This is a genomic window from Caldimonas caldifontis, assembly GCF_002930615.1.
Taxonomy (GTDB): domain Bacteria; phylum Pseudomonadota; class Gammaproteobacteria; order Burkholderiales; family Burkholderiaceae_C; genus Caldimonas; species Caldimonas caldifontis.
Map to the genome: position 1 here is coordinate 55,639 of NZ_PSNX01000016.1, position 50,626 is coordinate 106,264.

Below are 50,626 nucleotides of genomic sequence, written 5' to 3' on the forward strand. Positions count from 1 at the left end.
ACCGCACGCCTGAACCGCGTCCGCCAGGCGGCCTACCTCGTCTTCGCCTCGCCGCAGTACCAGGTCATCCGTTGAGGTCCCCGATGAAAACACGCACTCCTCTCGATGCCGTGGCCATGCAGCGCCGCCAGTGGCTGAAGTTCACCGGCGGCACCCTGGCCGGCGCCCTGGGCCTGGGCGGCCTGGGCTCGCTACTGCACACCCCCGTGCAGGCGCAGGCCGGCTACAAGGCGCTGGTCTGTGTCTTCCTCTATGGCGGCAACGATGGCCTGAACACCATCGTGCCCACCGACACCACGCGCTACAACCAGTACGCCAACGTGCGCGGCTCGCTCGCGCTGCCGCGCACCAGCCTGGTGAGCCTGGGCAGCAGCGGTTACGGCCTGCACCCGGCCATGACGGCGCTGGAGTCGGTGTGGAACCAGGGCCACCTGGCCCCGGTGTTCAACGTGGGCCCGCTGTATGCCCCCATGACCAAGACCGAGTACCGCAACGCGCCGGCCAATTCGTCGCTCATCCCCGACGCACTGTTCTCGCATTCCGACCAGCAACTGCTGTGGGAGGCGGCCAGTACCAGCGCCATGGCGCGCACCGGCTGGGGTGGGCGCGCCGCGGAAACGCTGGCCACCGCCAACCCGGTGATCTCGGTGGGGGGCAATGGCCGCTTCGGCCTGTCCACGCTGGCCGCCCCGCTGGTGCTGCCCGGCCCCGGGGCCACCTTCGGGCTGGAAGGTCTGGAGAACACAGGCTGGGCGCCGGTGGGCACACGCAAGACGGCCATCGATGCCCTGTACGCAGGAAGCCACCCCAATGCCTTGCTCAACGCCTACATGAGCCAGCAGCGCGATGCCTTCGCCATGTCCGACCGGCTGGGGGCGCTGGTGAAGACGACGCCGTCGGACGCCAATGCCTCGGCCGCCATCAACCTGGCCTTCGCGCCACTCATCAGCAACGGCAGCATCACTTCGGGCCTCGGGCAGCAGCTCTACCAGGTGGCCAAGCTCATCGAAGGCCGTGCCACGGTGCGGGGCGAACGCCAGATCTTCTTTGCCTCGCTGGGCGGCTTCGACACCCACGGCAACCAGATCGGCAGCAGCAGCACCGTGGGCGAGCATGCCCGCCTGCTGGGCATCCTGGCCCAGGCCATGGCCTGCTTCCACCAGGCCATGCTCAACTTGGGGCTGGGCCAGAACGTCACACTCTTCACGCAAAGCGACTTCGGCCGCACCTTCAAGCCCAACAACAGCGCCGGCACCGACCACGCCTGGGGCAACCACCACCTGGTGATGGGGGGCGCGGTGGCCGGCGGCACCACCTATGGCAGCTATCCCGAGCTGGTCCTGGGGGGCCCCGACGACGTGGGCGTGCAGTCGTGGGAGTTGCACGGCCGATGGATTCCGAAGATCGGCGTGGACCAGTACGCGGCCACCTTGCTGCGCTGGTTCGGCGCGAGCGACACCCAGCTCGACACCATCCTGCCCAACCTGCGCAACTTCAGCCAGCGCCAACTGGGTTTCGTCTGAACCACCGGCTGACGAGGCGCAAGGACTTCGCGGGAGGCGTTTGACCGCTCCTGTGGTCCTTGCCCACAATCGGACCGATGAGTGCCCTCGCGCCCACCCCGGCCCGTCTGCGCCCCTGGATCGACGGGCTCGAAGTCGGCCTGCTCGAGCGCAGCGCCGCCGTGCGCCTGGCCTTGCTGGCCGCCTTGGCCGGCGAGCACGTGCTGCTGATCGGTCCGCCCGGCACGGCCAAGAGTGAACTGGCGCGCCGGCTGCACCACGCCTTCGCCGATGCGCGCTATTTCGAGCGCCTGCTCACACGCTTCTCCGTCCCCGAAGAGCTCTTCGGTCCACTCTCGCTGGCCGCGCTGGAGGACGACCGCTACGAACGCCTCACCGACGGCTACCTGCCCACTGCCGGTGTCGCCTTCCTCGACGAAGTCTTCAAGGCCAACTCCGCCATCCTCAACGCCCTGCTCACCCTGCTCAACGAACGCGAGTTCGACAACGGCGCGCAGCGCCTGCCCGTGCCGCTGATCTGTGTGGTGGGGGCCACCAACGAGGTGCCGCAAGAGGAAGGCCTGCGCGCCTTCCACGACCGCTTCCTGGTGCGGGTGCCCGTGGCCCCGGTGAGCGATGCACAGTTCAAGTCCTTGCTCACGCTGTCCGCCCCCCCGCCCACACGCACCCTCATTGCCGCCAAGCCCTTGCGCCGCGACGAGCTCGACGCATTGCGCGAGGCTGCCACCGCGGTCGCCCTGCCCGAGCCCGTGCTGCAGGCCCTGCAGACGGCTCGACGCTTTGCGGCCGAGCAGGGCCTGCACGTGTCCGATCGACGGTGGCGACAGACGGTCGGGCTGCTGCGCGTGCAGGCCGCCAGCGAGGGCCGCACGGCCGTCGATGCGGCCGACCTCTGGCTGCTGCCCTATGTGCTGCCCGAGCGCCCCGAGCAGGTGGGCGGGTGGCAGACCTGGGTGATCGACACGCTGATGGCCTGCCCCACCACGCAGCGCCCGGGCCTGCAACGTGCCGTCGAGGCCTTCGAACGCCAGCTCGACATCGAGACCAGCACGCGCCAGGACGATGGCGAAGCCGGCAAGCTGGTGCTGGCCCGCTCCATCGCCCGGGGCGATGACGACGGCGCACGCGAAGGCGGCATCACGCGACTGGTGGCCGAACGGCTGGAAGAGCGCCTGCGCCAGCACTACAGCCCCGTGCACATCGCGGCGCGCGTGGCCCAGGTGGACGAACTGCTGCAGCGCCTCAACGACGAACTCCAGCACCTGGAACGTGCCCGCATGCAAGCGCAGGCCCTGCTGCAAGACCGCCTGTGGTGGCCGCCGGCGTTGCGGCAGACGGTGCTCCAGCGTCACGAAGACGCCTGTGCCCAGATGGCGGCGTGGCGTGCGCGCGCCCAGTGCGTGCGCGACGGCTTTGCGCAGCTGCCGGTGGACGAGACCCTGGCCGGCACCCCCCCGGCCCCCATCGCCCTGGAAGCCTGAGCGAGGCCGCGGCGTGGACGCGCCCTACCACCACCTCGACACCTTGCCCCGCGGCCTGTGGCTGCCCGCGCTGGTCACCGCCGCCGGAGGCACCGCATCGCGCCTGGCGCAACTGCCGGCCTGGCGTGAGGCCTTGCTGCAAGGTGAACTGCCCGACGCCACGCTCGACTTCGGCGACGCCGCTGCCGTGCATCGCTTTCGCGCAGCCATCGGTGAACTGGGTCTGCCCGCGCTGTGCCGTCAGGCGCCGGCCATGGCCGACCAGGTGCTGCGCACGATGCTCTGGCACCTCGACCACCTGATCGATCTGCAGCCCCGGCTGGACCGCGAGGCCGCCATCGCACAGGCCGTGGAGGAGTTCGTCGCCGCCTGGTCGCTCGAGAAAGGCGACTGGGACGAGGTGGTGGCGCTGCTGCGGGGCCTGGGCGACCTCGCCCTGCTGCGCTGGGACGCCTTGCGAGGCCGGCTGCAGTCGCACGAATGGCAGGAGGCCCGGCGCATCGCCGAGCTGCTGCAACGGCTGCCCGCGCTTACCGGGCTGATCGACCGCCTGGGCCGCCGCGAACCCTTGCCGGTCTCGCCCACACCGTCCACCGGAGGCTCGGGCCCCCAGCCCGCCACGTTGGCGGCTCGCGTGACCCGCCTGATGGACGCGCCCAGCGAGGTGCGCGGCGTGCGGCGCTCGGGCGATCTGTCTCGCCTCTTGGCCAGCGAAGCCATGCAGATGCATCACCCGGTGCTGCGCCGCCTGTGGCGTGCGCGTCTGGTCGAACGCCAGTTGCTCACGCTCGAAGACGAGGCCGAACTCATCGAGTGGGTGCCAAACCCCCACCCGGCACCCCGCCCGGCGGCCCACTCACCCACCCCTCAGGGCCGCGGCCCTTTCATCGTCTGCCTCGACACCTCGGGGTCGATGCGCGGCGCCCCGGAAGCCGTCGCCAAGGCGGTGGTGCTGCAGGCGCTGCGCACGGCGCACGCGACGCAGCGCGCCTGCCGGCTCATCGCCTTCGGCGGCGAAGGCGAGATCGTGGAGCACGAGCTGTCACTCACTCCGCAGGGGCTCGACGCGCTGCTCACCGTGATGGGCCAGTCCTTCGACGGCGGCACCGACCTGCAACAGCCGCTGGCCCGAGCGATCGAGACGGTGCACGAGGCCGGCTACACCCAGGCCGACCTGCTGATCGCCAGCGACGGCGAGTTTGGTGTCACGCCCGCCACCCTCGCCCAGCTCGATGCCGCCCGCGACCGCTTTGGCCTGCGCGTGCAGGGCGTGTTGATCGGCGACCGCGAGACCATGGGCCTGCTGGAAGTGTGCGACGACATCCACTGGGTGCGTGACTGGCGCCGCTATGCCGGTGACGGCCGCCACACGGACGGCTTCACGCCGGTGCACAGCAAGAGCCTCACCGCGTTGTACTTCCCGAATGCCTTGAGCGAACGTGCGGTGCGGCACCGCCCGCGCTGAGACGCTGCGTGAAGCTCAACGCATCGCCAGCGTCTCGATCACCGCGGTGACCACCACCATGCACACGAGGTTGAGCGCCAGCCCGCAGCGCATCATCGTGCTCTGGGGCACCAGGCCCGTGCCGAAGACGATGGCATTGGGCGGCGTGGCCACAGGCAACATGAAGGCGCAGGAGGCGGCCACCGCGATGGCCGCCGACAGCGTGATCGGCGGCAGCCCCAGCTCGGCCCCCACACCCAGGAACAGCGGCACGAGCAGGGCGGCACTGGCGGTGTTGCTCACCAGCTCGGTCAGCATGACCACAAAGGCGATCACACCGAAGATCAGCAGATAGACCGACGCCCCCTGCACCCACAGCACCAGTTGCTCGGCCAGGAAACGGCTCGCCCCGGTGCCCCCCATCACCGCACTCAGCGTGAGACCGCCGCCAAACAGCAGCAGCACGCCCCAGTGGGCCTTGCCCTCGATGTCGTCCCAGCCCAGGCTGCCCGTGATGCACAGCGCGGCAATGGCGGCCAGCGCCACCACCGTGTCGAAGTCGGCGGTTATGCCCAGGGCTTGCGCCAGGGGAGCCCCGGCCACCCAGCCCAGCACCGTGAGCGCAAAGATCGCCACCACCGTGAGACGCTCCCGGGTCCAGGCCATCGCCAGCTTGGGCACCTCGATGCGCCCCGCCAGGCGCGGGCGCAGCATCAGGTAGAGCGTGAGCCCCATCAGCGGCAGCAGCAGGCCCACGATGGGCAGGCCGATGGACATCCAGCGCGCGAAGCTGATGTCGGCCTGCGCGGCCGCAATCGCATTGGGCGGGCTGCCCACCAGGGTGCCGATACCGCCGATGCTGGCGCTGTAGGCCAAGCCCAGCAGCACGAACATCTTCTCTGCGGTGGGTGTTGCGGCGCCCTCCTCCTGGACCTCGTCAGCGCTGAGCAGCCCGAGCGCCAGCGGCAGCATCATCGCCGCGGTGGCGGTGTTGCTGATCCACATCGACAGGAAGGCCGTGAGCACAAAGAGCAGCAGCACCGCCACCGCCCGGCGCCCGCCCGCCCAGCGCAGCACCGTCACCGCGAGCCAGCGATCCAGCCCATGACGGGCAAGTGCGGCGGCCAGCGCAAAGCCGCCCAGGAAGAGGAAGATGATCGGGTTGGCAAACTGCGCCAGCGCCTCGCGCGGCGCCAGCACCCCCATCAGGATGGCCAGCAAGGGCACCAGCAGCGCGGTGACCGTGACATGCAGCGCCTGCGTCATCCACAGCGCGCCGATGAGGGTGAAGAGGGTCAGGCCGGTGCGAAGGGCCGGCTCGGACGACCCCAGGGACCACACCAAGGCCGCAAGAGCCAGGCTGGCGAGCAAGCGCCCGCCAGAGGACAGAATCATCGACATGGGCAAGGGCCGCCACCGGGTGGCGCGGCATCATCGGAACCGCGCAAGGATACGCGCGGCAAGCGCCCCGAAGGCTGAAGCCCCAGCGGGCTGCTGCGTCAGCTTGAAGTCGGCCTGCGCTTCAGCGAGGTCGCGATGCACCACTGCGCCGCCCAGTAGGTGGACAGCACCCACAGCGACGCCTCCGGCAGCGGATCGAGGAACTTGTTGATCGCCAGCAGGGTGTCGGAGCTGATGAAGAGCAAACCGCCCAGCGCCGCGTAACCGGCTTCGCGCGACAGCGGGGCCGTGCCTTCGCACAGCCACCAGGTGGCCGCCTGCGCCGCCATGGCGGCCAGGCAGACCACATAGGCCACCACCGGGATCTGCAGCGCCCCGGGCACGCCCGGCCACAACTGGGCCAGCAGCGCCGCGCTCACCGCGGCATAGAAGATCCAGGGCTGCCACACAGACGCCAGGCGCGTGGTGGACGTGAAGGCCACCAGGTAGGCCAGGTGGGCCAGCAGAAAGGCCACCAGCCCGGCCACGAAACCGCCCGGCCACATGAGCGCGATGTCACCGGCCAGCGAGAACACCAGCCCCACCAGCACCCAGGTGCGACGCCGCGGCACATCGCCGGTGCGCGACCAGGCATAGGCAATGATGAGGACAGTGGTGAGCGGCTTGAAGACGAAGCGCAGGATCTCGGCATCGAGCGCATTCGGCCCGCTGAAGATGGCCAGCAGGGCACTGGCCACCAGCACCCAGGGCAGGGTGTAGCGCCAGGCGGTGGCCCAGAAATGGGAAGGATGGTTCATGGAGGGCGATTCTGCGGTGCTGAACCGAGCCTCGCCACTGGGGGTCGCCCGATGGCACTCTGCGAAATCGGTTGATAGCCCGCGTCAGTAGTGATACCGCAACTGCGCCACGAGCAAGGCATCACCTTCCACTTTGTAGACCATGCGGTGCTCCTCCGTGATGCGGCGCGACCAGAAGCCAGCCAGGGCGTGTTTCAGGGGCTCGGGCTTGCCCACGCCACCGAAGGGTTCGCGCTGGGTTTCGCGGATGAGCTTGTTGATGCGCTCCAGCATGCGACGGTCCTGCGTCTGCCAGTAGAGGTAGTCCTCCCAGGCGGCCTCGGCAAAGACCAGCTTCACTCGACCAGCCCGCGTTCCTGGCCACCCCCGGATGACAACTCCATCACCGCATTCAACAGCCGCCGCGCATTGGCCGGGCTGCGCAACAGATAGGCCGTCTCTTCGAGCGACTGGTAGTCCTCCAACGACAGCATCACCACCGACTGCTGGCCGCTGCGGGTGATGATCACGGGTTCGTGGTCGTTGCACACCCGGTCCATCGTGCTGGCCAGGTGGGCGCGAGCGGCAGAATAGGTGATGGCATCCATGCGAACTCCTTTGTACAGGATATTGTACATATGAAGCGCAGCGCTTGCTGACCCCGCATTCCAACAACCACATCAGGCCATGGCATTCTCAGTACTCGAACTCAAGCGCTGGGAACGCGATCTGGACGCCTTCCTGGCCAGGCGGCGCCCGCCACCCAGCATCCGGAACGAGCTCGATGTGGGCTATCGCATTGACAAGCAGAGCATCGAGATCGTCGAGATCCGCCCCGACTGGCACGACCCCGGCACGATGCACGAGCGTCCGTTCGCCAGGATCACCTATGTGCGTTCAGGGTCCTACTGGAAGCTGTACTGGATGCGCGCGAGTTTGAAGTGGCACAGCTATGAGCCACAGGCCACGACACGGCATCTGAGCGAAGCGCTGGATGCCATCGATCGCGACGACTACTGCTGCTTCTTCGGCTGAGCGCTTTCCCCTCCTCGAACCACAACCCAAGCAGGCTCAGATCTGCTGGGTGCCCCGCTCTGCCGCCCGCTTCGCAAACTCCGCACGCAGGGCCTTGAGCTTTTCGCGCGGGTCTTCCTTCATGGTCTTCTCGTCCAGCTTCATTTCGCCGATGAAGCGGCTGGGAATGCCGGTCACGAACTCACGGCCCTTCTTGCGGCGCTTGAGGGTGCTCACCACCAGCGTGGTGCGCGCACGCGTGATGCCCACATACATCAGCCGGCGCTCCTCTTCCAGGCGCTGTGGCGTCATGTCCTCGTCTTCGCTCTTGAAGGGCAGCAGGCCCTCGTTGATGCCGGCCAGCACCACGTGCGGCCACTCCAGGCCCTTGGAGGCGTGCAGCGTGGACAGCGTCACGACGTTGGTGTCGCCGCCGCGCTCGGCCAGGCTCAGGATGACCGAGATGGTCTGCGCCACGTCGAGCACGCTCTGGCGTTCGGTCTCGGTCGTGGTCCCACCTTCGGTCTGCAGTTCACCGCCACAGCGCCGCGCGATCCAGTCGATGAAGTCGAGCACGTTCTGCCAGCGGCTGGCAGCCAGCTTCTCGTTGTCTTCTCCATCATAGAGGTGCTGCTCGTAGCCGATGTCCTTGAGCCACTCCATCAGCGCCGGCTTGGCCGCCTCGGCACCCACGGTGTGGCGGAAGCGGTGCTCCAGGTCGTTCACATAACGGCCGAACTCGTGCAGCGCCCCGATGGCACGCGCGCTCACCGCGCTGGACAGGGAATCGGCGAACAGCGCCTCGAACAGGCTCACGCGCCACTTGCCTGCGAACTCGCCCAGCTGCGCCAGCGTCTGGTGGCCGATGCCGCGCTTGGGCGTGGTCACCGCGCGCAGGAAGGCGGGGTCGTCGTCGTTGTTCACCAGCAGGCGCAGCCAGGCGCACAGGTCCTTGATCTCGGCGCGGTCGAAGAAGCTCTGCCCGCCCGACACCTTGTAGGGGATGTTCGCGCGGCGCAGCGCCTGCTCCAGCACACGGGCCTGGTGATTGGCGCGGTAGAGGATGGCGAAGTCGCTCCACTGGACCTCGCCGCCCTGCGCCCGCAGTCCCTGGATGCGCGCCACCGCACGCTCGGCCTCGTGCTCCTCGTTGTCGCACTCCAGCACGCGCACCGGCTCGCCCTCGCCGAACTCGCTCCACAGCTTCTTCTCGAAAATCTTGGGGTTGGCCGCGATCACGTGGTTGGCCGCGCGCAGGATGGCGCCGGTGGAGCGGTAGTTCTGCTCCAGCGGGATCACCTTGAGTTGCGGATAGTCCTGCGGCAGGCGCTTGAGGTTCTCGATGGTGGCGCCGCGCCAGCCGTAGATCGACTGGTCGTCGTCGCCCACCGCGGTGAACATGCCGCGCTCGCCCACCAGGGCCTTGAGCAGTTCGTACTGCACGGTGTTGGTGTCCTGGTATTCGTCCACCAGCACGTAGCGCAGGGTGTCCTGCCACTTGGCGCGGGCCTCGGCGTCGCGTTGCAGCAGCTTGAGCGGCAGGCTGATCAGGTCGTCGAAGTCCACCGCCTGGTAGGCCACGAGGCGTTCTTCATAAAGCTTCATCACGCGCGCGGCCACACGTTCGTCGTCGTCCTGGGCCACCTGGGCCGCTCCGTCGCCGTCGAGCCCCTGGTTCTTCCACAGGCTGATGGTCCACTGCCAGCGCCGCGCCGTGGCCGCGTCGGTGGTGCCGCCGGCATCGCGCAGGATGGACAGCACGTCGTCGCTGTCGAGGATGGAGAACTTTTCCTTCAGCCCCAGGCGCGGGCCGTCGGTGCGCAGCATGCGCACGCCCAGGCTGTGGAAGGTGCTGATCACCAGGTGCTGCGCTGCTTTGGCGCCCACCAGGCCGCGGGCGCGCTCGCGCATCTCCTCGGCCGCCTTGTTGGTGAAGGTGATGGCTGCGATCTGGCCCGGCGCGTAGCCGGCCTGCAGCAGCCGCGCGATCTTGTGGGTGATCACCCGCGTCTTGCCCGAGCCTGCTCCGGCCAGCACGAGGCAAGGCCCTTGCAAGTAGTGGACGGCTTCGAGCTGGGCGGGGTTGAGGGACGGCGGGGCGGACGACACGGGGCGCCATGATACCGGCCGGCTTTTTCAGGCGGGCGTCAGGCAGACCCCGCGCCGGCTTGAGATACTGCGCGCCGCATGCAAGCGATCTTCGAAGTCACCTTCCCCTTCTTCGCCCTGGTGCTGTGCGGCTACCTCGCCGCGCGCCGGGGCGTGCTGCCTGAGGCGGCGATTCCCGGGCTGAACATCTTCGTGCTCTTCTTTGCGCTGCCGTGCATGCTGTTCCGCTTTGGCGCGAGCACCCCCTTTGCCGAGCTGGTCAACCCGGTGTGGCTGGGGCTGTACATCGCCTGCGCGCTGCTCATCGTCTTCGTCACCGTGGCCCAGTCGCTGGCCAGCGGCGTGAACCTGAAGGACTCGGCCTTCGGCGCCCTGGTGGCGGCCTTCCCCAACACCGGCTTCATGGGCGTGCCGCTCATCGTGGCGCTGATGGGCGAGCGCGCGGCCGGCCCCGTCATCGTCACCATCCTGGCCGACCTTTTCGTCACCAGCTCGATCTGCCTGGCCCTGGCCCAGAGTGGCGGCGGCCACTGGCGCGAAAGCCTGGGCAAGGCCCTGCGCGGGGCGCTGAGCAACCCGCTGCCCTGGTCAATCGCTGCGGGCGCGGCGGTGTCACTGATGCAGATTGGCCTGCCCGGCCCGGTGGACCGCATGATCGGCATGCTGGGCAACGCGGCGTCGCCCGTGGCGCTGTTCACCATCGGTGCCGTGCTGTGGCGCTCGCAGAAGGCCCTGAGCCGCCCCACGCCGGTGTCCGACTACGCCCCCATCGTCTTCATCAAGCTGGTGGTGCACCCGCTGCTGGTGCTGGCCGCCGGCCTGGTGGCCTTGCGCCTGGGGTTGCCGCTCGACAGCTTTGCCCTCACCGCCCTGGTGCTGGCCGCCGCCCTGCCCTCGGCCAGCAACGTCTCCCTGCTGGCCGAGCGGTTTCACGCCGACAACGGACGCATCGCCCGCATCATCCTGTGGTCCACGGCCCTGGCCTTCCTCAGCTTTTCGCTGGCCGTGCGGCTGTTCGGTGTGACGCCGGGCGCCTGAAAATAGCTTCACGCTATTTGTCACATCAGGAAGATTGATTTCCCCTAAGCGCGTCGGGCGCCTATCCTTTTAATTGTTGTCGTTGATTGACACAACAAGGCCGATAGTCATCAGAGAGGAGACCGCCATGTTCGACGCCATCCTTGAAGTCCTGGCCGCCCTGGCGGAAGCTGTCTGACTGTCTGACGGACGTATCGCGCGGCCCGCTGGCACTGGCCCGGGCCGCCCATCTCCCACCCCCACCCAAGGAGAGCACGCATGACGACTGAAAGCAAATGCCCCTTCCACGGCGCCGCCGGCAGCGGCACGACGAACCAGCACTGGTGGCCCAACCAGCTGCGCCTGGATCTCCTGAGTCAGCATTCCGAGAAGTCCAACCCGTTGGGCAAGGGCTTCAACTACCGCGAGGAGTTCAAGAAGCTCGACTACGCGGCGCTCAAGGCCGACCTGCACAAGCTGATGACCGATTCGCAGGAGTGGTGGCCTGCCGACTTCGGCAGCTACGCCGGCCTGATGATCCGCATGGCCTGGCACAGCGCCGGCACCTACCGCCAAGGCGACGGCCGCGGCGGCGCGGGGCGTGGCCAGCAGCGCTTTGCGCCCCTGAATTCCTGGCCCGACAACGGCAACCTCGACAAGGCCCGCCGCCTGCTGTGGCCCATCAAGCAGAAGTACGGCCAGAAAATCTCGTGGGCCGACCTCATGATCCTCGCCGGCAACGTGGCGCTGGAGCATGCCGGCTTCCGCACCTTCGGTTTCGCCGGGGGGCGTGAGGACGTCTGGGAACCGGACAACGACGTGTACTGGGGCAGGGAAACCACCTGGCTGGGTGACGAGACGCGGTACAGCGGCAAGCGCGACCTGGAGAACCCGCTGGCGGCCGTGCAGATGGGCCTGATCTACGTGAACCCGGAAGGTCCCAATGCCAGCGGCGATCCGGTCGCCGCCGCGCACGACATCCGCGAGACCTTCGCGCGCATGGCCATGAACGATGAGGAAACCGTGGCGCTGATCGCCGGGGGGCACACCCTGGGCAAGACCCACGGCGCCGGCCCGGCCGACAACGTGGGCCCCGACCCGGAAGCCGCTCCGCTGGAGGCGCAGGGCTTCGGGTGGGCCAACAAGTTCGGCAGCGGCAAGGGCAAGGACGCCATCACCTCCGGTCTGGAAGTGACCTGGACCACCACACCCACGCGCTGGAGCAACGACTTCTTCGAAATCCTGTTCAAGTACGAATGGGAAAAGACCAAGTCGCCGGCCGGTGCCATCCAGTGGGTGGCCAAGGGCGCGGACGACATCATCCCGGGCCCCACGCCGGATTCGCCCAAGCGCAAGCCGACCATGCTCACGACCGACCTGTCGCTGCGCTTCGACCCGGCCTACGAGAAGATCTCGCGCAGGTTCCTGAACGATCCGCAGGCCTTTGCCGAAGCCTATGCCCGCGCCTGGTTCAAGCTCACCCACCGCGACATGGGCCCGAAGGCCCGCTACCTGGGCCCCGAGGTCCCGAAGGAAGACCTGATCTGGCAAGACCCGCTGCCCGCGCCGGTGCACAAGCCCACCGCGGCCGACATCGCTGACATGAAGGCGAAGATCGCGGCCTCCGGCATCTCGGTGTCGGAGCTGGTGACCACGGCCTGGGCCTCGGCCTCCACCTTCCGCGGTGGCGACAAGCGAGGCGGCGCCAACGGGGCGCGCATCCGCCTGGCCCCGCAGAACGACTGGGTGGTCAACCAGATCGCCGTGAAGGTGCTGCCCAAGCTGGAAGCCCTGCAGAAGGCCTCGGGCAAGCTGTCGCTGGCCGACGTGATCGTGCTGGCCGGCGGCGTGGGCATCGAGATGGCCGCCAAGGCCGCCGGCATGAACATCGAGGTGCCCTTCGCTCCAGGCCGGGTCGATGCCTCGGCCGAGCAGACGGACGCGGACTCCTTCAAGCACCTGGAACCTCTTGCCGATGGCTTCCGCAACTACGTGAACGCCAGCATGGCCAAATCCGGCGTCCCTGCCGAGCACCTGCTGGTGGACAAGGCGCAGTTGCTCACGCTGACCGCCCCGGAGATGACCGTCCTGGTCGGTGGCCTGCGCGTGCTCGGCGCCAACTACGACGGCAGCAAGCACGGCGTGTTCACCACCCGGCCGGGCCAGCTCACGAACGACTTCTTCGTCAACCTGCTCGACATGGCGGTGGAGTGGAAGCCGGCCGGTGACAACTTCGAGGGCCGTGACCGCAAGACCGGCGCCGTGAAGTGGACCGGCACCCGGGCGGACCTGGTGTTCGGCTCCAACTCGGTGCTGCGCGCGCTGGCCGAGGTGTACGCCCAGGCTGACGGCCAGGAGAAGTTCGTCCGCGACTTCGTGGCCGCCTGGACCAAGGTGATGAACCTCGACCGCTTCGACCTGGCGTGAGATTTTGCCCACTGCAACGCAGGGCCTTTGTGGCCCTGCGTTGACAGTGAGCCCCCGAATCGCCAACACTGAAGCCATATGTTCACCGCCACGACCTCCCTGCTGCTACTAGCGCTACTGGCCGCCACCGTGCTGGCTGGTATGGGTCGTGCCCGGTCCCTCAAGCCGCGTCGAGTCCGCATCAAGGACACCCCGCGTCGCTGAACATCCCGGTTCCTCCCACACAAAGGCCAGCTTCCCAGCTGGCCTTTTTGTTTTCCGTCGATCTTTCTGCCATCCGAGGCCCACCATGCTCCAGCACCCTGAACGCAAGTACCGCCCCTTCGCCCCGGTGAACCTGCCCGACCGCACCTGGCCGAACCGGGTCATCACGAAGCCGCCCATCTGGATGAGCACCGACCTGCGCGACGGCAACCAGGCCCTGTTCGAGCCCATGGACGGCCCCACCAAGCTGCGCCTCTTCCAACTGCTGGTGCGCATCGGCTTCAAGGAGATCGAGGTGGGCTTCCCCTCGGCGTCCCAGACCGACTTCGACTTCGTGCGCAAGCTCATCGAGGAAGACCTCATCCCCGAGGACGTGACCATCGAGGTGCTGACCCAGGCCCGCGAAGACCTGATCGCACGCACCTTCGAGTCGCTGCGCGGCGCGCCGCGTGCCATCGTGCACCTGTACAACGCCACCGCGCCGGCCTTCCGCCGCATCGTCTTCCACATGAGCCCGGCCGAAGTGCGCGAGCTGGCCGTGCACAACGCCACGCTCGTGAAGCAGTACGCCGCGCGCCAGCCCGAGACGCAATGGACCTTCCAGTACAGCCCCGAGGTGTTCAGCGGCACCGAGCTGGAGGTGGCCAAGGATGTGGTCGATGCCGTGATGGACGTGTGGCAGCCCACGCCGCAGCACAAGGCCATCGTCAACCTGCCGGCCACGGTGGAGATGAGCACGCCCAACATCTACGCCGACCAGATCGAGTGGATGCACCGGCACCTGAAGCGCCGCGACAGCCTCGTGCTGAGCGTGCACCCGCACAACGACCGCGGCACCGCCGTGGCAGCCGCTGAACTGGCGGTGATGGCCGGCGCCGACCGCGTCGAGGGCTGCCTCTTCGGCAATGGCGAGCGCACCGGCAACGTCGACCTCGTCACGCTCGCGCTCAACCTCTACAGCCAGGGCGTGCACCCGGGGCTCGACTTCTCGCAGATCAACGAAGTGGCCCGCACCGTGGAGGACTGCACCCAGCTGCCCATCCACCCGCGTCACCCCTACGTGGGCGACCTGGTCTTCACCGCCTTCTCGGGCTCGCACCAGGACGCCATCAAGAAAGGCTTCGCGGCGCAGCAGCCGGATGCGATCTGGGAAGTGCCCTACCTGCCCATCGACCCGGCCGACGTGGGCCGCAGCTACGACTCGGTGGTGCGCGTGAACAGCCAGTCGGGCAAGGGCGGCATCGCCTTCCTGCTGGAAACCGCCCACGGCCTGGTGATGCCACGCCGCGCCCAGGTGGAGTTCAGCGCCGTGGTGCAGCAGGTGGCCGACGCGACAGGCGGTGAGCTCACCGCCGCACAGCTGTGGGATCTGTTCCAGCAGGAATACCTGCGGCGCGACACGCCGGTGAAGCTCGTCGCCCATCACAGTGTGGAGGACGGCGAGCGCGTGCGCGTGCAGCTCGAGCTCGACGTGAACGGCCGCCGCGTGCGCCGCGAAGGCCTGGGCAACGGCCCGCTGGATGCGGCCGTGCACGCCCTGGGCCTGCCGCTGCGCCTTGACAGCTACGAGGAGCGCGCCATCGGCTCCGGCTCCGACGCCCGCGCCATCGCCTTTGTGGAACTGGCCCATCCCGACATCGCTGGCACCCGCTTCGGTGTGGGGCAGGACACCAACATCGTCACCGCCTCGATCCAGGCCGTGATCTGCGGCGTGAACCGGCTGGCCGAACGCCACCCGGCAGTGATCGACATGCTGGCCGCCGAGCTTGCCGACACGCGACGGGTGGCCTGAAAGGTCCCCAGCCTGTTCCGAGGTCTGTGCGCCGTGCGCCGGCATGCGGGCGAGCCCCGCTTGCCGGGCTCGAGTCGACATGGACAATACGCGCGGTCCATGCCGCGGCCGGTTGTCGGGGTCGCGATGCTTCCTCGACACCTGTCCCACGAGACCGCCATGCACGCCTTGCTCGCCCGCCTGCCCCTGCTCGGGGCCCTCCTGCTCGCCGGCGCCCTGGTGGCCCAGGCCGCCCGCACCCACAGCCCCACCACCTTCGCCCTGGTGGCCAGTTCGGTGCTGATGTTCGGCTTTTCCTGGGCCAACGCCACGCAACTCCTGGGGCCACGCCTGGCCGGCCGCTTCGTGCTGCTTGCCCTCGTCGTGGGCTGGGTGGCCGAACAGCTCGGCGCCACGATGGGCTGGATCTTCGGCGCCTACCACTACACCGAGGTGCTGGGCCCGCGCCTGGGCGCTGTGCCCGTGGTCATTCCGCTGATGTGGTTCACGCTGGGCTACACGGCCTACGTGCTGAGCAACTTCATCGTCTGGCGCACGCCGGCCCATGGCCGCGAGAGCTTCACCGACGCGGCCCTCGTGACCTTTCTGGCCGCGCTCATCCTCACGGCCTTCGACCTGGGCGCCGACCCCTACCTCGTCTTCACGCTCAAGGCCTGGATCATGGTGAAGACCGACGGGGCCTGGTTCGGTGAAACCGTGCAGGGCTTCTTCGGCTGGGTCTTCGTGTCGTGCGTGATCATCGGCGGCTTCCGCTGGCTGGCGCGCAGCGGGGTCCCGGCGCCGTCGGTGGCCTACACGCGCCGGCATGCGGCGCTGCCGCTGCTGCTGTATGCCAGCGCCCTGGTCTTCCAGGTGGCCCTGGGCAACCCCGTCGAGATCCGCAGCATCGCCGTGTTCGCGATGGGCATCCCGCTGCTGGCCGCCGTGGCCGGCTGGCGGCTGTGGCAGCCGGTGGCAGGGGGCCGCGCATGACGCAGCCGCTACCCACCCACGACCCGCGCTGGCGGGCCGACCCCCTGGCCGACCACACCATCACCCGCGTGCTGAAGGCGCTGGGCAGCGAGGCCCGCCCCTGGGAAGGGCTGGACACGCTGAGCCGGCAGATCGAGGCCTGGCAGCGCAACGGTGACCTTGCCACCTGGCAGCCTGACCCGCAGGAGCTGCCCCGCGATGCCGGACGGGCGGTGCGCGAGTACCTCGACCAGGCGGCACGGCTGCCCGAGTGGGCCGATGCCCGCCGCATCGAGCGCGCCGAAGCCCTCTTCATGGGCCAGGGCCCGCTGTCGTGCCTGCTGCTGTTCTGCGCCAGCCTGCCGGAGTGCTACGTGCGCCCCGACCTGGCCGCCGTGCTGCATGCCGCGGGCCAGCTGGAACAGCACACCGACTTCCGCATCCGCATGACCGCGGCGATGATCTTCCCGGCCATGATGGCAGGCGGCCTGACCGACCCGGCCGGCGGTGGTGTGGCGCAGATCCTCAAGGTGCGGCTCATCCACGCCAGCATCCGGCATCTGGTGCTGCGCGGCAGCCCCGAGGCCGCCCTGGCCTCGCCCGAGCGCCACCGGCCCCGGCTCGATCACGCTCCGGCCCCTGGCACCCGCGCCCTGCACCATGCGATGTGGCGGCACGGCTGGGACGTGGACCGCGCCGGCCTGCCCTGCAACCAGGAGGAGCTGGCCTACACCCTGCTGACCTTCCACTACGTCTTCCTGCGGGGCATGCGCACGCTGCGCCTGGGCCTGCCGCCGGCCGACGAAGCCGCCTACCTGCACACCTGGAACGTGGTGGGCGCGCTGCTGGGCATCGAACCCGGCCTGATGCCCGCGGACATGGACCGTGCCAGCGCGCAGTTCCGGGCCCTGCAGGCCCGAGGGGAAGCGCCGCGGCACAGCGAAGACCCCCGCCCGGCGCTGGCCCGTGCCCTGATGGGCGCGATGACCGACACCCTGCCGCTGCGAGCGCTGCGCGACGTGCCCACGCTGCTCACACGCCATCTCTGCGGCCGCGACGTGGCGAAGCTGCTGGGCCTGGACGGCCGCACCGCCTGGGCCTCGCGCCTGATCTTCTGGACGGGCCTGGGCCTGACCCGGCTGATCGACGGCATCGCCCGCTGGCTGTGGCCCGGCTTTTCACTGTCGCGGCTCTTCTGCCGCATCCTGGGCTATCACACCATCACCGGCCTGCTGTTGGATCAGACCCGGCCGCTCAAGCTGCCCGACCACTTGTTGTTACAAATCCACACAACTGCGCATCACTGGAGTGAGGACGTACACGCTCCTGCCTGGGCGCGCGCCCTGGAGGACAGGCTCACGACGGCCGGGTCCTGGGTGCCCCCGGTTTCTGCGGCCGACCCGGTGTGAGGCGTCGGCCCCTGCACAGACCGGGATGCCCCTTGGATAATGGGCTGCGTCTTCCACCGGCCTCCTCCATGCCCGCGCCCTTTGCCCGCCACCTGACCGCCTTGCCCTGGGTGCTGGGACTCTGGCTCGCCTTGCTCGGGGTCGCCCAGGCGGCCCCGCTGACGATCGATGGCCGGCAGGGCGTGCTGCCGGTCTGGCCTGCCGTGAGCGTGAGCTTCGAAGAGGCCGGCACCGAACGGCGTGTGGACGAGGTGCTGCGCCAGTCTTTCGAGCCCCCACCGTCAGCCCACGCGACCCTGGGCGTGCGGCCCGAAGCCGTGTGGCTGCGGGTGCCCCTGTCCGTCAGCCCCGAGGCCGCGGGCGCCTGGGTGCTGGACATCGACCACCCGCCCTTGCGCTCGGTCGATCTCTACCTGCTGCGCGAGGGGCAGGTGCAGCAGCGCTGGCAACTGGGCAACCGGCTGGCCGTGTCCGACCGCCCCTTGCGCACCCGCGGGCACGCGGCCATCGTGCCGCTGGTGGCCGGCGACAGCCAGGAACTGCTGGTACGGGTGCAGACCACGGGCGCACTCATCCTGCCGATCACCCTCAACCGCGCCGCGGCCTTCAGCGAGCGCGAACAAAGTGAGCAGATGCTCCAGGGCCTGCTGTTGGGGCTGGGCCTGTGCCTGATCATCTACAGCCTGGCCCAGTGGGCGGCCACGCGCGAGACGCTGTTCCTGAAGTACACGCTGATGACCTTCGGGAGCCTGATGTTCTCGGTGTACTTCTTCGGCGTGGGCGCGCAGTACCTGTGGCCGGGCAGCCAGTGGCTCGAAGTGCGCGCCGGCGGGCTGGCCGCGCTGCTGGCCACCACGGGGTCCTTCCTGTTCATTGCGGAGGCTCTGAGCGGGCCCGACACCTCGCGGCGCTTCGTGCGGGCCATGCAGGCCGGCGCCTGGTTCACAGCCTGCGTGGCCGCGCTCTATGCGCTCGGCGTGGTCGACACCCGCGTGATCAGCGGCCTGGTCAGCGTGCTGGGCCTGGTGCCTGCACTGATGGGCATGCGCGGCGCCGTCCGGCGCGCCCGCCAGGGCGACCCGATCGGCTTCACCTTCCTGCTGGCCTGGACGGTGTACTTCGTCGCGACCGCCATCGTGATCCTCGTGATCAACGGCCGGTTGCCGGTGAATTTCTGGACCCAGCATTCCTTCCAGTTCGGCGCCACGCTGGACATGCTGCTCTTCATGCGCGTGCTGGGCCTGCGCCTGAAGGCCCAGCACAGCGCGGCGCTGAACATGGCGCGCGAACGCGACACCCTGCGCTCGCTGGCCTACACCGACCCGCTCACCGGCCTGAGCAACCGCCGCGGCATCGATGCCACGCTCAGCGCCAGCCTGCCCCATTGCCGGGGCGACCAGCTCATGGCGGTGTACCTGATCGACCTGGACGGCTTCAAGCCCATCAACGACCAGCACGGGCACGAGATGGGCGACCAGCTGCTCATCGCCGTGGCCCGCCGCCTGCGGGAGTGCATGCGCGCCAGCGATGTGGTGGGTCGCCTGGGAGGTGACGAGTTCGTCGTGCTGGCCAGCGGACTGCGCAACGAACTGCAGGCGCTGACCATCGGCGAACATCTGCTGGCCTCCTTCCAGGCCCCCTTCGACCTGCCCGGGCTGCACTGTCACGTGGGCCTGACCATCGGCTACGCCCTGGCCCCGCTGGATGGTGTCGAGGGCAGCAACCTGCTGCGCGCGGCCGATGCCGCCATGTACGCCGGCAAGCAGGCCGGCAAGGGCCGGCTGGTGCGCGCCCAAGCCACGGGGCCTGTCCGCCTGGACCCTGCGAACGCCTGACACATGCCCAAGCACCCGTCCGACCCGCTGTCCATCCAGCTCTACGACCAGCCTGGCCATCTGATCCGGCGGGCCCACCAGACCGCCGTGGCCCATTTCCACGAGGCCCTGGGGCGCGACGTGACGCCGGTGCAGTACGCAGTGCTGCGCATGCTGCACGAGCATCCGGGCATCGACCAGGTCACCGCCGCCCAGATGGTGGCGCTGGACACCTCCACCACCGCCGACATCGCCGCCCGGCTGGAGGCCAAGGGCTGGATCGTGCGCGAACTGCTGCCGCGCCGCCAGCGCCGCCTGCTGCTCACGCCGGCCGGCGAGGCGCTGCTGGCCGAGCTCACGCCCAAGATGCACCGGATGCAGCAACGGCTCATGGGGCGGCTCGCCCCGGCCGAGCAGGCCGAGTTCATGCGCCTGCTGCGCAAGTTCGTCCACCTCGACGACCCAACGACCCCGGGTCAACCCTAGTTCATCAGCGCCTGCAGGAGGCGTCAGATCGCAGTAAACTTGTCTCACATTCAGCATACTGAATGACATCCCTTCCCAGACTGCGAGGTCGCCCCATGTTCCTCAAAAACACCTGGTACGTCGCCTGCACCCCCGACGAGATCGCCGACAAGCCCCTGGGCCGCACCATCGCGGGTGAAGCGTTGGTGATCTACCGCGCCACCGAAGGCGTGGCCGCGCTGGAAGACTTCTGCCCGCATCGCGGCGCCCCGCTGTCGCTGGGCCGTGTGTGCGAGGGCAAGCTGGTGTGCGGCTACCATGGCCTGGAGATGGGCTGCGATGGCAAGACCATCGCCATGCCCAACCAGCGCGTGCGGGGCTTCCCGGCCATCCGTGCCTACCCGGCGGTGGAGCGTCACGGCTTCATCTGGGTGTGGCCGGGCGACGCGGCCCAGGCCGACGCGGCCCTCATCCCCGACCTGCACTGGGCGAACCACCCCGACTGGGCCTATGGTGGCGGCCTGTATCACATCCGCTGCGACTACCGCCTCATGATCGACAACCTGATGGATCTCACGCACGAGACCTACGTGCATGCCAACAGCATCGGTCAGAAGGAGATCGACGAGGCCACCCCCGTCACCAAGGTGGAGGGCGAGCACGTCATCACCAGCCGCCACATGGAAGGCATCATGGCCCCGCCCTTCTGGCAGATGGCGCTGCGCGGCAACGGCCTGCCCGACGACCAGCCGGTGGACCGCTGGCAGATCTGCCACTTCAACCCGCCCAGCCACGTGATGATCGAGGTGGGCGTGGCCCTGGCGGGCCGCGGCGGCTACCACGCTGACCCGAAGGACAAGGCCTCCAGCATCGTGGTGGACTTCATCACACCCGAGACCGAGACCTCGATCTGGTACTTCTGGGGCATGGCCCGCAACTTCCAGCCGCAGGACGAGGCCCTCACCGCCAAGATCCGCGAAGGTCAGGGCAAGATCTTCTCGGAGGACCTGGCCATGCTGGAAGGCCAGCAGGCCAACCTCTCGCGCCACCCCGGGCGCAAGCTGCTGGGCCTGAACACCGATGCCGGTGGCGTGCAGGCGCGCCGCATCCTCGATCGCCTGATCGCCGCGGAACGCGGCGAGTCGGTGGCGGCGGCCGCGTGAGCGCGCGATGAGCACCGCTCCCGCGTCGCTGCGCGTCAAGGTCGCGCGCAAGACCGTCGAGGCCGAAGGCATCTGCAGCTTCGAACTGGTGTCGGCCGACGGCCGCCCGCTGCCGGCGTTTTCCGCCGGCTCGCACATCGACGTGCACCTGAGCGGCGGCCTGGTGCGCCAGTACTCGCTGTGCAACGACGCGGCCGAAACGCATCGCTACCTGATCGGCGTGCTGAAGGACCCGGCCAGCCGTGGCGGCTCGCGCGCCATGCACGAGCAGGTGGTCGAAGGCGACGAGCTCACCATCAGCCCGCCGCGCAACCACTTCGCGCTGGCGCATGACGCCAAACGCCACCTGCTGCTGGCCGGGGGCATCGGCGTCACCCCTCTGCTGTGCATGGCCGAGCGCCTGGCCGCCACCGGGGGCGTGTTCCACATGCACTACTGCACCCGTTCGCGCGCGCGCACGGCCTTCGCCTCGCGCATCGAAGCCTCGGCTTTCGCCGCGCAGGTGCAGTTCCACCACGACGATGGTCCGCCCGAACAGCAGTTCCAGCTCGACGCCGTGCTGGCCGGAGCCGACGATCACACCCACCTCTACGTGTGCGGCCCCAAGGGCTTCATGGACGCCGTGCTGGGTGCGGCGCGCGCGCGCGGCTGGCCCGAAGCGCGGCTGCACTACGAATTCTTCTCCGCCGAGCCGGTGTCCACCGCGGGCGACCGCGCCTTCGAGGTGGTGCTGGCCAGCTCCGGCCGCGTGGTGCCGGTGCCCGCCGACCAGAGCGTCGTGAAGGCCCTCGCAGCCTGCGGCGTGGACGTGATGGTCTCGTGCGAACAGGGCGTGTGCGGCACCTGCCTCACGCGCGTGCTCGAAGGCGAGATCGATCACCGCGACGTCTACCTCACCCCCGAGGAACAGGCTGCAGGCGACCAGTTCACGCCCTGCTGTTCCCGCGCGAAGTCGGCCCGGCTGGTGCTGGATCTTTGAACAAGGCATAAGACCGACCTTCCGGGGGCATTTCGTTTGAATCGAAGCGCTGGCTTCGGTACAGACTCGCGCCTGTGAAACTCACCCTCAAGCTCAAGGTCACGCTGATCGCGACCGCGACCATCCTGGCCTTGCTGGGGGTGGTGGGTTACGTCCAGGACGCGCGCCTGGGCCGGGACTTCCGTGTCGTGCTGGAAACCCAGCAGGACGCTCTGGCCGAATCGGTGGCCGCTCACCTGGGCGACAAGCTCGAAACCTACCTGACCGTTCTGGAACATTCCGCCTCGCTGGTGGATGAGCGCCTGCTGTCCGATCCCGCGGCCCGCCAGGACTTCCTGTCGCGTCTGTCAGCCGCACGGCCGCTGTTCGACGGCCTGGCCCTCGTGGCCCTGGATGGGGAGGTGCTCAGCAACGACCCGCCCCTGGCCCCGCAGCAGCGCATCCAGCTGGCCGACCGCGAATACTTCCAGCGCGTCTTGCGCGAGGGCCGCAGCGTCGTTTCCCGGCCCTTGATGGCACGCACGGGCGTCGGGCCGGCCGTGCTGATGGCCACGCCCGTGCGAGATGCCCAGAACCACACGCGGGCCGTGCTGCTGGGAGGGCTGCACCTGCAGCGAGCCAACCTGCTGGGCTTGCTGGCGCATTCGCCGGTCGGGCGGACCGGCCACTTCGAGGTCATCACGCTGGGTCCTGACCCGGTGTACGTGGTGCATCCCGACCCGGAGCGTCTGATGACCCTGGCCGACCCCGTGCCGCCGGACACGCGCGATGTGGTCACCCGCAAATCCATTGGGCGGGCTGACTGGGAATTGCGGGTCGTCCTGCCGGCGTGGGAGGCAGCAGCCCCTGTGCGGGAAGGGCAACGCACACTGGTCCGTGATCTGGCGTTGTTGGGCTTGGCTGCGGCAGCCCTGGTGTGGGCGGTGATGCGCTGGATGTTGCACCCCCTGACGACGCTGCACCGAGCCATCCACGCCCTGCGCCGCAATCCAGACGCCCAGGTCCGGCTGGACACCCGAAGCCGGGACGAGCGCGGCGACCTGGCGCGCGATTTCGAAGCCCTCCTCGCGGAACTGCGCACCCGCAAGCAGGAGCTGGCCTCCATCTTCGAAGCCACGACCGACTTCGTGATCCAGACCGATGCGCGGGGCCGTATCACCTACCTGAACCCGCAAGCCCGCCAGGTGCTGGGCCTGGCTGCGGACCACCCCGTGCACACGCACGAGTTCAGCGACTTCAATACCCCTGAAACCAATGCCCAGTTCCGCCAGGAGATCCTGCCCGCGGTGCTGGAAAGGGGACATTGGGTCGGCGAAACCAGTTTTCTCGCTGCAGGAGGGCGTGAGGTGCGCGTGAGCCATCTTGTGATTGCCCACCGCGACAGGGAGGGCCGAATCGCCCATTTCTCCGGTGTGATGCGCGACATCACGGAAGAGTCGGCCGCCCGCCAGGAAGCCCAGCGGCAGGCCGCCACGCTGCGCTCGATCGCGGAGCATCTGCCGGCCATCGTGGCCGTGGTCGGCACGGATGAGCGCTACCGCTACGTCAACCAGGCTTTCGAGCGTTGGCTGGGCAGGCCGAGTCAGGACATCGTGGGTCGTACCGTGCGCGCAGTGCTTGGCGAGTCCGAGTACGAGCGCAGCCAGCCCTGGCTGCAACGCGTGCTGGCCGGTGAGTCCGTGAAGTTTGAAAAAGACTACCCCGGCCGCGACGATATCAGGCATCTGTCGATCAGCTACATCCCGCTGCGGCTGGGCGATGGTGTGGTCGACGGCTTCGTGGGCGTCGCCCAGGACATCACAGTGCACCGCCAGGAAGCCGGCAGACTCAAGGGGCTCGCCGAGACTGACGCACTGACCGGTCTGCTCAACCGAGCCGGATTCGAAGCCGATCTTGCGCGCCGCATCCGCGCCGGGGAGGGGCCTGGGCTCGCCCTGCTCTACATCGACCTCGATCACTTCAAGCCGATCAACGACCGCCATGGCCACCCGGTGGGCGACCAGCTCCTGCGCCAATTCGCGGCCCGCTTGCGTGCCGTCGTGCGTCCCACGGACGCGGTGGCACGATTGGGAGGCGACGAGTTCGCGATCGTCTTGTCCGGCATCCGCGAGCCATCCCATGCCGAAACCGTGGCAGCGAAGGTCGTGGAAGCCGCGGGCGCAGCCTTTGTGGTGGGCGACGCGGAACTGCACATCAGCGCATGCGTCGGGTTGGCCGTCGGGATGCCCGAGGGCGAGTCCGTCGAGGCTCTCGTGGCGCGCGCCGATACCCAGCTCTATCGAGCCAAGGCCTCAGGACGCAACCGTTGGGTCGCCCCCTCGACGGTTTGAAGCCCGGCGCTCGCTTCACCCTGGTTTCGACCACCCCCCACCCAACGCCTTGAACAGATCCAGCGCCGCCCCCAGCCGTGCCAGCCGCGTCTGCGCGAGGTTGTCCTGCGCCGAAAAGAGCGTGCGTTGCGCGTCCAGCAGGGTCGCCAGATCGTCCACCCCTTCGCGGTAGCGGCGTTCGGCCAGCTGCAGCGCCCGCTGGGCTTCCTCGCGGATGGTCTGCTGGGCCTGCTCCTGCTCGCGGTAGCGGGCCGCCTGGGCCAGCGCCACCTCCACGTCCTGCAGGGCCGACAACACGGCCGCCCGGTAGCCCTCGACGAGCTGACGACGCTGGGACTCGTTGAGTTCGACCTGCACCTGGCGGCGCCCGCCGTCGAAGAGGGTCTGTGCGATCGAGGCGGCCAGGGTGGCGGTGCTGACCGGGTTGCTGAAGGACAGCAAGGCCGCGGAGGCCAGGCCCGCCGAGCCGGAGAGCTCAAAGGACGGCAGCAGCGCGGCCCGCGCCGCCTCCACGTTGGCATCGGCGGCGGCCAGGCGCGCTTGCGCGGCGGCGAGGTCGGGGCGGCGCACCAGCAGATCGGAGGGCAGGCCTGGGGCCACCTCGGGAATGGCCACGGCCGCGAAGTCCGCCTCGGGAACGGCATAGCCCTGAGGCGCACGGCCCAGCAGCAAGGCCAGCGCCCCCTCGGTCTGGCGCAGCTGCTCCTGCAGGGGCAGCAAGGCGGCGCGCTGGCTCAGCACGGTGGTGCGCTGGCGGCTGAGGTCCAGCGCCGAGGCAGCGCCGTTGCGATAGCGCACCTCCACGATGTTGAACAGTCGTTCGGCCAGCGCCAGGTTCTCGCGGGCGATGTCCAGGCGCACACGCAGCGCCAGGGTCTGGAACCAGGCCTGGGCCACACCGGCTGCGAGGCTGAGGCGGGCGCTGTCGAGGTCGAAGCGGCTGGCCTCGACGCCCGCCTGGGCACTGCGGCGGCCCGCAGCCAGACGGCCCCACAGGTCCACCTCGTAGCCCACCGACAGCGAGGCGCTGGTCGATTCGCTGCGGCTCGACGGCCCGTCGCCGCCGTCGCTGCGGCGTGCCGAGGTGCTGGCGCCGGCACTCACCGAGGGAAAGAGCGAGGCGCCGGCATTGCGCAGGCCCAGTTCGGCCTGCACGACACGCTCGGCCGTCTGCGCCAGGTCGGGGTTGGCCGCCAGGGCTTCGTCGATGAGGTCGAGCAGCGGGGCCGCACCGAAGCTGCGCCACCAGGAGCCCTCGAGCGAGGGCGCCGGCGTGACAGACGTCGTCCAGGCCGAAGGCATGGCGACCTCCACTCGTGTGGCCGGCCCCTGGAGGGCGCAGCCGGTGAGCGTGAGGCCCAGGATCAGCGGCCAGGCCGCGTGGCGCAGGGACAGCAAGGGAGCACTCATGTCGTTGGGCGGCAGTTATTGGGCGGACAGCGCGACCACCGGATCGAGCCGCGCGGCCTTGCGCGCCGGCAGGAAACCAAAGACCAGCCCGGTGGCAAAGGCACAGCCAAAGGCCAGCAGGACCGGTGAGGCCGAGTACTGCACGGCCGGTCCGAAGGCCCCGACCACGGCCGCCACACTCAGGCCCGCCACCACGCCCACGGCCCCGCCCAGCGACGTGACCACCAGGGCCTCGATCAGGAACTGCTGCATGATGTTGCGCTCGCGCGCCCCCGTGGCCATGCGGATGCCGATCTCGCGCGTGCGTTCGGTCACCGAGACGAGCATGATGTTCATCACGCCGATCCCGCCCACCAGCAGGGAGATGGCCGCGATCGAGCCGAGCAGGATGGTCATGGTGTTGGCCGTCTGCTCGGTGGTCTCGATGATCGAGGCCATGTTGCGGATCTGGTAGTCCACCACCCCATGGCGTTCGAGCAGCAGCAGCTCCACGTCCTGCTGGGTCTGGTCGATGCGGCTCACATCCTCCACCGCCACCGTCACGTTGCGCAGGTGGCGCTGGCCCGACACCCGCAGGCTGCTGGTCTCGAAGGGGATGAATATCACGTCGTCCTGGTCGGAGCCCATGGGCGAGGCCCCGCGTTCGGCCATGACGCCGATCACCTGGAAGACGAGGTTGTTGACCAGCACGTACTGGCCCAGCGGGTCTTGGCCATCGGGAAAGAGGGCGCGCGCCACGGTCTGGCCCAGCACGGCCACGGCCGCATAGTCGAGCGCATCGGCCTCGCTGAAGAAGATGCCCTGGGCCACGGGCCACTGGCGCGCCAGCGGGAACAGATGCGAGGTGCCGTTGGCCGAGGTCTGCATGTCCTGGTTGCCGAAGCGCACCGTCACCGTGGTGTTCTGCTCGGGAATGGCCGCCAGCACGTTGGGAACCTCGGCGTTGATCGCCTTCACGTCCTCGTTCACGAGCGTGGTGATGCCCCAGCTGCCCCGCTGGTTGGGGGCGCCGGGACGCACCAGAAGCAGGTTGGAGCCCATCGCGCCGATGCGGTCGAGCACCTGCTGCTTGGCGCCGTCGCCGATGGCCATCATCGCAATGACCGAGCCCACGCCGATCACGATGCCCAGCAAGGTGAGCACCGCACGGAAGACATTGCTGCGCAGTGAGCGCCAGGCCATCTTGGCAGCCTCGACGATCTCGGCCAGGACCGACCCATCGTGTGCAGGCGGTGCCGGCACGGCCAGGCGCGCACGGGGTGTTTCGGGAGAGGCGGCCTGGGCGCGGTCGGCCACGATGCGGCCATCCTTGATCTCGATGATGCGCTGGGCGTGATCGGCCACTTCCTTCTCGTGGGTGATGAGGATCACCGTGTGCCCGCGCTGCCACAGCTCGGTGAGCAGGCGCATCACCTCCTCGCCCGTCTTGCTGTCCAGCGCGCCGGTGGGTTCATCGGCCAGCAGGATGCGCCCGCCGTTCATCAGGGCCCGCGCAATCGACACCCGCTGCTGCTGGCCGCCCGACAGCTGGTTGGGGCGGTGGTGCAGGCGGTCGGCCAGCCCCAGCTCACCGAGCAGTTCGCGCGCGCGCGCATGCCGCTGGGCCGGCGGGCTGCCGGAGTACATCGCCGGCACTTCCACGTTTTCCAGCGCGGTGGCGCCCGCGATGAGGTGATAGCTCTGGAAGACGAAGCCGAACTCCTCGCGGCGCAGGCGGGCCAGCTCGTCACTGTCCAGCGATGCCACCTCCTGGCCCCGGAAACGGTAGCTGCCGGCGGTGGGCCGGTCGAGGCAGCCGAGGATGTTCATCAGGGTGGACTTGCCCGAACCCGAGGCGCCCATGATGGCGACGAACTCGCCTTCACGGATCGTGAGGTCCACGCCATGCAGCACCTGCACGGCCGCCTCGCCGGCGTTGTACACACGGGTCACGCCCGACAGCGCGATCAGCGGTGGCCCTTCGGGCCCATCGCCGGTGGCGTGCAGCGAGACTTCGGTTTCGCGCTTCATCGCCGCGGCGCTCCGCCCAGGCCCAGGGGGTTGGAGGACGCGCCCGACGGCCGCTCATTCCCACGGCCGGCCACCTGACGCTGGCCGGCGATCACCTCCTCGCCCACTGCCAGGCCGGACAGCACCTGCACCTGCACGCGGTTGCTCACGCCCAGCTCCACGGTGCGTTCCTCGATGCGACCTTCGGCGTCGATCACACGCACCGTGGCGCGCCGTGGCGCACCGTTGCCGCCCGCGGCCGCGCGGCGCTCGCGCAGCGCCTGGCGCTGGTCGGGCGTCAGTCGCTCCAAGGTCACGCGGCGTTCATCCGGCGTCATGGCGGCCAGGGCCTCGCGGCTGGGCAGGCCCTCGACGCCGGGGGCCGCCGCGCCCGCAGGGGCGCCGTTCGCGCTCGCCGGTGCCGGCTCGGGTGCATCGCGCGGCGCGCGGCGCGGGGCTGCCGTCACCGCTGCGGCCGGCACCCACACGGCATCCCGCGCCGACGCCGCCACGAAGAAGACCTGGGCGGTCATCTGCGTCATCAGCGTCTGGTTGGGGTTGGGCACATCGAAGAGCGCGTTGTAGAGCACCACGTTGTTCGTCACCGTGGGTGTGGGCTCGATCTTGCGCAGCTCGCCCGACCACCGCCGTCCCTGCCCGCCCAGGATGGTGAAGTAGGCCGGCATGCCCAGGCGCAGCTTGCTCACGTCGGCTTCGGACACCTGGGTCTGCACCGTCATCGTGGACAGGTCGGCGATGCGCATCAGGATGGGCGCCGACTGGTTGGTGTTGAGCGTCTGGCCCTGGCGCGCCGTGATCGACACCACCGTGCCATCCATGGGCGCGTAGATCTTGGCAAAACGCAGGTTGGCCTCGTCGGCCCGCAGCGTCGACTCGGCCTGTTCGATCTGGGCCTTCAGCGCCTGGATCTGCGCCTGCGCCGCCGCCAGCGCGGTCTCGGCCTGCTGAAGCGATTCCTGCGTGGTCGCGTCGGCGGCCATCAGGTTCTTCTGGCGCTCGTACTGGATCTGCGCCAGACGCAGCTGGGCCTCGCGTTCGACCATCGTGGCGCGCTGGTTGCGCAGCGAGGCGCGGCGCGCATCCACGTTGGCGGCATAGACGGTGGCGTCGATCTCGGCCAGCAGGTCCCCTTCCTTGACGTTGCTGCCCACCTCCACGTGGATCTTGTTCAGCTGGCCCGACACCTGCGCCCCCACATCCACGTAGTCGCGCGGTTGCAGCGTGCCGGTGGCGGTGACGAGGTCCTCGATGTCCCCGCGCTGCACCTTCACGATCTGGTAGGTCTCGCGCGGGTTGGGCGCCTGGCCGAAGCGCTGCCACGCCCACCAGGCCACCGCCGACACGGCGAGCAGCACCACCAGGGCCATCACCCAGCGGATCGGACGGCGGCGAGGGGCAGAAGACGGAAGGACGATGCTCATGGTCAGACAGGAAGACTCCCGGACGGCGGCCCGGGTTCAGTGACAGAGAGTGTGGCAGCCCCACGTGAAGCCTGGCGAGGCCTTGTGGGAAGTTTTGTAAAGCCCGGGGTCGAACACCGCCATCACGGTGCGATCAGCGCATGCCCACCGGGCCTTCGATGCCTTCAGATCGCCAGCGGGTCCACATCGACCGCCCAGCGCACCAGGCCTTTGTGGTCGCCGCGCAGGCCGTGCAGTGCGGGCACCCAGTCGGCCAGGAAGCGCTGCAGCACCGGCCTCGACGCCGCTTCCACCAGCATCTGGGCCCGCTCGATGTTGGCCACACGCTGCAAGCTCATCGGCACCGGGGGGTAGAGCGTCACCCCCTGCGGCACTCCCGCCAGGTCCGCAGCCGCCTGCAGCCAGGCCTGCGCCCCCTCCTGGGTGCGCCCCTCGGCACGCACCAGCGCCAGGTGGGCATGCGGCGGCAGGCCGGCCATGGCCCGCTCGGCCAGCTGGCTGGCTGCAAACGCTTCGTAGTCGTGCGTGCGCAGGGCCTGATAGAGCGGATGCGCCGGGTGCCAGGTCTGCACCAGCACCTCCGACCGAGCCGCCTGTGCCGCGTCGCGCCCCGCCCGCCCGGCCGCCTGCATCAGCAGCGCAAAGAGGCGCTCGCCCGCGCGGAAATCGCTGGAGAAGAGCGCCGCATCCGGGTTCACCACCGCCACCAGCGTCACCCCCCGGAAGTCGTGTCCCTTGGCCACCATCTGGGTGCCCACGAGGATGTCCACCTCGCCGGCATGCATGCGCCCCAGCTCGGCCTCCAGCGCCCCCTTGGCGCGGGTGGTGTCGGCGTCGATGCGGGCCACGCGCGCGCCGGGCAGGGCCTCGGCCAGCTGCTCCTCCAGCCGCTCGGTGCCGCGGCCCACGGGGCGGATGTCGGCATTGCCGCAGTCCGGGCAGGCGCGCGGCACCCGCTCGGTGTAGCCGCAGTGGTGGCAACGCAGGCTGCGGTCCGAGCGGTGGAAGACCCGCCAGGCACTGCAGTGCGGGCAGCCGCTCTTCCAGCCGCACTCCAGGCAGTGCAGCACCGGCGCATAACCCCGGCGGTTGAGCAGCACCAGGCTCTGCTCGCCGCGCTCCAGGCGCTGCCCCAGGGCGGCCAGCAGCGGCGGCGTCAAGGCCTCGTGATGCGCCGCCGCACGGGGCACGTGATTCAGGTCGATGAATTTCACCGTGGGCAGCACGCCACCGCCGATGCGGGTGGGCATGGACAGGCGCACGTAACGGCCGCGCTCGGCCTGGTGCCAGCTCTCCAGCGAGGGGGTGGCCGAGGCCAGCAGCACCGGGCACTGCTCCAGCCGCCCGCGGTAGACCGCCAGATCACGCGCCGAATAGCGCGCGCCCTCCTGGCTCTTGTAGGACGGGTCGTGTTCCTCGTCCACCACGATCAGGCCCGGCCGCGGCAGCGGGGTGAACACCGCCATGCGCGTGCCCAGCACGATGTCGGCCTGGCCCAGGTGGGCGGCCAACCAGTGGCGCAGCCGCTGGGCCGGCGTGAGGCCGCTGTGCAGCGAGACGATGAGCCGGTCGGGGAAGCGCTCGGCGAAGCGCTGCTCGAGCTGGGGCGTGAGGTTGATCTCGGGCACCAGCACCAGCGCCTGGCGCCCGGCCGCCAGGGTGTCGGCCACGGCGCGCAGATACACCTCGGTCTTGCCGCTGCCGGTGCTGCCGAAGAGCAGCGCCGGCTGGGTGCCGGCCTCGCGCCAGGCCCGCAGGGCGGCCGCCTGCTCGGGGGTGGGGTCGGGCCAGACCGGGGCCGCCCCGCCCGGCGGCGTCAGGCGCGCCAGCCGCTTGAGGCGCAACGCCAGCTGCTTGTTGTCGAGCCGGCGCAGTTCGGGCGGCACGGCGCCCAGGGCCACCTCGCCGACGCTGCGCTGGTAGTAGCCGGCCGCAAAGCTCACCAGGTTGCACCAGTGGGGTGGCAGCGGCGCCAGGGTGTCGAGCGCCGCCGCCACCGGGCGCAACTCGACGCCGGGCTCCGGGTCGCCCGCCGCGGCCGGCCAGACGATGCCGCACACCATGCGCCGGCCCAAGGGCACCTGCACCAGCGTCCCCGCCGGCCAGGCGGTGTCGCTCAGATAGCTCAAGGCTTCGCGCAAGGCGCTGTGCTGCGGCGCATCGACCACCACGGCCAGGGTGCAGGCTTGAGACATCAACTTGGCGTGCAGTCTTGTGAGTTCGTCGAGAAAACGGGGCTAAGCACTTGAGAACAAAGGCTTTTCCCAGACATCCACAGAACCTGTGGAAAACTTTGTGGGCAAGCTGCGAAAACGCTCGCTAAGTGCTTGTGCCGTCAAGGCCAGCTTGGTTTGATGCAGTCCTGAGCACGCGATCTGTATCCATATGAATCAAGCACTTAGCGCTGCCTTGTCGCCTGCCGATGCTTCACCGCAGCATTTGTCGAAGGACGCAGGTGCTCGCTCCAATTTGGGGATAAGTCAAGCTGCAAGTGACCGATTTGGGGGTAAGCCCGGGTTGTTCCGTGCGATGTGCGCAAAGCCTGTCACCGGCTGACCCGTTGTGCACGCGAGTGTCGGTGCACCGTGTCCACCAGCACCTGCACATGCTCGGGCGGCGTGAACTGGCTGATGCCATGACCCAGGTTGAACACATGTCCGGCCCAGCTGCCATCGGGATTGCGGGGCGTGCCGAAACTGTCGAGCGTACGGATCACCTCAGCCTCCACCTGCGCAGGCTCGGCAAACAACACGTTGGGATCGAGATTGCCCTGCAAGGCCACGCGATGGCCCACCTGGGCACGAGCCCGACCCAGGTTCACCGTCCAGTCGAGCCCGACGGCTTCGGTGGGCAGGGCGGCGATCTCGTCCAGCCACAGCCCGCCCCCCTTGGTGAAGACGATGCGCGGTACCACGCGGCCCTCGTGCTCACGGATCAGCTGGTCCAGCACCCGGCGCGTGTAGGCGAGGCTGAAGGTCTGGAAGGCGCCATCGGCCAGCACACCGCCCCAGGAATCGAACACCATGACCGCCTGGGCCCCCGCCTCGATCTGGGCATTCAGGTAGGCCGCCACCGCATCTGCGTTGACCGACAGGATGCGGTGCATCAGGTCCGGACGGCGGTACATGAGGCTCTTGACCAGACGGTAGTCGTCCGAGCCGCTGCCCTCGACCATGTAGCAGGCCAGGGTCCAGGGGCTGCCTGAGAAGCCGATCAGCGGGACCCGGCCATCGAGGGCCTTGCGGATGGAGCGCACCGCGTCGAAGACATACTGCAAGCGGGCCATGTCGGGCACGGCCAGCTTCGCCACATCGGCCTCGTCGCGCACCGGTGTGGCAAAGCGCGGGCCTTCACCCTGGGCGAAGCTCAGCCCCAGCCCCATGGCGTCGGGCACGGTGAGGATGTCCGAAAACAGGATGGCTGCATCCAGGTCGTAGCGCTCCAGCGGCTGCAGCGTGACCTCGGTGGCCAGGTCGGGCGAGGTGGCCAGGCCCATGAAACTGCCGGCCCGCTCGCGCGTGGCCTTGTATTCGGGCAGGTAGCGGCCGGCCTGTCGCATCAGCCACACTGGAGTGTGATCGGTGGGCTGGCGCAGCAGGGCACGCAGGAACTGGTCGTTGTGCAGTGGGGCGGTCATCGCAGGATTGTAAAAGTGAGGGGCGGCCCCAACTGGGGCAGGCGTGGCAAGATCATGCACCGAACACCTGAGGGAGACTGCCATGATCCACTTTTTCCGCCGACTGACGGTTGGCCTCACCGTGGCCGCCGGGCTGCTGCTCACTGGCTGCGGTTACAACGACTTCCAGCGCCTGGACGAACAGGTCAAGGCCTCGTGGTCGGAGGTGCTCAACCAGTACCAGCGCCGCGCCGACCTCATCCCCAACATCGTCAACACCGTCAAGGGTGAAGCCAACTTCGAGCAGGAGACCTTGACCCGCGTGATCGAAGCCCGCTCGCGCGCCACCGCGCTGCAGGTCACGCCCGAGACGCTGAACAACCCCGAGGCCTTCAACCGCTTCCAGCAGGCGCAGGGCGAGCTGGGCAGCGCGCTGTCGCGCCTGATGGCCATCAGCGAGAACTACCCCACCCTGAAGGCCAACCAGGGCTTCCAGGACCTGCGCGTCCAGCTCGAAGGCACCGAGAACCGCATCACGGTGGCCCGCAACAGCTACATCAAGGCCGTGCAGGCGTACAACGTGCTTGCCCGCAGCTTCCCCACCAACCTCACGGCCATGGTCTTCCGCTATGAGCCCAAGCCCAGCTTCACGGTGACCAACGAGGCCGAGATCTCGCGTCCGCCGACGGTGGACTTCGGCGGCGGGGCCTCGCGCTGAGCATGATGGGCGCCCTCACCCGGTGGCGGGCCGCTGCAGCGCTGGGCCTGGGCCTGCTGGGCAGCCTCCTGCTGCCGCTCGCGCAGGCGCAGGAGCTGCAGCCCGTGCCGGCGCTCACCGCGCGCGTGATCGACCAGACGGCCACCCTGCGCCCCGAACAGCAGCAGGCGCTGGAGGCCAAGCTGGCAGCTTTCGAGCAAGCCCAGGGCAGCCAGATCGTGGTGCTGATGGTGGCCAGCACCCAGCCGGAGGACATTGCCGCCTATGCCTACCGTGTGGCGGACGCCTGGAAGATCGGCCGGCGGGACGTGGGCGATGGCCTCCTGCTCGTGGTGGCGAAGAATGACCGCCGCGTGCGTATCGAGGTGGCCCGTGCGCTCGAGGGGGCCATCCCCGACCTGGCCGCCTACCGCATCATCGACGAGTTCATCACCCCGGCTTTCCGCCAGGGTGACTTTGCCGGCGGCATCGACGCCGGCCTGGACCGCCTCATGGGCCTGATCCGCGGGGAGGGCCTGCCCGCCCCCGCGCAGGGCAGCCGGCGCGGTGATGCCGCGCCCGGGCTGGGCGAGTGGCTGGCCTTCGTGCTGGTGGGCACCCCCATCGTCGGCGGCATCCTGTCCAGCATGATGGGGCGGCGCCTGGGCTCGCTCGCCACGGGCGGCGTCATCGGGGCCGTGGGCTGGCTGGTCACGGCGTCGATCCTGATGGGCGCGCTGATCGGCGTCGTGGCCCTGGTGGTCGCCCTGGCCATGGGCTCGGGCGGCGGTATCGGTGGCGGCCGGGGCGGCCGCTCGGGCGGCCCCGTCATCTGGGGTGGCGGTCGCGGGGGCGGCGGCTGGGGTGGCGGGGGCGGTTTCGGCTCCGGGGGCGGCGGCAGCTTCGGTGGAGGCGGTGCCTCCGGGCGGTGGTGAGCATGGTCAGCCTGCTGCGCTTCCTCAAACACCGCTGGTGGGACGACCGCGATGCCCGCCGGCTGCTCGACGCCGCCGCGCTGCAGCGCCTGCAGCAGCGCGTGGCCGACAGCGAGCGCCGCCACAGCGGCGAGATCCGCGTGTGTGTCGAAGCCAGCCTGCCGCTGAGCTACCTCTGGCGCGACGGCCACATCCGCGAACGGGCCTTGAGCCTCTTCGGCAAGCTCGGCGTGTGGGACACCGAACTCAACAACGGCGTGCTCATCTACGTGCTGCTCGTCGAGCACGACATCGAGATCGTGGCTGACCGGGGCCTGGCCCGCCACATCGCCCCCGACCAGTGGCAGCCGCTCATCGCCCACATGGCCGAAGCCTTTGCCCAGGGCCGCTTCGAAGAGGGCCTGGCCCGCGCCATCGACGAGGTCAGCGCCCTGCTCGAACGCCACTTCCCCGTGGCTGCCGGCCAAGCCGGCGTGAACGAACTGCCCGACCCGGTCGTCGACTTGCGGCGCTGATCGGACCACAAAGCGGCCCACAAAGCACAACGCCCACACGATGTGGGCGTTGTCGTGGCTGGCGAGGAGCCGCTTACTTCTTGCGGAACTTGCGCAGCGCCGCAATCTGCGCGGCCATGGCCGCAAACTCGCTCTGGGCCTTGGCGAAGTCGATGTCGCTCTTGGCGTTCTTCATCGCCTCCTCGGCCAGCTTCTGGGCCTCGGCCGCCTTGGCTTCGTCCAGGTCCTTGCCGCGGATGGCGGTGTCGGCCAGCACGGTCACGTGGTCGGGCTGCACCTCGAGGATGCCGCCGGCCACGAACACGAACTCTTCCTCACCGTTGTCGGCCCGCTCGATGCGCACCGCGCCCGGCTTGATGCGCGTGATCAGCGGCGTGTGCTTGGGCAGGATGCCCAGCTCACCTGCCTCGCCCGGCAGGGCGACGAACTTCGCTGCGCCCGAGAAGATCGACTCCTCGGCCGAAACGACATCCACTTGAATGGTGGCCATGCTCAGGGTCCTTTAACGTGTCAGAAGGAAGGGCGGCAGATCACTGCAGCTTCTTGGCCTTCTCGAACGCCTCGTCGATGGTGCCGACCATGTAGAACGCCTGCTCGGGCAGGTGGTCACACTCGCCGTTCACGATCATCTTGAAGCCGCGGATGGTTTCCGACAGCGGGACGTACTTGCCAGGCGCGCCGGTGAAGATCTCGGCCACGTGGAAAGGCTGCGACAGGAAGCGCTGGATCTTGCGGGCGCGGGCCACGGCCAGCTTGTCTTCCGGCGACAGTTCGTCCATGCCCAGGATGGCGATGATGTCGCGCAGTTCCTTGTAGCGCTGCAGCACGGCCTGCACGGCGCGGGTCGTGTTGTAGTGCTCTTCGCCCACGACGTTGGGATCGACCTGGCGGCTGGTGGAGTCCAGCGGGTCCACGGCGGGGTAGATGCCCAGCGCGGCGATGTCACGCGAGAGCACGACGGTGGCGTCCAGGTGGGCGAAGGTCGTGGCAGGCGACGGGTCGGTCAAGTCATCCGCGGGCACGTACACGGCCTGGATGGAGGTGATCGAGCCCACCTTGGTGGAGGTGATGCGCTCTTGCAGCTTGCCCATTTCCTCGGCCAGCGTCGGCTGGTAGCCCACGGCGGACGGCATGCGGCCCAGCAGGGCGGACACTTCGGTACCGGCCAGCGTGTAGCGGTAGATGTTGTCCACGAAGAACAGCACGTCGCGGCCTTCATCGCGGAAGGACTCGGCTATGGTCAGGCCGGTCAGGGCCACGCGCAGACGGTTGCCCGGGGGCTCGTTCATCTGGCCGTAGACCATGGCCACCTTGGACTTGGACAGGTCCTCGTCCACCACCACGCCCGACTCCATCATCTCGTGATAGAAGTCGTTGCCTTCACGGGTACGCTCACCCACGCCGGCGAACACGGACAGACCCGAGTGCGCCTTGGCGATGTTGTTGATGAGCTCCATCATGTTCACGGTCTTGCCCACGCCGGCGCCACCGAACAGACCCACCTTGCCGCCCTTGGCGAACGGGCAGATCAGGTCGATCACCTTGATGCCGGTCTCGAGCAGTTCCTGCGAGGGCGACAGCTCGTCATAGGCCGGGGCCTTGCGGTGGATGGAGGCGGTGAGCTCCTGGCTCACAGGGCCGCGCTCGTCGATGGGCGCCCCCAGCACGTCCATGATGCGGCCGAGCGTGGCCTTGCCCACGGGCACGGTGATGGGATGGCCGGTGTTCTTCACGGTCATGCCGCGGCGCAGGCCGTCGGAGGAGCCGAGCGCGATGGTGCGCACCACGCCGTCGCCGAGCTGCTGCTGCACTTCCAGCGTCAGCGTCGAGCCTTCCATCTTCAGGGCGTCGTACACCTTGGGCATCGCATTGCGGGGGAACTCCACGTCCACCACGGCGCCGATGCACTGAACGATCTTGCCTTCAGCCATTTTTCGTTCCTTCAATCAATATTCGTTGATGCGGGCTGTCGCGGTGCCGCTTACACGGCCGCCGCGCCACTGACGATCTCGGACAGTTCCTTCGTGATCGCTGCCTGACGGGTCTTGTTGTATTCGAGCTTGAGCTCGTTGATCAGGTTGCCCGCGTTGTCGGTCGCCGCCTTCATGGCCACCATGCGCGCGGACTGCTCGGACGCCATGTTCTCGGCCACGGCCTGATAGACGATGGCCTCGATGTAGCGCGTGAGCAGTTCATCGATGACGGTGGGCGCGTCGGGCTCGTAGAGGTAGTCCCAGGCGTGCGCGTCCTTGTCGGCCTGCAGCTTGTCGGCCGCCAGGGGCAGCAGTTGCTCGATCACCGGCTCCTGCTTCATCGTGTTGATGAAACGGGTGTAGCACAGGTAGACCGCATCGAGCTTGCCCTCAGCGTACTGGTCGAGCAGTACCTTGACCGGCCCGATGAGCCGGTCGAGATGCGGCTTGTCGCCCAGTTGGGTGACGTGCGTGACCACCTTGGCACCGATGCGGTTGAGGAAGCCGAAGCCCTTGTTGCCGATCGCCACCGCCTGCGCCTTCAGGCCCTGGGCTTCCAGTTCCTTCAGTTTGGCCGTGGTGGCCCGCAGGATGTTGGTGTTCAGGCCGCCGCACAGACCTTTGTCGGTCGTCACCACGATGACGCCGACCTGGCCGGTGCCGGTGTTCTTCTGCAGGAACGCCGGCTTGTACTCCGGATTGGCCTGGGCCAGGTTGGCCGTGATGTTGCGCACCTTGTCCGCGTAAGGCCGGGCCGCACGCATGCGGTCCTGCGCCTTGCGCATCTTGGAGGCGGCGACCATCTCCATGGCCTTGGTGATCTTCTTGGTGTTCTCCACCGATTTGATCTTGCCGCGTATTTCCTTGCCTGCCGCCATGACGGAACTCCTTCCTCAGGGTTGATCAGGCGAAGGACTTCTTGAACGCGGCGATCGCGGCGGTCAGTTCAGCCTCGGCGTCCTTGTCCATGGCCTTGTCGGTGTCGAGCTTGTTCAGCAGCGCCGCGTGGCTGGTCTTGAGGTACTGGTGCAGGCCGGCTTCAAAGGCCAGGACCTTCTTGACGTCCACGTCATCCAGGTAGCCCTTGTTCACCGCGAACAGCGTGGCCGCCATCAGGCTGATGGGCAGCGGGCTGTACTGGGCCTGCTTGAGCAGCTCGGTCACACGGGCACCGCGGTCGAGCTGCTTGCGGGTGGCTTCGTCCAGGTCGGAGGCGAACTGCGCAAAGGCCGCCAGTTCACGATACTGCGCCAGGTCGGTACGGATACCGCCGGACAGACCCTTGATCAGCTTGGTCTGGGCCGCACCGCCCACACGAGACACCGAGATACCCGCGTTGATGGCGGGACGGATGCCGGCGTTGAACAGGTTGGTTTCCAGGAAGATCTGGCCGTCGGTGATCGAGATCACGTTGGTCGGCACGAAGGCGGACACGTCGCCGGCTTGGGTTTCGATCACGGGCAGCGCGGTCAGCGAACCGGTCTTGCCTTTGACTTCGCCCTTGGTGAAGGCTTCGACATACTCGGCGTTCACGCGCGCAGCGCGCTCCAGCAGACGGCTGTGGAGGTAGAACACGTCGCCGGGGAAGGCTTCGCGGCCGGGCGGGCGGCGCAGCAGCAGCGACACCTGGCGATACGCCACGGCCTGCTTGGACAGGTCGTCATAGACGATCAGCGCGTCCTGGCCGCGGTCGCGGAAATATTCGCCCATCGTGCAACCCGAGTAGGCCGACACGTACTGCATCGCCGCCGATTCGGAAGCCGATGCCGCCACGACGATGGTGTACTCCATCGCACCATGCTGTTCGAGGGCACGCACCACGTTCTTGATCGACGAAGCCTTCTGGCCGATGGCGACGTAGATGCAGGTGACGCCCTGACCCTTCTGGTTGATGATGGTGTCGATCGCCACGGCGGTCTTGCCGGTCTGGCGGTCACCGATGATCAGCTCGCGCTGGCCACGGCCGATAGGCACCATGGAGTCGATGGACTTCAGGCCGGTCTGCAGCGGCTGCGACACCGACTGGCGCGCGATCACGCCCGGCGCGACCTTCTCGATCACGTCGGTCATCTTGGCGTTGATCGGGCCCTTGCCGTCGATGGGCTGGCCGAGGGCGTTGACCACGCGGCCGATGAGTTCGGGGCCCACGGGCACTTCCAGGATGCGGCCGGTGCACTTGACCGTGTCGCCTTCGGAAATGTGCTCGTAGGAACCCAGAATCACCGCGCCGACGGAATCGCGCTCCAGGTTGAGCGCCAGGCCGAAGGTGTTGCCCGGGAATTCAAGCATCTCGCCCTGCATCACGTCGGACAGGCCATGGATACGGCAGATGCCGTCCGTCACCGATACCACGGTGCCCTGGTTGCGGATGTCGGCAGAGGCGCCGAGACCCTCGATGCGGCTCTTGATGAGTTCGGAAATTTCTGCGGGATTCAGTTGCATTGCGTACTCCCAGTCTGGTTGTCGGCCCGGGGCCTGAACCGGGTTCTGGCCCCGGGCCATCCCGGGCAAAGAACCGTTGCGTTAGACCGTTGCGTTAAAGCGTTGTGGGCCTCAGGCCGTCAGCGCCACCTTCATGCGTTCGAGTCGTGCCTTGACCGAGGTGTCCAGCACCTCGTCGCCCACCACCACGCGCACGCCACCGATCAGCGCAGGCTCGACCTCCACCTTGGCGTTCAGCTTGCGGCCGAAGCGCTTTTCGAGCGCGGGCAGCAACTGAGCCAGCTGGTCATCGGTCAGCGGGTAGGCGCTGACGATGCGCGCCTCGGCTGCGCCGGCCGCGGCATTGATCAGCGAGCGCAGTTGCGTCGCGATCTCGGGGATGGCGGCCACGCGGTCGTTGTCGATCGCAGTGCGCAGGAAGTTCGAGGCTTCCTTGCCCAGCGGCGACTTGATCACGGAGGTGAAGAGCTCGAAGACCTGTTCGGCGCTCACCTTGGGGTTGGCGGCGAACTGGCGCACCTGGGGTTCGGCCGCCACGGCCGCCAGCGCGTCGATCTGGTCGGCGAGCTGAGCCGCGTTGGCACCGGCCACCCGGTACAGGGCCTCGGCGTAGGGACGTGCGATGGTTGCAAGCTCGGCCATGGTCACAGCTCGGTTTTCAGGCGGTTGAGCAGATCGGCATGCACCGAGGCGTTCACCTCGCGTTGCAGGATCTGTTCGGCCCCCTTCACAGCCAGCGTGGCGACCTGCTCACGCAGGGCCTCACGGGCCTGGACGACTTGCTGGTCAGCCTCAGCACGAGCCGCGGCAACGATCTTCTCGCCTTCCTCGCTGGCCTTCTTCTTGGCCTCGTCGATGATGGCCTGGGCCCGACGCTCGGCGTCAGCCAGCAGCTTGGAAGTTTCGTCGCGCGAAGCGGCCAGCTGCTGCTGGACCTGCTGGTTCGCATTGGCGAGCTCGGCCTTGGCCTTGTCGGCCGCAGCCAGACCGTCGGCGATTTTCTGCGCGCGTTCGTCGAGGGCTTTGGTGATGGGCGGCCACACGTATTTCAGCGTGAACCACATCAGGATGCCAAAGACCACGAACTGCGCAACGAGTGTCGCGTTGATGTTCATGGATCAGGCCTTTCGTTTCTCTGGAATCGAAGACGGATCGGAATCCGCAAAGAGAGAAATGAAGCCGATCAGGCGAGCACGAACGGGTTGGCGAAGGCGAACAGCAGAGCGATGGCCACACCGATCAGGAAGGCCGCGTCGATCAGGCCGGCCAGAATGAACATCTTGGTCTGCAGTTCGTTCATCAGCTCGGGCTGGCGGGCCGACGACTCGAGGAACTTGCCACCCATCAGCGCGATGCCGATGGAAGCGCCGATGGCGCCCAGGCCCACGATCAGACCGCAAGCCAGCGCGACAAGACCCAGAATGTTTTCCATGATTGCTCCTATTGGAAGGTTGTTGACGGACGGAAGAAAAAACCGAAAAAAGGCCGGCGGACCCACGTCCCCGGCGGCTTGAAACTCAGTGGCTTTCGTGGGCCTGGCCGACGTAGATCAGCGTCAGCATCATGAAAATGAAAGCCTGCAAGGTGATCACCAGGATGTGGAACAGGGCCCAGATCGTGCCGGCGATCACATGGCCGACGAAGAGCAGCGAGCCGCTCAGCGACAGCGCTGCGCCCGCGCCCATCAGCGCGATCAGCATGAAGACCAGTTCACCTGCGTACATGTTCCCGAACAGTCGCATGCCATGCGAGATGGTCTTGGCGGCATACTCGATGAGGTTGAGCAGGAAGTTGAAGGGAGCCAGCAGCACGGCCGCGAAGCCGTGGGCATGGAAAGGCGCCGAGAACAGGTCCTTCACGAAGCCGCCCAGGCCCTTGACCTTGATACCGTAGTACAGGCACATGGCCAGCACGAAGGTGGACATGCCCAGGGTGATGGACAGGTCGGCCGTGGCCACGACACGCATGTAGTCAGGGAACCCCATGGCCGGACCGGCCACGTGCCAGATCTGGGGGATGAAGTCGACCGGCACCAGGTCCATGGCGTTCATCAGGAAGATCCAGACGAAGGCGGTCAGAGCAGCGGCGGAGACGGCGCGGCGAGACGTTTCGTTGTGGACGATGCCCTTGGCCTGGTTGTCGACCATCTCGACCAGCATCTCGACCAGCCCCTGAAGGCGGCCGGGCACGCCGGCATGGACCCGCCGGGCGACATAGGCCATGAACAGCACGGTCACGATGCCCAGCAGGGAGGACCAGAACAGGGAATCGACGTTGATGACCGAGAAGTCGATGATCTCGGTCTGCTTCTTGTTCTGCAGATGGACCAGGTGGTGGGTGATGTATTCACCGGCGGTGAGCGCTTGTCCTTCGGCTGCCATCGTTCGTTCTCGTCAACGGTCGCCTGCGGCGACGGTTTGTGTCTGTTTCACCCGACCCCGCCACAGCAGGGCCGCCCCATTCACTTTCAAGCACACCACCATCGCCGCCAGCACGGCCAGCCAGCTCAGGTTGGGCACGAGTCTTGCAGCCGCCACCAGCATGGCAACGGCCACGACGATCTTCACCAACTCCCAGACCATGAACCTCAGCACCACGGTGCCGGGGTTCGCCCCAGGAGCGCCGGTCATCCCGCGGGCCAGCAAGGCCCCCGGCACCACCACGACCGCCGCGCCGATCAGCGCCGAGACGACCGTCTCGCCCTTGCCGGTGACAAGCCACGCCAGCGCAGCCACCACCAGCCCCGCCACGGCCTGGGCCATGACCACCCGCCAGGGCGAGAGCGGCGGGTGCTTCGCACGCAAGACCGACGCTTGTTCTCGCGTCAGGGGCTTGAAGTGCTCGGCTTCATCCGCATCTTCCTGTTTCCAGTCGTCGCGCCAATGACCTTGGGGGTCATGGGCCTGCGGCGCCGGTTGCGCTTCCTGCGCCTGCGCATGGCCGTTCGGGGTCCGTTCGGGCATGTGGGGCACGAAAGTTACAGTTGGTTGCGGCAAAGCCTCGGGATTATACGTGGAAACCCCCACGTACTTTCCATCCCCCTGGCTGCTGCGACTTTGTCGCGCGCGTCCGACAGGGGCTTGCCGATGGCGGCGCTTGCCGCTAGCGCGGGCCTTGACGGCTGATCAGAGGGCGCAGGCCACGGCCGGCAGGCCCGGCACGTCCACCCTCACCTGCAGCACCTGGCCGGCCCAGGGCTGGGCGGCGAGTTCGTCGGCAGGCCGCTTTTCGCGCGCGGTGGTGATGTAGAGGGTGCGCAGGTCCGACCCGCCGAAACAAGGCATCGTGGGACAACGCACCGGCAGGCGCAGCTCGTGCAGCACCTCGCCGCGCGGTGACAGCCGCAACACACGCCCGCCCTCGAACATGGCCACCCAGTAGCAGCCTTCTGCGTCCATCGCGGCCCCGTCGGGGCGGCCGCCATAGCGGTCCAGGGGCTGCCCTTCGACGCGGCGATCGAAGCGCGCAAACACACGCCGCTCGCCCAGGTCGCCGCGGGCCACGTCGTAGTCGAAGGCATAGATGGTGTGGGCCTTGGTGTCGGACCAGTACATCGTGTCGCCCTGCGGGCTCCAGGCCAGGCCGTTGGAGACGGTGATGCCCCCGGCGCGCCGGGTCAGGCGGCCGGTTTCGCCCAGGCAGTACAGCGCCGCCAGGGGCGGGTCGCGCGGCTCATAGATCGTGCCCACCCACAGGCGGCCTGCGGGGTCGCACTTGCCATCGTTGAAACGTTCAAGGGCCGGGTCGTAGGGAGCCTCGGCCAGCGGGGTGCGTGCCCCCGTGGCCGGATCGAAGTGCACGATGCCGCTGCGCAGCGTGAGCACCAGCCCGCCGCGCCGGGACGGGGCACACGCGGAGACATCGGTCTCGAACGCCCAGGTCTCGAGCCGTGCCGTGGCCGGGTCGAGACGATGCAGGCGATGCCCGGGAATGTCGCAATAGTAGAGGCGCTGCTCGGTGGGGTGCCACAGCGGAGATTCACCCAGCAAGGCGGGGGTGTCCGTGGCGGGGCGCAGGGTGTCGGCGTGGGTGGTCATGTCAGGGCGCGGCAGGATCAGGCCCGATCCTAAGCGCGTACCTCGCTGTAACCGCGCCGCGGTGTTCAGCGTGTGAGTGTGCCGGCCGTCACCGAGTGGACGATGGTGGTGTCCTGGGTGCGCAAGGCTGACAGGGCCGCCTGGGCGCCGCGCATCATCAGGCCGAGGTCGCTGCCCACCCCAACGAAGTCGAACCCCATGGCACGGTACTGGGCCACGAGTTCGGCCGAGGCCCCCATGGTGCCCACCGGCCGGCCCAGGGCCTTGCAGCGGTCCACGGCCCGGGCCAGCAGTTCCATCACCTGCGGATGGGCGGGCTCGCCAAGATGGCCCAGGCTCGCGGACAGGTCTGCCGGGCCGACGAAGACGGCATCGACCCCCGGCACGGTGGCAATGGCCTCGAGCTCGTCGAGGGCCTCGCGGGTCTCGATCTGCACGATCACGCCCACCGACTGGTTGGCATGGCGCAGGGCCTGGGTGGCCGTGCCATAGCGGGTGGCGCGGCTCAGGCCCATCACACCGCGCACCCCCTCGGGCGGGTAACGGGTGGCCGCCACGGCCCGGCGGGCCTCCTCGGCGTTCTGCACGAAGGGAAACATCACCGTCAGCGCGCCGGCGTCGAGCACACGCTTGACCATCACCGGTTCGTTCCAGGGCAGGCGCACCACCGGCACCATGCGGGTGTTGCCCACAGCCTGCAGCAGGTGGACGAGGTCGCCGAGGTCGGTGGTGGTGTGTTCGAGGTCGAGCACGGCCCAGTCGAAGCCGGCATGGCCCAGGGCCTCGGCGGCCAGGGCGTTCGAGGACACCACCCAGGTGCCCACGGGCGGGTGGGCGCCGGCGGCCTTGAGCAGGTGGCGGAAGGGGTTCATGGGCGCCTCCGTGCAGAGCCTGGGCTCAGTACCTCGTGACGCTCTCGTCGAGATCGACCTTCAGGTAGTGGGCCCCGGGGATGGGGTTGTAATAGTAGGGCGGGATCTCCTCGAAGCCCAGCGTCGCGTACAGGCCGCGGGCGGCCTCCATGTCGTCCAGGGTGTCGAGCAGCATCACCGAATAGCCGGCGCGACGGGCCTCGTCCATGAGCGCCTCGGCCAGGGCCCGGCCCAGCCCGAAGCGCCGGAAGGCGCGCCGCACATACAGGCGCTTCATTTCGCAGGCATTGGGGTAGTCGACCTCGGGGGCGGGCCGGAACGCGCCGCAGCCCGCCAGCTCGCCGTCGAGCAGGGCCAGCAACAGCTTGCCGCCGGGCTCGGCGTACTCGCCGGGCAGCGAGGCCAGCTCCTCCTCGAAGCCCTGGAAACCGAGGTCGATGCCGATCGCGTCGGCGTACTCGCGGAAGATGAGCCGGGTGGCATCGAACCACTCCGGCGTGTCCGGCGTGAGGAGCTGGATCTCGGGCGAAGTCATCGGGGCAGGCGGAAGCGCACGGAAACAGTCTACCCGCAGCCCGCGCCGGCCGGCCTCAGCCCGCGTTCATGTACTTGATGGAACACCCATAGGCCTGGGTGACCGGGGTGGAGACCGGCTTGCCGGCCAGCAATTCGTCGAGGGCCTGCCGGACGTAGTTGGTGGCCCCTTCGATGTCGGACACCCGGGCCGTCGGCCGGCTGTCGATGGCGCCCGCATAGACGAGGGTGCCCTGGGGATCGATCACGTACATGTGCGGGGTGGTGCGTGCGCCATAGGCCCGGCCCACCTTGCCGTCGTCGTCCATCAGCGTGGCGGTGGCGCGGGCTTTCTGCGAGGCCATCCAGGCGCCAAGGTCGGCCGGCTTCTTGTAGTCGGCGCTGGCCGGTTCGGTGGAGCTGATGGTGAGCCAGACCACGCCACGATCGGTGGCCGACTGCTGGGTGGCCTGCATGTTGCCGCCGTAGTGCTTGCGCACGAAGGGGCAGCCGGGGTTCACCCATTCCAGCACGACATGCTTGCCGCGGAAGTCGGACAGCTGGACCGGCTGGCCCCGGGTGTCCAGGGCTCGGAAGGCGGGGGCGGGCTGGCCGACGGTGGGCGCGGCCCACGCGGAGGTCGCGGTCAGCAGGCCCAGGCTCAGGATGGCAGTCATCAGGCGCAAGGTCATGGGGGACTCCTTTCTGGCGGGTGGGGGCACACGGCCTCAGGCCGGTGCGTCCAGCGCGGCCAGGGCCTCTCGGACCTGGGGCGCGGTGAGGATCTCGGACATCACGAGCGGGGGCTGGCCCGCCCGGTAGAGGGCATAGACAGGGATGCCGTTGCGGCCGAGCGCGGCCAGTGCCTCGGTGATGGCCGGGTCACGGCGCGTCCAGTCGGCGCGCAGCAACACCACGCCACGGCGCTGGAAGTCGTCGAGCACCTCCTCGCGTGACAAGGTGGTGCGCTTGTTGACCTGGCAGGTGACGCACCAGGTGGCGGTGAAGTCAACGAAGACCGGCTGGCCCTGGGCCAGCGCCGTCTGCACGGCCTGCGGGCTCCAGGGCTGCCAGGGGTCATCGGCCGCCCTCGTGGCCGGCGCGGTGGCAACCCCGGGCGACTCGCGCAGGGCCGGGCCGGCCCAGGCCAGCATGCCGCCCAGCACAAGAAGGCCCGGCAGGCCCCAGCCCCAGCGCGCACGCCGGCTGAAGCCCGGGCTGGCCCAGGCCCAGGCGGCAAAGCCCAGGGCGACCAGCACCCCCAGCCAGACCGCCGCCCCGTCGATCCCGATCTGGTGGCCGAGGACCCACAGAAGCCAGACCACCGTGGCGAACATCGGGAAGGCCATGGCCGTGCGGAACTGCGCCATCCAGGCCCCGGGGCGCGGCAGCCGCTTCGCGAGGGCCGGCACGGCCGTCACCAGCAGGTAGGGCAAGGCCATGCCCAGGCCCAGCGCGGCAAACACGCTCAGCGCCTGGGCCGGTGGCCAGGTGACGGCCAGACCGAGGGAGGCCCCCATGAAAGGCGCCGTGCAAGGCGATGCCACCGCCACGGCCAGCAGGCCGGACAGGAAGCTGTCGGCCATGGGGTGGCGGGCCCGCGCCGACGCCACGCCCGAGGGCAGCAGGCTGCCGAACTCGAACACGCCGGCGAGGTTCAACCCGATGAGGGTGAAGAGCACCGCGAGGGCCGCCACCACGGCCGGGGACTGGAGCTGGAACCCCCAGCCGAGTTGCTCGCCCGCCGAACGCAGCGCCAGCAGCAGGCCCGCCAGGGCCAGGAAGGACAGCACCACCCCGGCGGTGTAGGCCAGGCCGCCGGCCATCCGCTCACGAGGCGAATGCGCGTGCTGCACAGCGCCCAGCAGCTTCAGGGACAGGACCGGAAACACGCAGGGCATGAGGTTGAGCAGCAGCCCGCCCACGGCCGCCGCCAGCAGGGCCAGGCCCCAGCCCATCGCGGGGGCGCGGCCGCGTGACGCGGCGTCGCGTGACGCGGCGTCGCGGGCGTTGGCGTCCAGGGCAGCCTGCAGCGCCGGCGACACGGTGGGCGGCGCCGCCCCGGCGGGCCAGCCGCCTTCGACGCTGGCGGTGACCCGCAGCGCCTGGTCCGGGCCGAAGCGCAGGACGAGGGGCAGCACGTCGGGGCTGGCGCTGCGCTGCGCATTCAGCGGCAGGGCCGAGCGCCAGCCGCCATCCCGCCAGTCCTGGGTGAAGGGCGCCGCCGGCTCCAGGACCCCGGCGGTTTCGGGGAACACCTCGGCCGGGCGCCCCTGCACGTCGGGCGGCAAGCCGTCCACGTCAACCCGCAGGGCGCCCCCCTCAACGCGCGCCGTCGCGCGGGCACCGGCCCATTGCGCCGGACGGGCCGCCCAGGCGGCCTCGAAGTCACTTGCATGGGTGAGGAGCGGACGGCCATCGGCCGGCAGGCTCAGGCGGAAGTCGCCAGACTGCGGGATGCACTCGGTCTTGCACACCAGCCAGTCGGCCTGCAGGACCACGTCCAGGCGCGAGGCCGACCACGCCGCATCCACCTGGACCGGCACGGGCAGCACCACGGTGTTCTCGTAGCCGTAGTTGATGAGCGGACCGAAGGGCAGCCGCTCGGGTGTGGGCCAGTCGATCTCGCCGGCCTGGACGCCGGCCGGCAGGGTCCAGGCCAGGGTGGTGGGCAGACCGGAGTCGCCCGGGTTCTTCCAGTAGGTGTGCCAGTGCGGGGCGTGCTCCAGCTTCAGCCCCAGCCACAGCGGCCGGCCCGGGCCCAGCCCGTCGGGGGCGTGGGCAATAAGCTGGGCGCGCACTTCATCGGTGCGCACGGTGTCGCTGGCGCCCGCGGGTGCCGCCCAGGCGGCCGCAAGCAGGCCCAGGCCGCCGAGCATCCCGGACAGCCTGGCGCGCCAGCCGGGGGAGCGGACGGTCGAGGGCATGGTCCGTTCGAGGGGCCGGTGCCGGTCAAGTTCCATCCGGCCACAGGCCGCCGGGCGCTGAGCGCGCAGGCCCGTGGAGGAGTCCCGGCCCTCGGCTCAGGCGGCCTTGGCCCCTGGTACCGGCTTGACCGCCGTGGGCACCTTGGCCTGGTCGCGAGCCAGCTCCTCCCGGGTGGTGATGCGCCGGAACCACACCGTGACCGCGCTGGAAGTGAGCACGATGAAGAGCGAGTACAGCACCGGGATCAACAGGACCTGCTGCTGCAGCTCGTCGCGGAAGGTCAGCAGCACGATCAGCACCGCCAGCGGGCCGTTCTGGATGCCGGTTTCCAGCGCGATGGTGCGGCTGCGCCGGGCGTCCTGGCGCAACAGGCGCGACAGGCCGTAGCCCAGCGCCATGCCGATCAGCCCCAAGCCGATGGCGGCGAAATAGACCGAACCCGGCGTGGTGAAGAGCAGCTGGTGGTTGCGTGGCACCCAGGTGAGCACCAGGAACAGGATCACGACCACCCCCAGGAAGCCGCCGACGAGCTCGACGGTGGCGCCCACGTTGGGGTTCCACTTGCGCATCGCGATGCCCAGCAGCGTGGGGACGATGAGGACGACCAGCACCTGGGCCACGTTGCCCGCCGGCACGGTGTACTCAGACGGCAACCCGGTGAGGCCCGAGTAGAACTGGAGCAGCACCGGCACCATGACCACGGCCACCAGCGTGGAGCAGATGGTCATCATGATGGACAGCGCCAGCACCCCCTTGCTGAAGTAGGCAAAGATGTTGGAGGTGGTGCCGCCGGGCATGCAGCCCATCAGGATGAGGCCGATGGCCAGTGCCGGCGGCAGGCCCAGGGCCACGGTCATCAGGTAGCCCAGGAAGGGCATGATGGCGTACTGGCACAGCAGGCCGATCAGGATGCCCTGGGGCTTGCGGAAGGCGATGCGGAAATCCTTGAAGGTGAGCGAGGCCCCCATGCCGAGCATGATCACCATCATCATGAGGCCCAGCAGGCGGGTTTCGAAGTCGGTCAGCATGGTTCAGCTCTTCTGGCGGGCACGGTATTCATCGCGCAGGTCCTTGCGCAGGATCTTGCCAATGGGGGATTTGGGCAGCTCGGTGCGGAACTCCACGGCCTTGGGCAGCTTGTAGTCGGTGAGCAGGCCCTTGCAGTGCGCCCTCACCTGCTCCTCGGTGAGGCCATCGGCCTGCGGCACGATGTAGGCGCGCACCGCCTCGCCGGTCTTGGCGTCGGGCACACCGATCACGGCCACCTCCAGCACGGCGTCGAGCTGGGCGATCGCATCCTCCACCTCGTTGGGGTAGACGTTGAAGCCGCTGACCAGGATCATGTCCTTCTTGCGATCGACGATGCGGAAGTAGCCTTCCTCGTCCATCACGGCCACGTCGCCCGTGCACAGCCAGCCGTCCTTGAGCACCTGGGCGGTGTCCTCGGGACGCTGCCAGTAGCCCTGCATGACCTGCGGACCACGCACGATCAGTTCGCCCGGCGCGCCCGGCGGCACGTCACGACCCTGGTCATCGACCAGGCGCACGTCGGTGGCGGGCACCGGGATGCCGATGGCATCGGGTTTCTGCTTGCCGGTGAGCGGGTTGAAGGCCACCACCGGTGAGGTCTCGGTCAGGCCATAGCCTTCGGCGATGACGGTGCCGGTGACGCGACGCCAGCGCTCCGCCACCGCATGCTGCAGCGCCGCCCCCCCGGCCACCGCGGCACGCAGGTGCTTGGGTGGGAAGGCCGTGAACCACTCCTCGTTGAGCAGGGCGTTGTAGAGCGTGTTGACGCCACTCATCCAGGTGATGGGGTAGTTGTCGAAGGCGCGCTGCAGGTTACCGATGGGTCGCGGGCTGGGCGACAGCACGTTGCGTGCGCCGGCCGTGAAGAAGCACAACAGGTTGAACGTGAACGCAAAGATGTGATAGAGCGGCAGGGCCGTGAGCACCACCTCCTGACCCTCGTGGATGAGCGCACGGCCCATGGCATAGGCCTGGTCGTGGTTGGCCAGCAGATTGCCATGGGTGAGCATCGCGCCCTTGGCCACGCCGGTGGTGCCCCCGGTGTACTGCAGCGCCGCCAGGGACTCGGGGCCCTGGTCGCGGGTGTAGTCGGCCACGCGCAGGCCCTTGGACTGCAGTGCGGCCCGCCCTTCGGCCAGGGCCTGGGGCAATCGGATGTGATCGACGGTGATCGGCGGCAGCGTGCGGTTCCACCACTTCTGCACCAGGCGGATCACGCCGCGCGGGATCATCGAGAAGAACTGCGAGACCTCGGCCACGATGACGCGCTTGATCTTCGTCTGGGCGAGGATGGCGTCGAGCTTGTCGGCGAACATGTCCACGATGACCAGCGCCTCGGCCCCCGAGTCCTTGAACTGATGGGCCATCTCCTTGGGCGTGTACAGCGGGTTGGTGTTCACCAGCACGCAGCCCGCCTTGAAGATGCCGAAGGCCACCACCGGGTAGGCCAGGCAGTTGGGCGTCTGCAGCGCCACACGGGCGCCGGCGGGCAGGCCCAGCACTTCGCGCAGATATACCGCGAACTGGTCGGACAAGGATTCGACCTGCGCAAAGGTGAGCGAGGCATGCATGCCGTTGGGCATGCAGGTGGTGAAGGCCACCTGGTCGCGGTAGCGCTGGCAGGCCGCGCCGATCAGCGCGGCCAGATGCCGATGCGCCGGTGGCGGCAGGGTGCGCGGGATGTGGTCACCGTACTGGGCCAGCCAGGGGCGGGCCAGCGGGGCGGAGGGCGAGGTCGTGTCGTTGAGCGTCATGCACCGGGTCATTCACCGCGAACCATTCGCGGGCGGGCGTAGTCTGGCGCGATCGCCGCACAGGCCAGCCCCTCGTTTACCCTGTACCTGACTAGGGCCTGTTAACACATCCGCAGTCCATCAGCGACGAGAACGAAGGTGATGAAGCCGAGGAACATGATGTCGAGCTTTTCGA

General features: G+C 68.7%; 44 protein-coding genes (1 of these 44 cut by a window edge). 18 read left to right on the top strand and 26 right to left on the bottom strand.

The annotated features are described in order from the left end of the window. From C1704_RS16020 to C1704_RS16035, 4 genes are all read left to right on the top strand, one after another. Positions 1-75, top strand: the 3' portion of a protein-coding gene (locus C1704_RS16020) for a DUF1800 domain-containing protein (protein ID WP_245876525.1). Its footprint begins 1,776 nt before the window's first position; 75 of the gene's 1,851 nt are visible here — the last part of the coding sequence; its start codon lies off the left edge, out of view; its stop codon occupies positions 73-75. 8 nt (positions 76-83) lie between these two features. After that, complete coding sequence (locus C1704_RS16025; RefSeq protein WP_245876526.1) at positions 84-1,523, top strand: DUF1501 domain-containing protein; 1,440 nt, start codon at positions 84-86, stop codon at positions 1,521-1,523. 77 nt (positions 1,524-1,600) lie between these two features. After that, positions 1,601-3,004: an AAA family ATPase gene (locus tag C1704_RS16030; protein ID WP_104303739.1), complete on the top strand. Its 1,404-nt coding sequence runs from the start codon at positions 1,601-1,603 to the stop codon at positions 3,002-3,004. Between the two features lie 13 nt (positions 3,005-3,017). Beyond that, positions 3,018-4,469, top strand: coding sequence for a VWA domain-containing protein (locus tag C1704_RS16035; RefSeq protein ID WP_104303740.1), 1,452 nt, complete (start codon positions 3,018-3,020; stop codon positions 4,467-4,469). Positions 4,470-4,484: 15 nt separating this feature from the next. Here C1704_RS16035 and C1704_RS16040 read toward each other — a convergent pair whose 3' ends face one another. The 4 genes from C1704_RS16040 to C1704_RS16055 all read right to left on the bottom strand — a co-directional run bounded on the left by C1704_RS16040 (position 4,485) and on the right by C1704_RS16055 (position 7,233). Continuing rightward, positions 4,485-5,849 carry an SLC13 family permease gene (locus C1704_RS16040; protein WP_104303741.1) on the bottom strand — a complete coding sequence of 455 codons (1,365 nt, stop codon included), beginning with the start codon at positions 5,847-5,849 and terminating at the stop codon, positions 4,485-4,487. A 98-nt stretch (positions 5,850-5,947) separates the two neighbouring features. Then, complete coding sequence (locus tag C1704_RS16045) at positions 5,948-6,646, bottom strand: lysoplasmalogenase (RefSeq protein WP_104303742.1); 699 nt, start codon at positions 6,644-6,646, stop codon at positions 5,948-5,950. A gap of 84 nt (positions 6,647-6,730) precedes the next feature. Further along, a complete protein-coding gene (locus C1704_RS16050; RefSeq protein ID WP_104303743.1) occupies positions 6,731-6,985 on the bottom strand; it encodes a Txe/YoeB family addiction module toxin in 255 nt (84 codons plus the stop codon). After that, positions 6,982-7,233 (bottom strand): type II toxin-antitoxin system Phd/YefM family antitoxin, encoded by a 252-nt coding sequence (locus C1704_RS16055; RefSeq protein ID WP_104303744.1) that lies wholly within the window; start codon positions 7,231-7,233, stop codon positions 6,982-6,984. Before C1704_RS16055 ends, C1704_RS16050 begins: the two co-directional genes overlap by 4 nt. A 79-nt stretch (positions 7,234-7,312) precedes the next feature. Here C1704_RS16055 and C1704_RS16060 point away from each other — a divergent pair, with 79 nt between their 5' ends. Further along, on the top strand, positions 7,313-7,660 hold the full coding sequence (locus C1704_RS16060; RefSeq protein ID WP_104303745.1) for a DUF3024 domain-containing protein: 348 nt from the start codon (positions 7,313-7,315) through the stop codon (positions 7,658-7,660). Between the two features lie 36 nt (positions 7,661-7,696). Here the strand turns inward: C1704_RS16060 and C1704_RS16065 are convergent, their stop codons facing one another. Further along, a complete protein-coding gene (locus tag C1704_RS16065) occupies positions 7,697-9,748 on the bottom strand; it encodes an ATP-dependent helicase (protein ID WP_104303746.1) in 2,052 nt (683 codons plus the stop codon). Between the two features lie 78 nt (positions 9,749-9,826). Here C1704_RS16065 and C1704_RS16070 point away from each other — a divergent pair, with 78 nt between their 5' ends. From C1704_RS16070 to C1704_RS16115, 10 genes are all read left to right on the top strand, one after another. Beyond that, complete coding sequence (locus C1704_RS16070; RefSeq protein WP_104303747.1) at positions 9,827-10,786, top strand: AEC family transporter; 960 nt, start codon at positions 9,827-9,829, stop codon at positions 10,784-10,786. A 258-nt stretch (positions 10,787-11,044) separates the two neighbouring features. After that, positions 11,045-13,192 (top strand): catalase/peroxidase HPI, encoded by a 2,148-nt coding sequence (katG, locus tag C1704_RS16075; protein WP_104303748.1) that lies wholly within the window; start codon positions 11,045-11,047, stop codon positions 13,190-13,192. 289 nt (positions 13,193-13,481) lie between these two features. Further along, positions 13,482-15,188: a 2-isopropylmalate synthase gene (gene leuA / locus C1704_RS16080; protein WP_104303749.1), complete on the top strand. Its 1,707-nt coding sequence runs from the start codon at positions 13,482-13,484 to the stop codon at positions 15,186-15,188. Between the two features lie 159 nt (positions 15,189-15,347). Continuing rightward, on the top strand, positions 15,348-16,160 hold the full coding sequence (locus C1704_RS16085) for a carotenoid biosynthesis protein (protein ID WP_104303750.1): 813 nt from the start codon (positions 15,348-15,350) through the stop codon (positions 16,158-16,160). Further along, positions 16,157-17,548 (top strand): oxygenase MpaB family protein, encoded by a 1,392-nt coding sequence (locus tag C1704_RS16090; RefSeq protein ID WP_104303751.1) that lies wholly within the window; start codon positions 16,157-16,159, stop codon positions 17,546-17,548. Before C1704_RS16085 ends, C1704_RS16090 begins: the two co-directional genes overlap by 4 nt. Before the next feature lie 68 nt (positions 17,549-17,616). Further along, complete coding sequence (locus C1704_RS16095; protein WP_104303752.1) at positions 17,617-19,383, top strand: diguanylate cyclase; 1,767 nt, start codon at positions 17,617-17,619, stop codon at positions 19,381-19,383. A 3-nt stretch (positions 19,384-19,386) separates the two neighbouring features. Next, on the top strand, positions 19,387-19,848 hold the full coding sequence (locus C1704_RS16100; RefSeq protein ID WP_104303753.1) for a MarR family winged helix-turn-helix transcriptional regulator: 462 nt from the start codon (positions 19,387-19,389) through the stop codon (positions 19,846-19,848). Between the two features lie 95 nt (positions 19,849-19,943). Beyond that, on the top strand, positions 19,944-20,990 hold the full coding sequence (locus tag C1704_RS16105; protein ID WP_104303754.1) for an aromatic ring-hydroxylating dioxygenase subunit alpha: 1,047 nt from the start codon (positions 19,944-19,946) through the stop codon (positions 20,988-20,990). A 7-nt stretch (positions 20,991-20,997) separates the two neighbouring features. After that, positions 20,998-21,969: a PDR/VanB family oxidoreductase gene (locus C1704_RS16110; protein ID WP_104303755.1), complete on the top strand. Its 972-nt coding sequence runs from the start codon at positions 20,998-21,000 to the stop codon at positions 21,967-21,969. Positions 21,970-22,043: 74 nt separating this feature from the next. Beyond that, positions 22,044-24,299: a sensor domain-containing diguanylate cyclase gene (locus tag C1704_RS16115; RefSeq protein WP_104303756.1), complete on the top strand. Its 2,256-nt coding sequence runs from the start codon at positions 22,044-22,046 to the stop codon at positions 24,297-24,299. A gap of 15 nt (positions 24,300-24,314) precedes the next feature. Here C1704_RS16115 and C1704_RS16120 read toward each other — a convergent pair whose 3' ends face one another. The 5 genes from C1704_RS16120 to hemE all read right to left on the bottom strand — a co-directional run bounded on the left by C1704_RS16120 (position 24,315) and on the right by hemE (position 32,777). After that, complete coding sequence (locus C1704_RS16120; protein ID WP_104303757.1) at positions 24,315-25,709, bottom strand: efflux transporter outer membrane subunit; 1,395 nt, start codon at positions 25,707-25,709, stop codon at positions 24,315-24,317. A 15-nt stretch (positions 25,710-25,724) separates the two neighbouring features. Beyond that, positions 25,725-27,719: a MacB family efflux pump subunit gene (locus C1704_RS16125; RefSeq protein ID WP_104303758.1), complete on the bottom strand. Its 1,995-nt coding sequence runs from the start codon at positions 27,717-27,719 to the stop codon at positions 25,725-25,727. After that, positions 27,716-29,140 (bottom strand): efflux RND transporter periplasmic adaptor subunit, encoded by a 1,425-nt coding sequence (locus tag C1704_RS16130; protein ID WP_104303759.1) that lies wholly within the window; start codon positions 29,138-29,140, stop codon positions 27,716-27,718. Before C1704_RS16130 ends, C1704_RS16125 begins: the two co-directional genes overlap by 4 nt. A gap of 164 nt (positions 29,141-29,304) precedes the next feature. Then, positions 29,305-31,335, bottom strand: a complete 2,031-nt coding sequence (locus tag C1704_RS16135) for a primosomal protein N' (protein WP_104303760.1) — start codon at positions 31,333-31,335, stop codon at positions 29,305-29,307. 350 nt (positions 31,336-31,685) lie between these two features. After that, positions 31,686-32,777: a uroporphyrinogen decarboxylase gene (hemE, locus tag C1704_RS16140; RefSeq protein WP_104303761.1), complete on the bottom strand. Its 1,092-nt coding sequence runs from the start codon at positions 32,775-32,777 to the stop codon at positions 31,686-31,688. Positions 32,778-32,859: 82 nt separating this feature from the next. Here hemE and C1704_RS16145 point away from each other — a divergent pair, with 82 nt between their 5' ends. The 3 genes from C1704_RS16145 to C1704_RS16155 are packed head-to-tail and all read left to right on the top strand — an operon-like array spanning position 32,860 to position 34,903. Continuing rightward, on the top strand, positions 32,860-33,474 hold the full coding sequence (locus C1704_RS16145; protein WP_104303762.1) for a LemA family protein: 615 nt from the start codon (positions 32,860-32,862) through the stop codon (positions 33,472-33,474). 5 nt (positions 33,475-33,479) lie between these two features. Continuing rightward, positions 33,480-34,388, top strand: coding sequence for a TPM domain-containing protein (locus tag C1704_RS16150; protein ID WP_104303788.1), 909 nt, complete (start codon positions 33,480-33,482; stop codon positions 34,386-34,388). Between the two features lie 2 nt (positions 34,389-34,390). Next, a complete protein-coding gene (locus tag C1704_RS16155; RefSeq protein ID WP_104303763.1) occupies positions 34,391-34,903 on the top strand; it encodes a TPM domain-containing protein in 513 nt (170 codons plus the stop codon). A 73-nt stretch (positions 34,904-34,976) separates the two neighbouring features. On the opposite strand, the gene C1704_RS16160 is transcribed toward C1704_RS16155, so the two are convergent. The 16 genes from C1704_RS16160 to C1704_RS16235 all read right to left on the bottom strand — a co-directional run bounded on the left by C1704_RS16160 (position 34,977) and on the right by C1704_RS16235 (position 50,451). Further along, positions 34,977-35,393, bottom strand: a complete 417-nt coding sequence (locus C1704_RS16160) for a F0F1 ATP synthase subunit epsilon (protein ID WP_104303764.1) — start codon at positions 35,391-35,393, stop codon at positions 34,977-34,979. Between the two features lie 40 nt (positions 35,394-35,433). Continuing rightward, positions 35,434-36,834 carry a F0F1 ATP synthase subunit beta gene (gene atpD, locus C1704_RS16165; protein ID WP_104303765.1) on the bottom strand — a complete coding sequence of 467 codons (1,401 nt, stop codon included), beginning with the start codon at positions 36,832-36,834 and terminating at the stop codon, positions 35,434-35,436. 50 nt (positions 36,835-36,884) lie between these two features. Continuing rightward, positions 36,885-37,754 carry a F0F1 ATP synthase subunit gamma gene (atpG, locus tag C1704_RS16170; protein WP_104303766.1) on the bottom strand — a complete coding sequence of 290 codons (870 nt, stop codon included), beginning with the start codon at positions 37,752-37,754 and terminating at the stop codon, positions 36,885-36,887. 25 nt (positions 37,755-37,779) lie between these two features. Continuing rightward, positions 37,780-39,318, bottom strand: coding sequence for a F0F1 ATP synthase subunit alpha (gene atpA / locus C1704_RS16175; protein ID WP_104303767.1), 1,539 nt, complete (start codon positions 39,316-39,318; stop codon positions 37,780-37,782). A 111-nt stretch (positions 39,319-39,429) separates the two neighbouring features. Further along, positions 39,430-39,960 carry a F0F1 ATP synthase subunit delta gene (locus tag C1704_RS16180; protein ID WP_104303768.1) on the bottom strand — a complete coding sequence of 177 codons (531 nt, stop codon included), beginning with the start codon at positions 39,958-39,960 and terminating at the stop codon, positions 39,430-39,432. 2 nt (positions 39,961-39,962) lie between these two features. Further along, on the bottom strand, positions 39,963-40,433 hold the full coding sequence (locus C1704_RS16185; RefSeq protein ID WP_104303769.1) for a F0F1 ATP synthase subunit B: 471 nt from the start codon (positions 40,431-40,433) through the stop codon (positions 39,963-39,965). A gap of 68 nt (positions 40,434-40,501) precedes the next feature. Beyond that, the gene (gene atpE / locus C1704_RS16190) at positions 40,502-40,750 is read right to left on the bottom strand and encodes a F0F1 ATP synthase subunit C (protein WP_035603606.1); all 249 of its coding nucleotides are present in this window, start codon (positions 40,748-40,750) and stop codon (positions 40,502-40,504) included. An 85-nt stretch (positions 40,751-40,835) separates the two neighbouring features. After that, positions 40,836-41,699: a F0F1 ATP synthase subunit A gene (atpB, locus tag C1704_RS16195; RefSeq protein ID WP_104303770.1), complete on the bottom strand. Its 864-nt coding sequence runs from the start codon at positions 41,697-41,699 to the stop codon at positions 40,836-40,838. 12 nt (positions 41,700-41,711) lie between these two features. Continuing rightward, on the bottom strand, positions 41,712-42,281 hold the full coding sequence (locus tag C1704_RS16200) for an ATP synthase subunit I (protein ID WP_104303771.1): 570 nt from the start codon (positions 42,279-42,281) through the stop codon (positions 41,712-41,714). Positions 42,282-42,443: 162 nt separating this feature from the next. Then, positions 42,444-43,355 (bottom strand): SMP-30/gluconolactonase/LRE family protein, encoded by a 912-nt coding sequence (locus C1704_RS16205; RefSeq protein WP_104303772.1) that lies wholly within the window; start codon positions 43,353-43,355, stop codon positions 42,444-42,446. A 65-nt stretch (positions 43,356-43,420) separates the two neighbouring features. Continuing rightward, a complete protein-coding gene (locus C1704_RS16210; protein ID WP_104303773.1) occupies positions 43,421-44,227 on the bottom strand; it encodes an HpcH/HpaI aldolase family protein in 807 nt (268 codons plus the stop codon). 25 nt (positions 44,228-44,252) lie between these two features. Next, entirely contained in the window at positions 44,253-44,762 is a 510-nt protein-coding gene (locus tag C1704_RS16215) for a GNAT family N-acetyltransferase (protein WP_104303774.1), read from the bottom strand. Between the two features lie 55 nt (positions 44,763-44,817). Then, entirely contained in the window at positions 44,818-45,432 is a 615-nt protein-coding gene (locus tag C1704_RS16220; protein ID WP_104303775.1) for a thioredoxin family protein, read from the bottom strand. 36 nt (positions 45,433-45,468) lie between these two features. Beyond that, on the bottom strand, positions 45,469-47,667 hold the full coding sequence (locus C1704_RS16225) for a protein-disulfide reductase DsbD family protein (RefSeq protein ID WP_245876527.1): 2,199 nt from the start codon (positions 47,665-47,667) through the stop codon (positions 45,469-45,471). Between the two features lie 96 nt (positions 47,668-47,763). After that, complete coding sequence (locus C1704_RS16230) at positions 47,764-48,696, bottom strand: bile acid:sodium symporter (protein ID WP_104303777.1); 933 nt, start codon at positions 48,694-48,696, stop codon at positions 47,764-47,766. 3 nt (positions 48,697-48,699) lie between these two features. Beyond that, positions 48,700-50,451 (bottom strand): AMP-binding protein, encoded by a 1,752-nt coding sequence (locus tag C1704_RS16235; protein WP_104303778.1) that lies wholly within the window; start codon positions 50,449-50,451, stop codon positions 48,700-48,702. Positions 50,452-50,626 lie beyond the last annotated feature (175 nt).

What these genes read in the sequence shown, in the direction of transcription:
- C1704_RS16025 (WP_245876526.1), top strand. Translation starts at nt 84, where the DNA reads ATGAAAACACGCACTCCTCTCGATGCCGTGGCCATGCAGCGCCGCCAG.
- C1704_RS16030 (WP_104303739.1), top strand. Translation starts at nt 1,601, where the DNA reads ATGAGTGCCCTCGCGCCCACCCCGGCCCGTCTGCGCCCCTGGATCGAC.
- C1704_RS16040 (WP_104303741.1), bottom strand. Translation starts at nt 5,849, where the DNA reads ATGTCGATGATTCTGTCCTCTGGCGGGCGCTTGCTCGCCAGCCTGGCT.
- C1704_RS16045 (WP_104303742.1), bottom strand. Translation starts at nt 6,646, where the DNA reads ATGAACCATCCTTCCCATTTCTGGGCCACCGCCTGGCGCTACACCCTG.
- C1704_RS16055 (WP_104303744.1), bottom strand. Translation starts at nt 7,233, where the DNA reads ATGGATGCCATCACCTATTCTGCCGCTCGCGCCCACCTGGCCAGCACG.
- C1704_RS16060 (WP_104303745.1), top strand. Translation starts at nt 7,313, where the DNA reads ATGGCATTCTCAGTACTCGAACTCAAGCGCTGGGAACGCGATCTGGAC.
- C1704_RS16070 (WP_104303747.1), top strand. Translation starts at nt 9,827, where the DNA reads ATGCAAGCGATCTTCGAAGTCACCTTCCCCTTCTTCGCCCTGGTGCTG.
- katG (WP_104303748.1), top strand. Translation starts at nt 11,045, where the DNA reads ATGACGACTGAAAGCAAATGCCCCTTCCACGGCGCCGCCGGCAGCGGC.
- leuA (WP_104303749.1), top strand. Translation starts at nt 13,482, where the DNA reads ATGCTCCAGCACCCTGAACGCAAGTACCGCCCCTTCGCCCCGGTGAAC.
- C1704_RS16085 (WP_104303750.1), top strand. Translation starts at nt 15,348, where the DNA reads ATGCACGCCTTGCTCGCCCGCCTGCCCCTGCTCGGGGCCCTCCTGCTC.
- C1704_RS16090 (WP_104303751.1), top strand. Translation starts at nt 16,157, where the DNA reads ATGACGCAGCCGCTACCCACCCACGACCCGCGCTGGCGGGCCGACCCC.
- C1704_RS16095 (WP_104303752.1), top strand. Translation starts at nt 17,617, where the DNA reads ATGCCCGCGCCCTTTGCCCGCCACCTGACCGCCTTGCCCTGGGTGCTG.
- C1704_RS16100 (WP_104303753.1), top strand. Translation starts at nt 19,387, where the DNA reads ATGCCCAAGCACCCGTCCGACCCGCTGTCCATCCAGCTCTACGACCAG.
- C1704_RS16105 (WP_104303754.1), top strand. Translation starts at nt 19,944, where the DNA reads ATGTTCCTCAAAAACACCTGGTACGTCGCCTGCACCCCCGACGAGATC.
- C1704_RS16110 (WP_104303755.1), top strand. Translation starts at nt 20,998, where the DNA reads ATGAGCACCGCTCCCGCGTCGCTGCGCGTCAAGGTCGCGCGCAAGACC.
- C1704_RS16120 (WP_104303757.1), bottom strand. Translation starts at nt 25,709, where the DNA reads ATGAGTGCTCCCTTGCTGTCCCTGCGCCACGCGGCCTGGCCGCTGATC.
- C1704_RS16125 (WP_104303758.1), bottom strand. Translation starts at nt 27,719, where the DNA reads ATGAAGCGCGAAACCGAAGTCTCGCTGCACGCCACCGGCGATGGGCCC.
- C1704_RS16130 (WP_104303759.1), bottom strand. Translation starts at nt 29,140, where the DNA reads ATGAGCATCGTCCTTCCGTCTTCTGCCCCTCGCCGCCGTCCGATCCGC.
- C1704_RS16135 (WP_104303760.1), bottom strand. Translation starts at nt 31,335, where the DNA reads ATGTCTCAAGCCTGCACCCTGGCCGTGGTGGTCGATGCGCCGCAGCAC.
- hemE (WP_104303761.1), bottom strand. Translation starts at nt 32,777, where the DNA reads ATGACCGCCCCACTGCACAACGACCAGTTCCTGCGTGCCCTGCTGCGC.
- C1704_RS16145 (WP_104303762.1), top strand. Translation starts at nt 32,860, where the DNA reads ATGATCCACTTTTTCCGCCGACTGACGGTTGGCCTCACCGTGGCCGCC.
- C1704_RS16150 (WP_104303788.1), top strand. Translation starts at nt 33,480, where the DNA reads ATGGGCGCCCTCACCCGGTGGCGGGCCGCTGCAGCGCTGGGCCTGGGC.
- C1704_RS16155 (WP_104303763.1), top strand. Translation starts at nt 34,391, where the DNA reads ATGGTCAGCCTGCTGCGCTTCCTCAAACACCGCTGGTGGGACGACCGC.
- C1704_RS16160 (WP_104303764.1), bottom strand. Translation starts at nt 35,393, where the DNA reads ATGGCCACCATTCAAGTGGATGTCGTTTCGGCCGAGGAGTCGATCTTC.
- atpD (WP_104303765.1), bottom strand. Translation starts at nt 36,834, where the DNA reads ATGGCTGAAGGCAAGATCGTTCAGTGCATCGGCGCCGTGGTGGACGTG.
- atpG (WP_104303766.1), bottom strand. Translation starts at nt 37,754, where the DNA reads ATGGCGGCAGGCAAGGAAATACGCGGCAAGATCAAATCGGTGGAGAAC.
- atpA (WP_104303767.1), bottom strand. Translation starts at nt 39,318, where the DNA reads ATGCAACTGAATCCCGCAGAAATTTCCGAACTCATCAAGAGCCGCATC.
- C1704_RS16180 (WP_104303768.1), bottom strand. Translation starts at nt 39,960, where the DNA reads ATGGCCGAGCTTGCAACCATCGCACGTCCCTACGCCGAGGCCCTGTAC.
- C1704_RS16185 (WP_104303769.1), bottom strand. Translation starts at nt 40,433, where the DNA reads ATGAACATCAACGCGACACTCGTTGCGCAGTTCGTGGTCTTTGGCATC.
- atpE (WP_035603606.1), bottom strand. Translation starts at nt 40,750, where the DNA reads ATGGAAAACATTCTGGGTCTTGTCGCGCTGGCTTGCGGTCTGATCGTG.
- atpB (WP_104303770.1), bottom strand. Translation starts at nt 41,699, where the DNA reads ATGGCAGCCGAAGGACAAGCGCTCACCGCCGGTGAATACATCACCCAC.
- C1704_RS16200 (WP_104303771.1), bottom strand. Translation starts at nt 42,281, where the DNA reads ATGCCCGAACGGACCCCGAACGGCCATGCGCAGGCGCAGGAAGCGCAA.
- C1704_RS16205 (WP_104303772.1), bottom strand. Translation starts at nt 43,355, where the DNA reads ATGACCACCCACGCCGACACCCTGCGCCCCGCCACGGACACCCCCGCC.
- C1704_RS16210 (WP_104303773.1), bottom strand. Translation starts at nt 44,227, where the DNA reads ATGAACCCCTTCCGCCACCTGCTCAAGGCCGCCGGCGCCCACCCGCCC.
- C1704_RS16215 (WP_104303774.1), bottom strand. Translation starts at nt 44,762, where the DNA reads ATGACTTCGCCCGAGATCCAGCTCCTCACGCCGGACACGCCGGAGTGG.
- C1704_RS16220 (WP_104303775.1), bottom strand. Translation starts at nt 45,432, where the DNA reads ATGACCTTGCGCCTGATGACTGCCATCCTGAGCCTGGGCCTGCTGACC.
- C1704_RS16225 (WP_245876527.1), bottom strand. Translation starts at nt 47,667, where the DNA reads ATGCCCTCGACCGTCCGCTCCCCCGGCTGGCGCGCCAGGCTGTCCGGG.
- C1704_RS16230 (WP_104303777.1), bottom strand. Translation starts at nt 48,696, where the DNA reads ATGCTGACCGACTTCGAAACCCGCCTGCTGGGCCTCATGATGATGGTG.
- C1704_RS16235 (WP_104303778.1), bottom strand. Translation starts at nt 50,451, where the DNA reads ATGACGCTCAACGACACGACCTCGCCCTCCGCCCCGCTGGCCCGCCCC.